This window comes from Microbulbifer sp. A4B17 (assembly GCF_003076275.1).
GTDB lineage: Bacteria > Pseudomonadota > Gammaproteobacteria > Pseudomonadales > Cellvibrionaceae > Microbulbifer.
On the sequence record NZ_CP029064.1, the window covers coordinates 2,075,072 to 2,132,742 of the forward strand.

General features: G+C 46.0%; 44 protein-coding genes (1 of these 44 cut by a window edge). 35 read left to right on the forward strand and 9 right to left on the reverse strand.

From position 1 onward, the window contains the following. From BTJ40_RS09400 to putA, 3 genes are all read right to left on the reverse strand, one after another. A protein-coding gene (locus BTJ40_RS09400; protein WP_238152178.1) for an alkyl/aryl-sulfatase crosses the window boundary here: on the reverse strand, positions 1–921 show its start. The gene continues 1,059 nt to the left of window position 1, outside the view; 921 of the gene's 1,980 nt are visible here — the first part of the coding sequence; the start codon lies at positions 919–921; its stop codon lies off the left edge, out of view. Positions 922–1,476: 555 nt separating this feature from the next. Continuing rightward, positions 1,477–1,866, reverse strand: a complete 390-nt coding sequence (locus BTJ40_RS22270) for a hypothetical protein (protein ID WP_157953983.1) — start codon at positions 1,864–1,866, stop codon at positions 1,477–1,479. A gap of 254 nt (positions 1,867–2,120) precedes the next feature. After that, positions 2,121–5,267 carry a bifunctional proline dehydrogenase/L-glutamate gamma-semialdehyde dehydrogenase PutA gene (gene putA / locus BTJ40_RS09410; RefSeq protein ID WP_108732846.1) on the reverse strand — a complete coding sequence of 1,049 codons (3,147 nt, stop codon included), beginning with the start codon at positions 5,265–5,267 and terminating at the stop codon, positions 2,121–2,123. A gap of 141 nt (positions 5,268–5,408) precedes the next feature. Here putA and BTJ40_RS09415 point away from each other — a divergent pair, with 141 nt between their 5' ends. The 9 genes from BTJ40_RS09415 (at position 5,409) to BTJ40_RS09455 (ending at position 16,481) form a co-directional block, all read left to right on the forward strand. Further along, positions 5,409–5,918: an Lrp/AsnC ligand binding domain-containing protein gene (locus BTJ40_RS09415; RefSeq protein ID WP_108732847.1), complete on the forward strand. Its 510-nt coding sequence runs from the start codon at positions 5,409–5,411 to the stop codon at positions 5,916–5,918. A 254-nt stretch (positions 5,919–6,172) separates the two neighbouring features. Then, complete coding sequence (locus tag BTJ40_RS09420; protein WP_108732848.1) at positions 6,173–7,327, forward strand: acyl-CoA dehydrogenase family protein; 1,155 nt, start codon at positions 6,173–6,175, stop codon at positions 7,325–7,327. 176 nt (positions 7,328–7,503) lie between these two features. Further along, positions 7,504–9,510: an alkyl/aryl-sulfatase gene (locus tag BTJ40_RS09425; protein WP_108732849.1), complete on the forward strand. Its 2,007-nt coding sequence runs from the start codon at positions 7,504–7,506 to the stop codon at positions 9,508–9,510. A 67-nt stretch (positions 9,511–9,577) separates the two neighbouring features. After that, positions 9,578–10,804, forward strand: coding sequence for a phytanoyl-CoA dioxygenase family protein (locus BTJ40_RS09430; RefSeq protein WP_108732850.1), 1,227 nt, complete (start codon positions 9,578–9,580; stop codon positions 10,802–10,804). Between the two features lie 612 nt (positions 10,805–11,416). Next, positions 11,417–13,354: a hypothetical protein gene (locus BTJ40_RS09435; RefSeq protein WP_108735228.1), complete on the forward strand. Its 1,938-nt coding sequence runs from the start codon at positions 11,417–11,419 to the stop codon at positions 13,352–13,354. A 398-nt stretch (positions 13,355–13,752) separates the two neighbouring features. Continuing rightward, positions 13,753–13,989 (forward strand): RHS repeat-associated core domain-containing protein, encoded by a 237-nt coding sequence (locus BTJ40_RS23140; protein WP_369974285.1) that lies wholly within the window; start codon positions 13,753–13,755, stop codon positions 13,987–13,989. Positions 13,990–14,034: 45 nt separating this feature from the next. Next, positions 14,035–14,400 (forward strand): DddA-like double-stranded DNA deaminase toxin, encoded by a 366-nt coding sequence (locus BTJ40_RS09445; protein WP_108732852.1) that lies wholly within the window; start codon positions 14,035–14,037, stop codon positions 14,398–14,400. Positions 14,401–14,422: 22 nt separating this feature from the next. Beyond that, a complete protein-coding gene (locus tag BTJ40_RS22275) occupies positions 14,423–14,578 on the forward strand; it encodes a hypothetical protein (RefSeq protein ID WP_157953984.1) in 156 nt (51 codons plus the stop codon). Positions 14,579–15,506: 928 nt separating this feature from the next. Next, entirely contained in the window at positions 15,507–16,481 is a 975-nt protein-coding gene (locus BTJ40_RS09455; RefSeq protein ID WP_108732854.1) for a DJ-1/PfpI family protein, read from the forward strand. Positions 16,482–17,230: 749 nt separating this feature from the next. Here the strand turns inward: BTJ40_RS09455 and BTJ40_RS09460 are convergent. Then, positions 17,231–18,760 carry an NAD(P)/FAD-dependent oxidoreductase gene (locus BTJ40_RS09460; protein WP_108732855.1) on the reverse strand — a complete coding sequence of 510 codons (1,530 nt, stop codon included), beginning with the start codon at positions 18,758–18,760 and terminating at the stop codon, positions 17,231–17,233. Positions 18,761–18,875: 115 nt separating this feature from the next. On the opposite strand from BTJ40_RS09460, the gene BTJ40_RS09465 reads away from it, so the two are divergent. Then, positions 18,876–19,907 (forward strand): AraC family transcriptional regulator, encoded by a 1,032-nt coding sequence (locus BTJ40_RS09465; protein ID WP_108732856.1) that lies wholly within the window; start codon positions 18,876–18,878, stop codon positions 19,905–19,907. A gap of 28 nt (positions 19,908–19,935) precedes the next feature. On the opposite strand, the gene BTJ40_RS09470 is transcribed toward BTJ40_RS09465, so the two are convergent. Beyond that, positions 19,936–21,471, reverse strand: coding sequence for a DUF1254 domain-containing protein (locus BTJ40_RS09470; protein WP_238152179.1), 1,536 nt, complete (start codon positions 21,469–21,471; stop codon positions 19,936–19,938). An 890-nt stretch (positions 21,472–22,361) separates the two neighbouring features. Between BTJ40_RS09470 and BTJ40_RS09475 the strand changes: the two genes are divergently transcribed. From BTJ40_RS09475 to BTJ40_RS09555, 17 genes are all read left to right on the forward strand, one after another. Beyond that, complete coding sequence (locus tag BTJ40_RS09475) at positions 22,362–23,837, forward strand: class I adenylate-forming enzyme family protein (RefSeq protein WP_108732857.1); 1,476 nt, start codon at positions 22,362–22,364, stop codon at positions 23,835–23,837. A gap of 92 nt (positions 23,838–23,929) precedes the next feature. After that, on the forward strand, positions 23,930–25,078 hold the full coding sequence (locus BTJ40_RS09480; RefSeq protein ID WP_108732858.1) for an amino acid decarboxylase: 1,149 nt from the start codon (positions 23,930–23,932) through the stop codon (positions 25,076–25,078). Positions 25,079–25,081: 3 nt separating this feature from the next. Further along, positions 25,082–26,122, forward strand: coding sequence for a hypothetical protein (locus tag BTJ40_RS09485; RefSeq protein ID WP_108732859.1), 1,041 nt, complete (start codon positions 25,082–25,084; stop codon positions 26,120–26,122). Continuing rightward, on the forward strand, positions 26,119–26,952 hold the full coding sequence (locus BTJ40_RS09490) for a hypothetical protein (RefSeq protein WP_108732860.1): 834 nt from the start codon (positions 26,119–26,121) through the stop codon (positions 26,950–26,952). Before BTJ40_RS09485 ends, BTJ40_RS09490 begins: the two co-directional genes overlap by 4 nt. Further along, positions 26,949–27,479 (forward strand): hypothetical protein, encoded by a 531-nt coding sequence (locus BTJ40_RS09495; RefSeq protein WP_157953985.1) that lies wholly within the window; start codon positions 26,949–26,951, stop codon positions 27,477–27,479. The genes BTJ40_RS09490 and BTJ40_RS09495 overlap by 4 nt, the downstream gene beginning before the upstream one ends. 2 nt (positions 27,480–27,481) lie before the next feature. After that, positions 27,482–28,501, forward strand: a complete 1,020-nt coding sequence (locus tag BTJ40_RS09500) for a hypothetical protein (protein ID WP_108732862.1) — start codon at positions 27,482–27,484, stop codon at positions 28,499–28,501. After that, on the forward strand, positions 28,494–30,356 hold the full coding sequence (locus BTJ40_RS09505; protein ID WP_108732863.1) for an acyl-CoA dehydrogenase: 1,863 nt from the start codon (positions 28,494–28,496) through the stop codon (positions 30,354–30,356). Before BTJ40_RS09500 ends, BTJ40_RS09505 begins: the two co-directional genes overlap by 8 nt. Beyond that, positions 30,353–32,320: an NAD(P)/FAD-dependent oxidoreductase gene (locus tag BTJ40_RS09510; protein ID WP_108732864.1), complete on the forward strand. Its 1,968-nt coding sequence runs from the start codon at positions 30,353–30,355 to the stop codon at positions 32,318–32,320. Before BTJ40_RS09505 ends, BTJ40_RS09510 begins: the two co-directional genes overlap by 4 nt. Beyond that, complete coding sequence (locus BTJ40_RS09515; protein WP_108732865.1) at positions 32,317–33,231, forward strand: alpha/beta hydrolase; 915 nt, start codon at positions 32,317–32,319, stop codon at positions 33,229–33,231. The genes BTJ40_RS09510 and BTJ40_RS09515 overlap by 4 nt, the downstream gene beginning before the upstream one ends. Further along, positions 33,228–34,358, forward strand: coding sequence for a hypothetical protein (locus tag BTJ40_RS09520; protein WP_108732866.1), 1,131 nt, complete (start codon positions 33,228–33,230; stop codon positions 34,356–34,358). The genes BTJ40_RS09515 and BTJ40_RS09520 overlap by 4 nt, the downstream gene beginning before the upstream one ends. A gap of 2 nt (positions 34,359–34,360) precedes the next feature. Then, positions 34,361–34,615 (forward strand): acyl carrier protein, encoded by a 255-nt coding sequence (locus tag BTJ40_RS09525; RefSeq protein WP_108732867.1) that lies wholly within the window; start codon positions 34,361–34,363, stop codon positions 34,613–34,615. A 19-nt stretch (positions 34,616–34,634) separates the two neighbouring features. Then, positions 34,635–35,369, forward strand: a complete 735-nt coding sequence (locus tag BTJ40_RS09530) for a lipopolysaccharide assembly protein LapB (RefSeq protein ID WP_108732868.1) — start codon at positions 34,635–34,637, stop codon at positions 35,367–35,369. Continuing rightward, complete coding sequence (locus BTJ40_RS09535) at positions 35,369–36,073, forward strand: ABC transporter ATP-binding protein (RefSeq protein ID WP_108732869.1); 705 nt, start codon at positions 35,369–35,371, stop codon at positions 36,071–36,073. The genes BTJ40_RS09530 and BTJ40_RS09535 overlap by 1 nt, the downstream gene beginning before the upstream one ends. Further along, a complete protein-coding gene (locus BTJ40_RS09540) occupies positions 36,070–36,789 on the forward strand; it encodes a hypothetical protein (protein WP_108732870.1) in 720 nt (239 codons plus the stop codon). Before BTJ40_RS09535 ends, BTJ40_RS09540 begins: the two co-directional genes overlap by 4 nt. 2 nt (positions 36,790–36,791) lie before the next feature. Next, positions 36,792–38,021, forward strand: a complete 1,230-nt coding sequence (locus BTJ40_RS09545; protein WP_108732871.1) for an FtsX-like permease family protein — start codon at positions 36,792–36,794, stop codon at positions 38,019–38,021. Positions 38,022–38,033: 12 nt separating this feature from the next. Then, a complete protein-coding gene (locus BTJ40_RS09550; RefSeq protein WP_108732872.1) occupies positions 38,034–38,786 on the forward strand; it encodes an outer membrane lipoprotein-sorting protein in 753 nt (250 codons plus the stop codon). Between the two features lie 12 nt (positions 38,787–38,798). Next, on the forward strand, positions 38,799–40,142 hold the full coding sequence (locus BTJ40_RS09555) for a hypothetical protein (protein WP_108732873.1): 1,344 nt from the start codon (positions 38,799–38,801) through the stop codon (positions 40,140–40,142). Here the strand turns inward: BTJ40_RS09555 and BTJ40_RS09560 are convergent. Then, a complete protein-coding gene (locus BTJ40_RS09560) occupies positions 40,139–42,409 on the reverse strand; it encodes a tetratricopeptide repeat protein (RefSeq protein ID WP_108732874.1) in 2,271 nt (756 codons plus the stop codon). The two genes, BTJ40_RS09555 and BTJ40_RS09560, sit on opposite strands and share 4 nt — an antisense overlap. A gap of 106 nt (positions 42,410–42,515) precedes the next feature. On the opposite strand from BTJ40_RS09560, the gene BTJ40_RS09565 reads away from it, so the two are divergent. Both BTJ40_RS09565 and BTJ40_RS09570 read left to right on the forward strand, forming a co-directional pair. Continuing rightward, a complete protein-coding gene (locus BTJ40_RS09565) occupies positions 42,516–43,565 on the forward strand; it encodes an HAD family phosphatase (protein ID WP_108732875.1) in 1,050 nt (349 codons plus the stop codon). A 42-nt stretch (positions 43,566–43,607) separates the two neighbouring features. Then, complete coding sequence (locus BTJ40_RS09570; protein WP_202862877.1) at positions 43,608–45,170, forward strand: arylsulfatase; 1,563 nt, start codon at positions 43,608–43,610, stop codon at positions 45,168–45,170. A gap of 137 nt (positions 45,171–45,307) precedes the next feature. Here BTJ40_RS09570 and BTJ40_RS09575 read toward each other — a convergent pair whose 3' ends face one another. Together BTJ40_RS09575 and BTJ40_RS22770 are read right to left on the reverse strand one after the other, a co-directional pair. Then, complete coding sequence (locus BTJ40_RS09575) at positions 45,308–45,877, reverse strand: integron integrase (protein WP_238152180.1); 570 nt, start codon at positions 45,875–45,877, stop codon at positions 45,308–45,310. Positions 45,878–45,915: 38 nt separating this feature from the next. Beyond that, positions 45,916–46,077 (reverse strand): phage integrase N-terminal SAM-like domain-containing protein, encoded by a 162-nt coding sequence (locus tag BTJ40_RS22770; protein ID WP_369974275.1) that lies wholly within the window; start codon positions 46,075–46,077, stop codon positions 45,916–45,918. A gap of 339 nt (positions 46,078–46,416) precedes the next feature. Here BTJ40_RS22770 and BTJ40_RS09585 point away from each other — a divergent pair, with 339 nt between their 5' ends. From BTJ40_RS09585 to BTJ40_RS09610, 6 genes are all read left to right on the forward strand, one after another. Then, a complete protein-coding gene (locus BTJ40_RS09585; protein ID WP_108732877.1) occupies positions 46,417–46,827 on the forward strand; it encodes an NUDIX hydrolase in 411 nt (136 codons plus the stop codon). 107 nt (positions 46,828–46,934) lie between these two features. Beyond that, positions 46,935–47,336, forward strand: a complete 402-nt coding sequence (locus BTJ40_RS23145; protein WP_369974276.1) for a transposase — start codon at positions 46,935–46,937, stop codon at positions 47,334–47,336. Between the two features lie 971 nt (positions 47,337–48,307). Then, on the forward strand, positions 48,308–49,807 hold the full coding sequence (locus tag BTJ40_RS09595) for a vanadium-dependent haloperoxidase (protein ID WP_108732878.1): 1,500 nt from the start codon (positions 48,308–48,310) through the stop codon (positions 49,805–49,807). Positions 49,808–50,296: 489 nt separating this feature from the next. Beyond that, complete coding sequence (locus BTJ40_RS09600) at positions 50,297–51,694, forward strand: tryptophanase (protein WP_108732879.1); 1,398 nt, start codon at positions 50,297–50,299, stop codon at positions 51,692–51,694. 286 nt (positions 51,695–51,980) lie between these two features. After that, a complete protein-coding gene (locus tag BTJ40_RS09605; RefSeq protein WP_108732880.1) occupies positions 51,981–53,813 on the forward strand; it encodes a haloalkane dehalogenase in 1,833 nt (610 codons plus the stop codon). Between the two features lie 335 nt (positions 53,814–54,148). Continuing rightward, complete coding sequence (locus tag BTJ40_RS09610; RefSeq protein ID WP_108732881.1) at positions 54,149–55,918, forward strand: DUF885 family protein; 1,770 nt, start codon at positions 54,149–54,151, stop codon at positions 55,916–55,918. Between the two features lie 583 nt (positions 55,919–56,501). Here the strand turns inward: BTJ40_RS09610 and BTJ40_RS09620 are convergent. After that, positions 56,502–57,665, reverse strand: a complete 1,164-nt coding sequence (locus BTJ40_RS09620) for an acyl-CoA dehydrogenase family protein (RefSeq protein WP_108732883.1) — start codon at positions 57,663–57,665, stop codon at positions 56,502–56,504. Positions 57,666–57,671 lie beyond the last annotated feature (6 nt).

Consider the following 57,671-nt stretch of genomic DNA (forward strand, 5'->3'; position numbering starts at 1 on the left):
GCTCATACAGAGAGCATTAAATTGGGGGAAGAAAAACACAATCTCCGCGGGTGCTTCGGCCCCGGGGGTGTTGATGAAAACAATATCCACTCCATCAACCTTCATCTCTGCACCATTCTCAGAGATTTCTATCGTCGGTGTGGCGATGCCGTGCTCACCATCGGATACCCTGTTGCCTAAGCCGGACGAGACAAAGCCCTCTGGGCTAGAGGGGAGCAAATTGCCAAACTGGTATAACGCACGGCGTTGCATCACATTTCCGGTGCGAACATTCTCGCTGATCGCTTCCTCTGCGAAGCCCTCTGGTGCAATGATGTCGATAGAACCGCTTGCTAACTGTTCTTTGGTAAGCACTCCGGTTATTCCAGCAAAGTGGTCTGCATGACTATGGGTAAAGATCACCGCGCTCACTGGCTGCTCGCCCAGCGCCTTGTTGGCCAGCTCAAGAGCTGCAGCTGCGGTCTCTGCTGATGTGAGAGGGTCGATTACAATCCAGCCGCTTTTTCCCTGCACCAGGGTCATATTGGCCAGATCCAGCGAGCGCACCTGGTAGATACCATCTACCACTTTGAACAGGCCGTTATTCAGGACGTTGAGCTGAGCTTGACGCCAAAGGCTAGGATTGACGGTGTCTGGAGGATTGCCCTGTAAAAACTGCATCTGAGATAGGCCATAGACTTCCCGGCCTTCGGTATTTTTTACCAGTGCGCCGGGAATAGATTCAATAAATCCCCGCTTAGCCAGCAGAAAATCAGTTTCATCGCTGAAGGGTAATTGTTTGGCCAGAGATCTATTATGGGAAATAGTTGCCTTGGAGGCGGGTTTAATCTCAGTATTTAAAGCTTCTGTGCGAGTTTTCGGCTCACTACCACAGGCTATCAAAAAGAAGGACAGAAACCACATCAGTATCAGCGAGCGCATTGAGACTCCCCAAAATTGGTTTACATGAAACTTCATTTTTATACTGGGGTAGCATTGTCATTACCCAGAGTGCTTCAGCTTCTACTACCTCTGGTGGCGCGTCAAGACAAGAATTAACGGTTTGGCGGTGTAAAAGTCTTTCTACGGTGGAAACATTCACATGTAACTTGTTGGTTAACCAGATTTGTCATTGGGCTTTGTATTTTCTGCCAATACAGTCACGATTGCCGGTAATGAGCATAAGTTGAAGAGTTTGTACTTCCTGAATCGAAGGGGCTGGATTGTCGCAGCTGAAAGTTTAATCTGATATTTTTTATATGTTCTTAGGAGCTTTATATTTAACAGGTTTAGAAAATTTCTATGATGGTATATGGTCGTAAAGGTAAATTTATTTTTAGCTTTTATCTGTTGATGCTAGTACCAAAATCGTCATTCAAAATAGGGTATCTTATTTATCAAATTTTATTTTAGAAATAAGATACCTTTTTACTCAAATTTGAACAGATTGCGGATTAAAGATTCTCTATCTTCTATTAATCTTAACTCGAGCGGCAATTAAACGGCAGGTGATATGTTTGCGCTCTTCCTGGAGAGTGTTGCGCTTAAGAATGCGCAAAATGCCAGAGCTACGATATGAGGCACGTGAAGTGTGTATTCACTGGTGTGGAAAAAATATAGAGTGGCTTCGCAGGTGATAATGGCAGTTGCTGCAGTTGCCCATGGATGCAGTTTTATCAGCCTAGATGCTAAAAAAACGAATGTGAAAACAATTAATCCATATCCTAGTAAATGGACAACAAAAACTTCCCAAAGGACAGCTCCTCCACCTGAAAGGAATGCTCTGAAAGTTTCGGGTATAGCAATGGCTGAAGAATATCCTGTAATTAATGGGCCTAAGTATCCGGCGACTAAGCCTATTATTATTCCAGCTATTGTGTTTTTCATTGAATCCATTCTATTTTTATAGGGTTGGCCAACTATACCTTATGTGGGGCTGTTAAAGAAAATACATGGCTTGTTGCTGCAAAAGGCTGCGGTTGAAATTGAAGTAATTGCTTTGATTCATCCGATTAATTTACAGGGGCTGAAAAATTTACGGGGAAGGGAAGTTTGGAGTTGGTACTTTGTGGGTAGTTAGCGAAATGATTCTCCACAAAAAAGCGGGCTAAAAGCCCGCTCTCTCATTGTTTTATGGGAGCTTATTGCCCCAATGTAAACAGTGCAGTGTTACCGCCAGTGGCAACAGTGTTAATAGTTTTGGTTTTTTCGCTGGCGAAACGGAACAGGTAGTGCGGGCCACCGGCTTTGGGGCCGGTGCCGGATAGGCCGTGGCCGCCGAAGGGGTTAACACCTACTACTGCACCAACCATATCGCGGTTTACATAGCAGTTGCCGACGTTGATACGCTTAAATACCGCGTGGGCACGGCCTTCGATGCGGGAGTGCAGTCCGAAGGTAAGGCCGTAGCCTGTGGCATTAATGCGGCGGATTACGTCTTCCAGCTCGTCTGCCTTGAAGCGAACTACATGTAGGAAAGGTCCGAAAGTCTCGCGCTTGAGCACGGAGAAATCTTCAATCTCTACTACCTGCGGGCCGAAGAAGGTGCCTTTGCTGGGCTTCTTCGCTTCCTCAAATGCAAATAGCGGCTTGGCTTCTTTCGCCATGCGCTCGCGGTGGGATTCCAGCATGCCGAGGGCTTTTTCGTCGATAACCGGACCGATATCGGTATCCAGTTTACCGGGATCGCCGAGGGTCAGTTCTTCACACGCGCCTTTCAGCATATTCAACAGGTTATCGGCGATGACATCCTGTACACACAGGATACGCAGAGCGGAACAGCGCTGACCGGCACTGAGGAAGGCAGATTGAATTACATCGTCTACTACCTGTTCGGGCAGGGCGGTGGAGTCTACGACCATGACATTCTGGCCGCCGGTTTCGGCGATCAGCGGTACAATCGGGCCTTCTTTCACTGCCAGCTGCTGGTTGATCAGGCGTGCGGTTTCAGTAGAGCCGGTGAAGGCTACACCGCCCAGGCGGGGATCTTCGATCAGCAGTTTGCCCACTGCGGCACCGGTACCTGTGATCAAGTGCAGTACTTTTGGCGGCACACCGGCATCGAGCATCAAGCGCACGGCGTGTGCAGCGATGATGGGGGTTTGCTCTGCGGGCTTGGCCAGTACGGCATTACCGGCGGCGAGTGCGGCAACCACCTGGCCGGTAAAGATTGCCAGGGGGAAGTTCCAAGGGCTGATGCACACGAAGGTGCCACGGCCACTCAAATACAGCTGATTTTGTTCACCGGTAGGGCCGGGCAGTTCGGTGGGCTCACTGAAATGCTGGCGTGCGCCGTTGGCGTAGTAGCGGCAGAAGTCGATAGCTTCGCGCACTTCACTAATGCCGTCATTTAGGGTACGGCCCGCTTCAATACAAATAATTGCAGCCAGTTCATTGGCTTTGTCTTCGTAGAGATCGGCAATTCTGTCGAGGATATCCGCGCGGTGTTTTCCACCCTGGCGATCCCAGTCGATCTGCGCTTCAGTGGCAGAGGCATAGGCCTGCTCAATCAGGTGCTTATCAGTATTCGCGGTGTGGCCAATTTTTTCGCCGGTTGCCGGGTTGTAAACCGGTTCTTCCGCTTCGCCCATGGTGCCGTTGACGATAGGGCCACCGAGGAAATGCTTTTCGCGTTGCTGCTCAAGCTCTTTCAGCAGGGGATCAACGGAGAGTGGATCAGTCAGTTCGATGCCGTGTGAGTTTTTCCGCGGCAGGGCTTCTGCGCCCATATAAATATTCTCCGGGACAGGAATTTGCGGGTGACGGTAGGGGTTGCAGGCTTCGCTTTGTTCCAGGGTGTCCTGGACCAGGGCTTCAACCGGCGTTGCCTCGTCCATAAAGCGGTTAACAAAGGAGCTATTAGCTCCGTTTTCCAGCAGGCGGCGAACCAGGTAGGGCAGTAAGTCACGATGTGCCCCTACGGGTGCGTAGACGCGTACGGGTACACGCTTGCCGTGTACCGCTTCAATTTGTGCGTACAGCAAGTGGCCCATGCCGTGCAGGCGCTGGAATTCAAAGTCGGTGCGGCCATTGGCCAGCTCAAGAATCAGCCCGACGGTGTAGGCGTTGTGGGTGGCAAATTGCGGATAGATTGCATCGCCAGCTTCCAACAGTTTTTTCGCACAGACCTGGTATGACAGATCGGTGTGGCATTTACGCGTGTATACCGGGTAGTCCGGCAGGCCCATTTGCTGGGAGTGTTTGATTTCACTATCCCAGTAAGCACCTTTAACCAGACGCACCATCAGCTTGCGGCCGGTATCGCGGCCCAGGGCGATCAGCCAGTCGGCGACATGGGGAGCGCGCTTTTGATAGGCCTGGAGTACAAAACCCAGTCCTTGCCATTCTTTTATTTCAGGATCGCGGGCGAGCGCCTCGAAGATATCCAGTGAGATATCCAGGCGGTCTGCCTCTTCTGCATCGATATTCAGGCCCATATCGTATTGGGCTGCGGCGACACAAAGACGCTTCACCTGGGGCAGCAATTCGTCCATTACGCGATCCCGCTGCAGCACACTGTAGCGGGGGTGCAGGGCGGAAAGCTTGATGGAAATACCGTTGGCCTCAACCACATCCCGCTGGGTGTTGTCTTTGCCGATCTCTTCGATAGCCATCATATAGGCATCGAAGTAGCGGTGGGCGTCGGCCATGGTGCGGGCGCCTTCGCCCAGCATATCGAAGGAGAAGCGGGTACCCGGAAGGTTTTCTTTGGGGCCGCGTTTCAATGCTTCCTTGATGGTGCGGCCGAGCACGTACTGGCCACCCATAATTTTCATGGCCTGCATCATAGAGGTGCGAACCATGGGCTCGCCGATACGGCTAACCAGGCGTTTCATCCAGTGGGAGGGGCGCTCGGTGATATCCGGGTCCAGTTCTACTACGCTGCCGGTAAGCATCAGGCCCCAGGTTGAGGCGTTCACAAACAGGGAGTCGGACTGGCCACGATGGCTGGACCAGTTGCCGGAATGCACTTTCTCGGCGATTAGTTTGTCGGCAGTATCGGCATCTGGTACCCGGAGCAGGGACTCCGCCAGACACATCAATGCAACCCCTTCCTTATTGGAAAGGCCGAATTGCTGAAGGAAAGCGTCCAGCGTTCCGCGCTTGCTGCGCTGCTGTCGTGAATGATGAACCAGTGCGCGCGAGGTGTTCAGAATTTTCTTGCGCATCTCGTCGCTGGGGCGTGGCGCAGCCAGCAGCTCGCTCACGCAGAGGTTTTCGTCGGCGTGCAAATACTCGCGTGCCCGGTCCCGGGCATTCTGGAGGTCTCCGGCGAAGTTTGTCGACATATCGTCTCCCAAGCTCTATATCTAGGGTCAGAATAAAAAACCGGATTATGTGCGAAAATCGTTAGAATTAATCGCCATAATGTTGCGAGTTGTGGTTAAATATCACGCCTAATTGCGTGATTACCAGTAGGGTATTTTGTAATGTCTCGACAGTTGGAAGATCTTGATCGTATTGATCGCCAAATACTGCGAATTCTGCAACGTCACGGCCGCTTGCCGAATGTGGAATTGGCGCGCAGGGTTAACCTTAGTCCCACCCCTTGCCTGGAGCGAGTCAAGCGGCTCGAAAGGGAAGGATTTATTCGCGACTATGTAGCGCTACTCGACCCGCTCAAAGTTCATGCGGGCCTGGTGGTCTATATCCAGGTGACCCTGAACAATACAGCAACTGAGGCATTGGAAGCCTTTAATGAGCATGTGGCTGGACTGGAGGAGGTCCAGGAGTGCCATATGGTTGCCGGCGGTTTTGATTACCTGGTGAAAATCCGTATTAAGGATATGCTGGGTTATCGCCGCTTCCTCGGTGAAAAGCTGGCATCTGTACCGGGAGTAAGGGAAACCCACACCTACGTGGTGATGGAGGAAGTGAAGACTGATACCGCTGTAGCGGTACCGGACCCAGAACCCAGTGTGAAAGGTTCGCGGCGCTAATTGAGTGCAGTCAAATATCCTGTGCGGGGTTAGAGAACTGTAGCGATATTGCTGGTTGGCTTTTTTGGGAACCTGGGTAGGAATCTGAATTCTCACCTCAGGCCTCAATCATAGGGATTGATTGCTGATTTCATGGTTGAATAGGTGGAATTGGCAACCATTGTCGGCGCGGTTTTTATTATGCTCGGCATAGCGATGCGGTACCAAGGTGGGTGCCGTGTGATTTGTCCGTAATAACTATAAGTAGGTACTGTATGGATTTTTCACTGAGCGAAGAACAGCAGATGATTCAGGATGCGGCAAAGCAATTTGCTGACAGCGAACTGAAACCCATTGCTGCTGAACTCGACAAGACCGGTAATAGAGAGCTCTTGTTGGAAAAGCTCAAGCAATTGGCAGAGCTGGGCTTTATGGGAATCAATATTGATCCCAATTATGGCGGCACTGGTGCTGGCACCGTGGCGTTTTCCCTGGCGATTGCCGAACTGGCGAGAGGCTGCGCATCCACTGCAACCACCACCTCGGTAACCAACATGGTGGCTGAGGTTATCCAGGCAGTAGGTTCGGAAGAGCAACGCCAAAAATACCTCCCTAAAATTTGTAGCGGTGAGTACCCGGCGGGTTCTTTCTGCCTCACCGAACCCGGTTCCGGTTCCGATGCGGCCTCTATGCGCACCCGTGCAGAGAAGCAGGGCGATGAGTACGTTCTCAACGGCAGTAAGCTCTTTATCAGTAGTGCCGAATTTGCTGGTATTTTTGTTGTTTGGGCGGTGACAGATTCTTCTGCGCCAAAAGGAAAAGGCATTTCCTGCTTCCTGCTTGAAGCCGGCACGCCTGGCCTTGTGATTGGCAAGGCCGAAGAGAAAATGGGGCAGAAGGCCTCTGTTACGAATGAGGTTTCCTTCGACAATTGCCGAATTCCCGCGTCCAATTTACTCGGTGAAGAAAACCGGGGGTTCCGTATCGCTGCAGGTGAGCTAGCTGGAGGTAGAATCGGTATTGGTTCCCTGGCGTTGGGTATTGGCTTTGAAGCTTTGGATTGTGCCCGGGCTTACCTGCATGAGCGGGAGCAGTTTGGTAAAAAACTGGCAGAATTCCAGGGGCTTCAATGGCAGCTGGCTGATAAATATACCGAACTGGAAGGTGCGCGATTGCTGTTGTTGCAAGCTGCCTGGCAGAAAGATGCCGGTATGCCTTTTGGTCCTGCCGCTTCAATGGGCAAACTGTTCGCTAGTGAGAAGGCTAACGAGGCATGTTATCTAGCTCTGCAAATGCATGGTGGCGTGGGCTATACCCGTGAATATCCACTTGAACGTATGAGTCGGGATGTGAGAATCACTACAATCTACGAAGGTACCAGTGAGATCCAGCGCCTGATTATTGCCAGGCATTTACTGGATGTCAGATAATATTTAGTGACACATAAGCCGGCGCTCTTCGCCGGCTTATGTGTTCCTTTCCCAATAAATTTGTCGGCTATTCTCCTGATACCGGCATAAATACCCGCCCGCTCAATAGTTTCCTACCTATCCTCTACAGGGGGCTCTGCCGCATCACTTTGCGAACCATGGGAAGGAAGCAACTGATGAACGTTAACAAGCTGCCGCTGTTTTCGCTGCTCCTAGTATTCCTTGCCTGTTTGCTAACGACCGTAAGTGTTATGGCGCAAGAACCCAATCCCGCTAGTGTCGTTACAATGAAGTCAAACCAGGCTGTGCTGAAAGAGCTCCCTTTTGCAAATCGGAAGGACTTTGAGGATGTAAAGCGGGGGTTTATTGCTCCTTTACCAAACAATGGTGTTATTAAAAACAGCAAAGGCGATACGGTATGGAACTTGGAGCAATTTCAATTTGCTCGCGATAAAGAGGCTCCTGACAGTGCCAACCCCAGCCTGTGGAGGCAACTGCAATTAATTTCGGAGGGTGGTCTTTACGAGGTGATACCGCGAATCTACCAGGTTCGCAGTGCGGACCTCTCCAATATAACTTTTATTGAGGGCGATACCGGGGTCATCGTTATGGACCCGCTGATTTCTGCCGAGACGGCCGAAGCAGCGCTGGATCTCTATCGAGAGCATCGAGGAAACAAGCCTGTCCTTGCTGTGATTTATACCCATAGCCATGTCGACCACTACGGAGGAGTTCGCGGTGTGATCGACGAAGAGGAGGTAAAATCCGGTAAGGTTAAGGTAATAGCTCCGCAGGATTTCCTGATCGAAGCTGTCAGTGAAAATGTCTTCGCGGGAAATCATATGGCGCGTCGCGCCAGTTTTATGTATGGGAATCTGATTCCTAAAGATCCCAAAGGTACCTTGGGGTCTGGTTTGGGCCTAGAAACCTCTACTGGCACTATCACGCTGATAGAGCCGACAGACTCCATAGTTGAGACTGGACAAACCATGGAAGTGGATGGTCTTACCTTTGAATTTCTGCTGGCGCCGGGCTCCGAAGCGCCGGCAGAAATGCACTTTTATATTCCTCAGCTCAAAGCCGTAACCGCCGCTGAAAATGCAACTCACACCCTGCATAATCTCTATACCTTGCGGGGAGCAAAAGTCCGAAATGCCCGCGACTGGTCCCGCTACCTCAATGAAACAGTACAGCGATGGGGAGGAAAAGCCGAAGTCCTGTTTGCGCCCCATCACTGGCCAACCTGGGGGCCAGAAAATGTGGTGAATCACTTGAAAAAACAGCGTGACCTCTACAAGTACCTCAACGATCAAACTCTTCGTTTAGCCAATCACGGATACAACATGGTTCAAACGGCAGAGCTGATGGAGCTGCCTCCCGAGCTCTCACAGTACTGGGCCAATCGAGGCTATTACGGCAGTGTAAATCACGATACCCGCGCGGTTTGGAATTACTATTTAGGGTTTTTCGATGGTAATCCCGCTCGTCTATATCCAATGCCACCGACGGCAGCGGGAATAAAGTATGTAGAGTATATGGGCGGGGCAGCGAATATTATCAAACAGGCTAAGAAAGACTATGAGGAAGGAGAGTATCGCTGGGTTGCGGAAGTGCTCGACAGACTGGTTTCCGCAGAGCCTAATAATCGTGCAGCAAGGGACCTGTTGGCAGATGCATTAGAGCAATTGGGTTACCAGCAGGAAAATGGTACCTGGCGAAACTTTTTTTTAAGCGGTGCCAGGGAATTGCGGGATGGCATCCAGCGATACCCGGTTCCTCTGACTGCGAGCCCGGACACTATTCGCAGTATGCCGGCTGGTTTGATTTTTGATTACCTGGGAATTCGGCTCAACGGCCCCAAGGCAACCGGTAAAAATCTCTCAATCAATATCAGTATGCCGGATGTAAAAGAAAATTATGCACTTGTTCTTGAGAATGCGGTATTAAACTATGGCCCGCCTGTCGAGAATCCTGACAGCAGTGTTGTGATAAATCGTTCAGATTTGAACGATATTATCCTGGGAAGTACGACTATTCAGGAAAAGATGGAGGACGGGAGGATAAAAATTGAGGGTGATACGGGGCAGCTAAAGACATTGCTCTCCCTTATGGACCGATTCGATTTCTGGTGGAATCTGGTTACTCCTGAGCCAATGGATAAAATGATGCCAAAGGACTTCTAAGCTCGGATTGGCTTAGAGGTAAGTAGATTGTAAAAGAGCATTGATTGGCAGGAGTAAGGTGGCGAGAATGGCAAAGAAGGGAAGCGTTCTATCTGAGATGCTGAAAGGAATAGGGACTTTGGAGGATAGTGCCGATTTCACTATTTCTTGGTTTCAGAAGCTGCATATTTATTTGGCAATAGTAGGCTTGGTTATCTATCGTCTCTTGATTGCTCCATGGAAAGTTCAAAAGAGAAAAAAGTTCTTTGCAGATCTGGATGCTTTAAAGAATCTGCCACTTAGGCTTCCAAAGCCTGATGAGATAAATGAGTACGGGGAGAGCAATTTCCTCAGTCAGGAGGAGCTGGATTTTTTCAAAAAATATGGTTATTTGCCACCATTTTCTGTTGTTTCAGAGAGTGAGGCTGCCAAGCTAAAAGGGCTTGCCCTTGATGAGTATGATAAAAGTTTCCATGGGATTAGTTTTCTGGGGGACAAGGTTCGTGATATCGGGATGAGACATGGGGATTGGCCGATAGAAGATGCTGGAACCTATCAAGCACTACGTCTCCCTTCATTTCGAGAGCTTCTAAGAAAGCCTAAAATATCGCACCGTTTAGCTAGCCTGCTTGGCAATGAAGTTATTTGTTGGCGAAGTCAATTTTTCCACAAGATGCCAGGAACCGGGCCCACTGTCTGGCATCAAAATGCAACTTTCCGTGAGGCTGGTAAATATGCCAAGCTTCAACCAACGTTAGATACGGATCCGGCGATAATTCAGCTGAATGCGTGGGTGGCTTTAACTGATGCTACTCGTGAGAATGGCTGCTTGCGTTTACTTCCTGGGTCATTTTCGGATGCTAGAATTAGTTACCTATATGAATATATGCAAAACAATGGGTACTTCTATTTGTCGCTGTTGCCGTTTTCTTTACCGTATTACTATGCTATTGGGAAAATAGCTTTTTATGGCTCTCTGGTGGCAAAGAGCTCTTTAACATTTTATACAGCATTGAAAATACTTGGAGATAATTTTTTTGATGAATTTGAAGTTTTAGATGTAGAGATGAAGGCTGGAGAGTGTCTAATTTTTTCGGCTCTTAATATGCATGCTTCATACCCTAACAGCACTCAGGATGATTTCCGTTTTTCTTTCTTGGGCCGCTGTACATCGACTCACGTTAGGGTGGCTCCATCGGGAAAAGACCGTTTCCCAAGCGCTGAAGGATCGATTGAATACGACTTGCCAGAAGTGAGTTCCTTTCAGGTATATGGGAAGGATTCATTTGGATACAATAAAATAATGAGAGATTAGTGGGAGCATGGTTTTAACAGGGATGTAAGTGCTTGATAAGAGCGCCTTCTCTGAAGCTCTAATAAGGTTGACTCGAAAGAGAATACAGCGAGTTTTGTAGTTTCCAAGGATCGCCAATAGAAAGTAATGTTCCGTAGATCGTGTAAAGGAGAGAGTAGAACTCATTCATCATTTTTGACATATGACGTCCGGCTTATCATTTCAGGACTTTTTGATGTGCTCTTTAAGTTGGGGGCGGGAGTGAAGGAGGTCGAAAAATGGCCAGCATATCTATCTAAATTTGTTCGCTGGATTGGGTGTTTCTAATGTGTATCAAACTTTTTCTAACTCATAGCTCTGTAGATAAGAGTTGGATCATGATTTTTGAATGATATTTAACGTTCTCCTAGTTGTCGATTTCTAATCCCCTATATACCTTGTTTGACTGATAGTCGGTGCTGAAAGTCTCATTTTTGAGCGTCCTTATTGTGTTCACATTTTATTAAGTTACGCACAGAATTAAATTTTGTTTCCGCTAAAATTTCGCCCACTTTTGCATTTCATGACTGTCTGGAACTTATGTTTTGGACGGTACCTAACACCAAAATAAAAAACACGGCACTTAAGACGATTATGGAAAAGTTATTCGGGCAGAAATTATTGGTACTTGCGCTAACTGCGGCACTTGCAGCTTGTGGTGGAGGGGGAGGTTCGTCGGATTCTGACTCCGATTCTCCACCTGTGAGCGACGGTGGAGATGATAGTAGTGGGGGTAATCAAGGTGGAGGAAGTGGAACAGGTGATAGTGGGGATGATTCCTCATTGCCTGATAATGACCCATCGACTGTAACTGTTGGCGATGTGTCAACAGCTGAACTCGGGTTTGCGACAATTACCGCTACAGATATCACCTTGCCTAATGCAATGGTAAATGCTCAGGAGGTTTACCAGCTGGCCCACTATATTGGCCGTACGGATAGTGAACAGGATGAGGAAAATATTGATATTCCTATCCGTAGCTATACGGCCTCCTGTGCAACGGATACTGACCAGCCAAAAATGTATGTATCTACTACTTTGTCAGAGGGGAATAGTGCCTCTGATACAACCTATGGGTCAGTTTACGAGCTTCAATATAACCCTGATACCATGAGCTTTGAGCAGACTGGTAACGCCACCATTCTGAATCAGTGCTATGAGTCACATGGTATTACGGCCAGTTCGGATTGCTCCAGAGTCGCTGTTTTATGTAATACGGAGTATAAGGCCAGTGAGCGATATGATATCGAGAAAGATCTGGTAGAAGAGTACGGTACAACCTGGATGAAGATTGAAGATAATCTTGACAGTGTTGCAGGTACCGATAATGAGGAGAAGTATAATGACCAGATCTGGCTAATGGAATGGGATAACAAGCCTATCACTGAAACTCCAGATGCTTATGTTGTCAATAAAATGCATGGCGGCACTCATTTGGGGACTCAGGAGTTATTGTATGTAGAGGATGATAGCCAGGGGCGTACAAGTTATGCGTTTTCCGTAACTGCTCGTGTTCTTGTTAGCGGTTCGCATTATTCGGCAGGGTTGACGATTATCAATCGAGATGACTGGTCAATGTCCTTCTCCGGGGATGATCACCGGGGTTGGTACTGGGCGTGTGGCCATGGCCATGTTCTGAATATTCGAGCTTTTTATAATCCAGGGAATGAGATGTACGGGGCTCTGTGTACCAGCGACGGAAATAAATATTATCCATCCCCGGGCCTGAATGCGATCGCTATTAAAATGGAGGACAGTGGATCTTCTGTTTATGAAGGCACCTATAATCATTTAGTTCCCTCGACAAGTGCAATGATATCCAACGGCGGTGGCCATACGGTTGTTCCTGTTGATGCCGATACAAACCTCTCAGTTATTGTATCCCCGAAGTATATTGAAGATGCAAACATGGATATGTTCTTACAGGATGAGCTGGGCATCGATATTAGTGGTGATGGGCCCTTCGATGGGCAATGTGCTGATAACGGCATTCGTAATTGCTTCTTCTCATATATCGACAGTGGTGAATATCCCGTAATTTCCAGACAGGGCCTCTATTCAGGAGATGCCTTGGATACTACTTCCCTGACACGTGTAGGTATTGCAAAAGTTGATGGGGAAGGCAGTATTGAAGGTAATGGTATTGAATGGCTGGCAACGGATTCCGACTGCCAAATTAGTGATCCCCAGCTGGTTGATCTGAAAAATGGCCGTTACCTATTTGGTTACGCGCAGTTCCAGTGTATCTCCGACAACCTCTCGTACAATCGCAGTTACAATAAGGGTGGTGACGCCATGCGTATGCTGGTGCCAAAAGCCTACTATGTAATGGAGATTGATGCAGACTTAAATGTCCTTGAAGGGCCGGTAAAATTGACTGACTACGGTTGGGGAGGTTTGGATGAGCCTATGTACTTGGGCAATGGTAAAGTTGCCTGGAGCTATATTAAGAATCCTACCCTGGATAATTATTTAGGTGGTCAACAAAATGTTTGGCAGGCAATTGTTTATCATTCTGACAGTGTAAATTAATTGTGCTGATTTGGGGTAAGCTTAGGCTTGCCCTAAATTAAATTATACCTGTATATCTTTAGTAATTTATCCCCCTCTCTTCAAGTTGTTTCCGTAACTCATGTATACGTGCCATTACAATAGGGTGCATCATTTTTATTGTGCTCCTGTGTAACCCATTTCCTGATCTCCCCTCAGTATAATCGCGCGGCTTTCCTGTTCTGGAAAATACGTTTTGTCGGCAGTGGTAGCGGAAGTTGCGACTCCTTGGGTGGTGGAGACTGCGTTTGGAAATGACAGAGTATTTCTAGTGAATTTTATTTTACTTTGAGCTGGCAGCAAAGGAATGTTGCATGGCTGGTTCGTAATCAATAAAGAGTGAGCTATGCAACTATATTGCCTTAGCCCATAAGAATCAAATTGAGCGACCGATCTGCTTCCAGGGGCAGTACTTTGATGAAGAGACAGAGCTGCACTATAACCGGTTTAGATACTATGATCCGCAGATAGGAAAGTTTACCCAGCAGGAACCGATTGGTTTGCTGGGAGGAGCGAATAATTATCGGTATGTACCTAACTCATTGAGTTGGATAGATCCATTAGGGTTGCATGCTGATAGCTATGACAGTGTAAACATAAGTGGAAATGATTCTTGAGTAAGGCCAAATCCTTCAAGTCATGTTCATCCAAATTTACCTACTATGAAAAATGTAGATCCTACAAGAGGAATCTTGGACATTAATGGTGCAGAATACCAACTAAAAAGTGGCAGACCATTTCCAACTGGAGTATATGATTATGGCAAAGTTGATTTGTCAGAGGACGTACAAATTGCTTTGAAACATGTTGAAGGACATATCGCCTCAATCATGCAAGAAAACAATATTAGTGTGGCTCATGTATATATCAATTATATTGGAGGTCCTTGTCAATTTTGTAGGGGGCAGGGAATGGATACGAGTGAGCAAGAGTTGTTAGGGGAGGGGGAGATGCTTTTCGTAACTTACCCATTACCCATTACCCATGGGAAATATTGGACATGGAGGTTTTGTCACTTTATTGTCTGAGTTTTGAATGGAGGTAAAGTTAGTGAAAATTAAATGTATATCTTGTTTTAATAAAGAGAATGTGTCTGTTAAAAATCTTTTCAGTTTGATGAGTGATATTGAGTCTGGAAAAGTTGAGCATCCTGAGATTGAAGTGCAGTTAAAAGGAGCTGTGTTAGGTGGTGAGTTCCTTGTTTAAGCATTATTTCAGAGTGGGGAGAGCAAAGTTAAAGGTTGGTTTGTAACTGCCTATGATAAAGTAAATAAGAAGAATATGGTTTTATGTTTAGGTGATGATGATATCTATGAGGAGGTGTTGATCTCTGGATGCCCATCACTTATATCTTTGCAGGCAATCTTGACGGAATATGAAGTGATAGAGTTGATGAAAAGGCTTTGTGAGGGCGTAGATATTTCCCCTTTCCCCTTTCCCCTTTCCCCTTTCCCCTTTCCCCTTTCGTATTGAGGGGGATGTTGGATATTGTTGAATATTAAAGGTCTACTAAATCTGGATGATAATACATATTGTAAAATTTCCATCTGATATAGAGGTGTTCAATAAATAACTTGTTGAGACGGTCGTCACCATGTAAATGGCAGAAGGTTTGGATTGCCGGCCTCAGATTACTTGGCGAATACGTTGTTGGATCTAGATGCAATCTGATTCTTGTGATGATTTTTTTATGGCTGCATGGGGGTGAGGCCGGCATAGGGTGCTCGAGAGGAAAAGGGTTTTTTTACCTGGTAAGACTTGAAGCGGCTTTCTCAAAATCGCCTGGTTTGGTTTTTTATTGACGCTCTAGCTTGTAGATTTAGTTAGGCGTTTCTTTAACCCAGTGTTGACTTTGGATATCGCGGCCTTGCTGAGAAGAAATCTAATGCAATAGAAAGTATACAAAAATAGCCAGTATCTAATTTGAATATCATCATTAACAAAGTATTTGTTACATCTAACCGCCGATGTCTGAATTTGTCGACTTTATGTCATTTGTGACCAAATTCACTAGCTTACAATTCTAACTGTACTCCCTAGAAATACCTTATTTATATGTTTGGGCTTTGCGTGAGGTATCCGATAAGCGCTTAAGCATATATCTGTACTCACCAAAGATAAAAAGGAAATAGCTATGCGATCTTTAATCTGGGCTACCCTATACTCGCTACTTTTAAGCAATATGGTTTGGGCTCACTCCACGTCTAAAGATGCCTTTCATATTGGAATATTGTTGTACGATGGTGCACAAACCATTGATTATGCTGGACCTTATGAGGTTTTTGGCCAAGCCAATTATCGTTTAACAACGGTTTCGGAAGATGGTGGAACCATTGCTTCAGCCATGGGGCTTAAAGTGGCTCCAGATACCAGCTTTGATCAGGATAATCAATTTGATGCAGTAATTATCCCTGGGGGTAACATAAATGAAGCAATGGAGAGCCCGGAACTTTTGCAGTGGATTAAAGAACAGTCTAAGCAAGCGCAGTACGTTCTATCGGTGTGCAATGGTGCTTTTATTTTGGCGAGAACTGGACTCCTGGATGGTAAGAAAGCAACTACCATTCGCGGAGCATTTGATTCGTTCGAGAAAAACTTCCCTGATATTGGTTTGGTAAAGAATAAAAAGTTTGTTGATAACGGCAAGTTTATTACCACCGCTGGCCTTTCATCGGGTATAGACGGCGCTTTATATCTGGTAAGCAAGGTTGATACGATTGAGAAAGCCAAAAGTGTCGCAGCGACGATTGAGTACCAGTGGGTGCCGGAGGGGGGCTATATCCGGGGGATGATGGCGGATAAAATCATGCCAAACCTTGGTGACTTGCCTGAGTCAATTCAGTTTGTTTCTAAGGAATATAGCTATGGTAGTCTGGAAGAATGGTATACAGCGTTTCAGCTTTCCGGTGATGTGGAAATTGTAAAAGCCTGGTTAAGTGAGCAAATGAAAGAAAACCCCGACTGGAAGAAGGGTCAGGGAAAGTCTATTGACAATAAATGGGTGTATCAGTTTTCTGATAATCGTAGTGTATTGCAAGTTGACTTTATTGCTCTCTCTGATATCAATCCTTGGGTACTTAAGTTCAGTATATTAGATCAAGCGTCATAATTTGGTAGCTATCATTAAAGGTGTGCGGGGTTTTTGCCCAATTCCGGCTTTAAGGTTTGTTTTGTGCCGTTATAGCGCGGGCGATATTTGGTTGTCGTGCGGGTAGGCGAAACTTTTAATGGTAAAAGTGAAGTCGATAAAATCTAGAATATAGGGAAAGTATTTGCCTTCTGGTCTTCAGATTGAACATACCGTTTGCACCGCCACATCGTCATTTTTGAATTACATTGGGAGGGTTCTTCATTCCGGCGATAGCATATTTGGTAGGGTTTAGAGATTGACCATCCTCTTTTTATGTTATTAAAGGTTTGAAAACTTGTGAAGGACGGGTTTTTTCCGCCGGTAACCTGAATTTGACAAATTCTGTCCCAGTTTTCTAGTTTTATGCTTACAGAAGATGCCATTGAAGCTACTGACAGCGAGGACAAAATTAAAAAAATACTCAGTGCTCTCACAATAAGCCATCCTGTCTGGTGACCCAATATTCGGATTTACTACCCCATGATTATATGGTTTCGTGGAGCCCGTAACGAATTCCGAGAAGGCATCGTTGGCGGATCAACTAGAATAGTTTGTAGCATTTTTGTAGGTGTGACTGCTGGGTCAGGCAATATTCATGGCGGTTGTTTGCTGTGGATTTTTAGTCTGGTCTTGGAGCTAGGGATTTTGTACAGTCTCTATATCCGTCTGCCAGACGAAAGGTAAAATAGAAGCGAGCCGAGGCTCGCACTCTAAATGCTGCCTGAGAGTTAAATACTGCTTACTTCGATAGGGGATGTGTTATTTTTATCTTTTGCCTTTAGAGTTTTCTCGGTGTCAGATTGGTGGGGCAAAAAAGTTAAAAATTCATCCTCAATCGCTGAATCAAGGAGTATCTTACAATCCTCCTCATAGTTATTTAACAGGCGCCATGGGTAATACTTACCTTGTCTGGGAAGTTCTCTGTTTGCCCGTTTTACATAGCCAGAATCCAGGCTGCTCATCACCGATCCTTGCTCAGAACACCCTTTGCTATCTATCGCTGTACACACTTGAAAGTTATGTGTGTCCATATATTTGAATAATCGGCAAATATAGCGAGCGGTAATGTCTGCTTTAAGAGTCCAGGGGGCATTGGTATAGCCGAATACCCATGAGATGTTAGGAACCCCCTCCATTAGCACCGCTTTGTAAGTCAGCTTTTGGTTGACCGCTACCGGTGTACCATCAATACAGAGTTTGATACCTCCTAGCACTTGCAACTTTAATCCGGTCGCACTGATAACAATGTCTGCGTCCAATTGCTGCCCCGACTTGAGCAGGATACCTTGTTGTGAAAAGGTTTCTATTTCACCGGTGGCAACAGAAGCTTTTCCTGAGCAAATTGAGGAGAACAGATCTCCATCGGGTACAACGCAGAGACGTTGGTCCCAGGGGTTGTAGCTGGGATCGAAGTGACTGAGATCGTAATTGGCTGGAAGGCTTTTTCTTACATCTTTTAATAGTAACTTTCTAATAAAGTTAGGCCAGCGCTTTGCAGCTTTAAAAATCCAGCGCTGTAACTTGATATTGCGCCAGCGCCCGAGCTTGCGGACCCAGGGTGCTGGCAGAAATTTTGATAGTACTCGGGAGATTTTATCGATAGACGGAACTGAAATAATATAACTTGGGGAGCGTTGCAACATGGTGACATGTTGGGCGGTAGTTGCGAGCGAGGGGACCAGGGTAACAGCGGTAGCGCCGCTACCGATCACGATAATACGCTTGCTGCGGTAGTCCAGATTTTCTGGCCACTGTTGGGGATGAATCAGTTTTCCTTGATAGTTTTCTATACCTGGATATTGCGGCAAGTAGCCCTCTTTATGGTCGTAATACCCAGTACAGGCAATCAGAAAATTACAGGTATATCTCACTGGGCTGCCAGATTTGGTGTTGTGGCCTTCCAGAGTCCAAACTCGGTCTGTACTGGACCAGTTCGCCGTAGTTAAATTTATTCCAAAGTGAATTCTCTTTTTAACGTCGTATTGCTCTGCCGTGGTTTCAATATATTTTTGGATAGATGGGCCATCTGCGAGTATTTTCTCGCCGGACCAGGGCTGGAAATCATAGCCGAAGCTGTACATATCGGAATCAGATCGAATGCCCGGGTATTTAAAGAGGTCCCAGGTGCCGCCGACTTGTGCCCGCCGCTCGATAATGGCGAAGCTGCGCCTGGGGCATTCGCGACTCAAATGACAAGCCATTCCTACCCCTGATAGTCCCGCGCCGATAATTAATACGTCGAAATGAGTCGATTTCACAGTCCCTTTCCCTGCAAATTTCTATGCCTTATAGACTGGGTAGATGTGCTTATGATTTATTGTTAGATTGCGACAAATAATTGTCTTTCCGCGCCACAAGGATGGGGAGCAAGTTATGGGTAGCCTTGTACGAGTCAGTATTCTTTCCGGTTTCAGTGAATTCGTGGAGCAGCTTGGGGACAGGGGGGAAGCCTTCTTGGCTGAGTTCGGTATGCCAGGTGATATCAGCCCGGCGGATTCCCGCTTGGTATCATTTGTTGAGGTCGCGCGCCTGCTGGAAACTGCAGCACACCGGTTAGATCGCCCCGATTTGGGGCTGTGTCTAGCATCGCGACAAGGGGTGGACCGCCTCGGGGGGATAGGTGTAGTTGCATGCAACGCGGCCACTCCCCGGCAAGCCTTGCTATCCGTTAGGCGCTTTCTTTCCCTTCATAGTTCATCCCTCAGTATGCAACTGAAACCATTAGGTGATGGAGAGGTACTACGTATTGTTTTTGATTGGCAGGACCCAGCTCTCAGTAGCTATCGCCAGATTCGGGAGCAGGTGCTGGGAAATACGCTGACGATGATACGGATGTTGGTAGAGACTGAGTGTTGCCCGCAAAACGTACTGTTGCCTCATGGTCCTCAAATGGCAGAGGATGACTACTGCAATTACTTTGGGTGTGAGGTTCTGTTTAGCTCGGGCTATTGCGCGATGGACTTCCCAGCTGCATTTCTGGATACGCCACTGAAGTCTGCCGATCCAGTGGTTGAGCGATTGGCCATTCACCATTTGGAGCAGCAGAGTGCGACGCTGCCCGTTCCTCTAACTGTAGAAATTCGACAATTACTCAGTGACATACTGCCTAGTGGCAGATCTCAGCTTGGCACTGTGGCAGGGGTGCTCAAGCTTCACCCCAGAACTTTACAGCGCCGCCTGGCTGCGGAAGGGCTTAGGTTTGAAGAGCTATTGGATAATGTGCGGCGGGATCTTGCGACTCGGTACTTGTCTGATCCGAATCTGGCTTTGGGGCAGATTACCGGTTTGTTGGGGTACTCCGAGCAGAGTACATTTCAGCGAGCTTGTCGACGTTGGTTTGCGGAGACTCCCAGGAATCACCGCATGCGTCTTACCGGAGTTATATCCAGGGGGGGCACAGGATAGGCCCAGTTAGCTTGCAGGACAGATTCTTTCAGTATTCGGTAGGTTCCACTTCCCCGGGGCGCCAGGTTTTTTCCAGCCAGGGCCCCAAAGGCCCATACAATCTCAGGATAACGAAAAAGCCTTTGTCGGGCAGAGTCTCCAACCAGTTTTTCTCCAACCCCTTTGGCGCCTTGGGCCCAAAATAGATGTCGTAGGACCCATCAGAATTTTGCTGGACACCTTTCGACTGGCTGCTGACGGCAGGGAAGGGCTGGCTGGTTTTTAGCATTGAGCGAGTTTGACTGTCGTAGATATTTACCGCCCAAAAGGCATTAACAGGGACATCGGGTGGTAGGTGCAACTTGTATTTTTTAGAGCCATCAAATGGCTCTTTATTCTCATCGACAAAAGCTATGGCGTAATCAGAGCCTTTGCCGGGCTCAATCGCTGTCATTGCCGGGCTGACGCCCGTGTAGGGATAAAAGTAACTTACTCTTGCGTCACTGTTAATGGTTTTGCCATCTGGACCATTAAAGAAAATATTTTTGCCGGGAAACGCCATTACCCAGGCACTATCTGTGCCTGGGTAGATTTTGATATCTGAGAGAGATTTGTCTGTCCGTGGATACCAGACAATTGACCGGGCAATACCATTACCGATAGAGACTGCATCTGTCAGGATTTTGGTCATCCTTTCGTCAGGGCTGAATGCTTTTCCTTTCTCGATACCTATAGAGGCGAAGAGTCCTCGTGTTTCTGGGTTCAGCATACCAACCCACTCATATTGAACGACCTCATTTAAATGTTTGTAAAATTTATAATCATTGGGGTGGATAGTATTAAAGGCCTTTCCCGAGGCGCTGATGAAGACCATTCTCGGCGGGTTGCCTTTTTGGGATAGGGGATAAATCCTCAATTTATCTTTGACATTTTGTACTGCCTCCTGCAAAGGTTGGCTGCTTGGAGAACGCATAAATACCCATAAGCGATAAGAGCGGGGATAAATGGGAAAGTAACCGAACGGGATATTGCCTTTGTAGTCCGGGGGCAGTACCAGGAACTTGCCACCGCGGCCTTTATCTGGCCCCGAGGAGCCGATATCCTCTACAAAGCGAAACCAGGCGTCGTTAAATGCGCCCATAACGTTCGGCGGTGTATGAAATACGGTTGGCCCGTCCCGTTTCAAGTCTAAAAAAGCCAGCGTATAAATAGTCGAAGTATTGCCAGTGAGAAAAAGAGACTCAGAGTTCATAAGCCGATCAAAAATCAGTACCTCATGGGCCGACTTGGCGCCCAGCCCTCTTCCGCCTTTCATTAAGGCATGGACTGAAGCTCCCTGAATCCCTTTAAGGAAACTATCCACTGCGCGCATATGATCTAAATAGTCGTACAGTTTCTCCGCTGTCTGAGGGTAGGGAGCTCCATCACGGAATTCCAGTGTACCAATACTGCTATCTACTTTGTCTGGCGTACTGATAGATTTCAGTGTCTCTGAACTTACATTGGCGCAAATAGGCTGTGAGTAATTCAACAGTAATAACATTCCAGCTGATCCAATTGCGCACTGAAGTAAGCGAATCAACATAGCTACCCCTATATGAAGGCGTTTGTGATACGTAAGTGTGTGGTATTGTTTCCTCTCTTAGCGTTATATCGTGCCAATTTTTTGTGTTAGATGCCGATGATGCAGTAAGAGAGCTTTAGCCATATGGCTGGTAACCACAGCGGTAACTCCTGCTTAAGTCAGGAGGCTAAAGATGATGGCGTAAAAAATCATTCTTGTTGTAACAATTAGTCTACCGGAAAATATTTAGCCGCTATGGATTGGGTTAAGCGCTCTCCTGCTCCAGATATCAGATAAAGCAGGGGCCACAATAAAATTCTGATCAAACCTTCCTGTTGTCGAATTTATTTTGCCAGTTCGGCCCTAAAAATTCTTTTGGGGCTCTATGAAGTGCCTGGTTTTTGTGAAAAGAAGCTCTCTGCACAGATTGCACAGAGAAATTCCCTCCTCATTAATAAATTAGATAAATTTTGAATATTTATATTTTTGGCTATGTGACCAGTCGGTTCGGTGGAAACTGTGCTGGCTGCGTCTTCTCAAGTGCCGAAAATATTTTCTTTTTTTGTGAGATTAAATTGAAATTAATTTCTACAATAATGGGCTGATTGTTATTTAATTTTCAATTTAATGATTTCCACTGAATGAAAAAAGGGTTTGTTCATTTTTTCACTTATTTATCTTTTGTGATACTTGTAATGTTTAGTCATGTTGAGTTGTTTTTATCAGGTCGGGTTGGTTTTAAAATTTTTTCATCGGTTGATAGAAATTTTGTCACAAGCTATTCAGAAAATGCTTGTCATTGTTGGGTCATCCGATTTATAAAATGATCGTCCCATGTAGCCGGTTTGAATAGTTTTTTTTGGGCTTATTCGGGCTAGATCAAAAATCTTAGAATAATAAATGGACTAAAAATGTTTTCTCTTGCCAGCCTGTTCGAGAAAGTTGTGGAAAAATGTTGGCAAGGTCGTCTGGAAAATCTGGATGGCGAGGTTTTGACCGCGGCTCACTGTAAGGATGCGTGGCTCTCACTTACAAATGAAGAAGTTTGTTTCAGTGCTGGCGACCGCATTTTAGTGTGTACGCAGTCTGAAATAGAGGCGGTCGCCATTATGTTGGCGGCGTGGAAGATGGGGTTGGTGGTTGTACCTGCAAAGGGGGATCTGAGCCATTCTTCAATTAAAATGATCGCCTCAGACTGCAATGCCAAGGCGATATGGCGTGCTGGAAAAATTGAGGCCTTGCCCGATTATCAGCAGGAATGCTCAGAGTTTGAAGTGTCTTCTACTCCAATAGTCACAGGCGTAGATCTGGCTCTGGTGATCTATACCTCAGGAAGTACTGGTAAGCCAAAAGGCATTATGCTTACCCATCAAAATGTTCTGACCTCCTTGGCCTCAATATCCCAATATTTGGGCCTGACAGCACAGGACAGAATTTTGTGCTTATCCCCTTTATCATTTGATTACGGTCTTTATCAGGTATTATTTGCGCTATATAGCAACTGTACAACCATCCTCTACGACAAACCATTTAACCCCATACAAGCCCTTAAAACGATTTCAGAGCGGGATATATCTGTTCTTCCGATCGTGCCAGCAATGGGGGCTGCCCTAGTGAAACTGGTGGGTTTGGTTAAACCTGATCTCAGCAATCTGCGCAGTATCACCAATACTGGGGGCCATTTATCTGAGTACATGATTCGCGCCTGGAAGGAGTACTGCCCAAGTCTAAATGTTTTCTCTATGTATGGTTTGACTGAGTGCAAGCGAGCCTTGTACTTGGAGCCAGAGCTTTGGGAAGAAAAGATGGGTTCAGTTGGCAAGCCGATCCCTGGCCTGGATGTGCGTATATTTATACCTCACTCCGAGGTCAGTAAATTTAGAGAAGCAAAAGCTGATGAGGTTGGTGAGCTTTATGTTCGTGGGGCGGCAGTGATGCAAGGCTACTATAACCCGGCCGCTCAAGGTGGTGCAGAAATCGTTCCGGGCAGATATCGGGACGACAATTGGTTGGCGACGGGAGACCTTTTTACTCGTGATCAGGATGGCTTTTTCTATTTTAAAGGGCGTTCAAAAGACTTAATAAAACAAGGTGGATTTTGTCTGTTTCCAAAGGACCTGGAAAATCATATCGATATGTGCCCTTTGGTGCATATCAATGCAGTCATCGGCACCAAAGATAATCTCGAGAATGAAGTGGCTACTTGTGTTGTGGAGCTTCATGAGAATACTGCTGACAATCAGAAGCAGTTTCGCACTTGGCTGAAAGCGAACATGGATACTGACTACATGCCGAGAGATATCAGGTTTGTTGATGGAATTCAATTAAGCGCTAATAGCAAGGTCGACAGGAAGCGCTTAGAACAGGATTTACAAGTCCATGCCTAAAAATCTGAGTATATTTAGGCGGATTCCCGCCTAAGACATAAAACGCTAACTTAATAAAAATATAAACGATACGTTTAACCCTTGGGGGAGTTATGGGTGCACTGTCAGATGCGCTGGTTCAACAGTTGGGCCAAAACAAGAAACAGCTATCTACACCTTGTTATATCTATTCCGTTAAAACTGCTCACGATAACTATAAGCAGCTGAAGGAAGCGCTGGGCACGGGATTGATATACTCTCTAAAAGCCAATAGTTGCCTTGATTTAATACTTCGTTGTGGGCACATCTTTGAAGACGGTATTGAGATTGCATCTATAGGCGAACTAAATCTACTTCCTAAAGGGAATAGCCCCCGATTTGTCAATAATCCATCGGCAGATAAGGCCTTTATACGCGCTGCCATTGCGAGTAAGTGCCATTTAATTATAGACAACCTCAATCAATTAACTTTGGTTGAGGAGTTGAAGGCAAGGCGGCCAGTAAACCCCGTCGTTTTAAGGCTTAATCCCTCAATCTTGAGCCACTTTGATAGGAATCAAAAGGGCCTAAGAAAAGATCATTTTGGTTTCGACTGGAATGGCTGCCTTGAGGCTTTGGATTTTTGCAAGAAACATGAGATTCCAGTTTTAGGTTTTCATTTGTTTAGGGGCTCATATTCCTTTAATAAAGGTGCTTTCGATACTGCCAAAGTGGCCTTACAAGTTGTTTATGAGTTTGAAGAAATACTGGGATACCCTCTGTCATTAGCCAATCTAGGTGGCGGGTTTGACCCCAATTGGCGGGAGCAGGAGTTTGATTTTGAGCAATATAGAAATTTGATTGCTGAATTTCCTGATCATATCAAGGTGGTTCACGAGAGTGGTCGAGCAATTATGGGCTCAGCCGGTTATTTCGTCACGGAAGTTCGCTATATAAAGTCCATTAACGGTGACAAGTACGCCGTATGTGATGGGGGAATGGCCCAAAATTTCCTATTGGCAAAAACGGAAAGTACCTTTAAACGATTCCAGCAACCTCATGTTTTACGTAATGGGACTCCTCTAAAGGGGAATGATGAGGGGCAGAAAGTCCTTTTAGTGGGCACTTCTTGCAATAAGGAAGATGTGATTGGGGAAGTCAGCAATATTGACCTTCGAGAAGGGGACTTAGTCATATTTGATGGATGTGGTGCCTATAACGCAAGTTATACCGTAGCACCTTTCCTCAAGTTGCCGGCTCCGAACTCTTATCTGGTGGAGTAGATCATGGAAATGCAATCGGTTGTAGGTGGTTTTGTTCTCAATCAATTATCCAGTATTTCACCAGTGCCCAGCACATTGAAATCGCTGTTAGAAAATTCTTGTGCTAGGCTATTCGATGCATCAATGATTATCGAAGATCCTTTGACAGAGCTTGCACCACTTAGGGAAGCTTCGGTTCAGCAGCCATTAGAGCAGTTTGAGCAGACCTTTGTTATCGATCAAATTATTGACACTGTCCGGGATGAAGGACTGGATAATCACTTTCACAATATGATCGGGCTATTTGGCTCGATTATGTTGAGCCTGACTGCTACAGATGATCAGCTTGCCCAGGTCAATAAATGGGTGGAGCAGGGGATTTTCGGCCACTTCCTTATGACAGACCCCGGCGGCCCGAGTCTTATGGGTTGGAAGACAGAGCTGGTTGAAACTGATAGCGACATGCTACTGAATGTCGACAAAATCCACGGCATTGAGGCACATAAGCTTGGCTTTGCCATGGTAGTTACCAAGCAACCGGGAAGGCCTTTTCCCCTGACAGTGATGTTGCCGCCAGAACTCTGTAACCAACTACGGCAGAGTACTGTAGGAGAGCCGTTTTTAAATGACACCTTACAGCTGGGAAATTGTAAGGGTAAAGTATCAATTACCAAAGATATGTTGTTGAGTAAAGGTGGGTTGGGTAGCGTCAATCGATTTTTAACTCTGGTTCGCCCGCGCTTTGTCAAATCACTAATGCACTTTGTGCTTTGCCTACATGACTGTAAAGAAGCTCATTTAACCAGCGAAGATCAGGCTCATATAGAGTATCTAATTCATTTGTGTAATGAGCAGGTAGCTGCAACCACTTTCTCTATGCACAGTGTAAACCGTGTTCTGGCAACGAAATTTACCAGCAATGAGCTTTTGCTGAACCTGGTCTTGTCAGGAAAGATCAAATCCGTGAATCGACAGCGCGATCTGTTGGCTTTCACAAAAATGGAAGGCAGTTCATATCGGTGCTTCTTTGAGATATATAGCAAATTTAAGGGGCTGCGGGTATGAGCCTGTATTTACGATCTGCAGCTTTTATCCCTATAGAAGGTATCACTGTCTCATCCAGTAGTGATGTATCAACTGTCTTTAGTGATATTGCCAGGATTATCCGAAGACAGACAGATAGTGTATTAGATGCTGCTCCAGAGATAAAAGATTCGCAAATAGATCGCCATTTTTTATGCTCTACCATGATTGAACTTCCTTTGAGTTCATCGGCGATTAGTGAGCAGGACTTCAATTACGGTGATAATGCAAGAGCGCCAATTACCAGTTTTGTTAATACCTATGAATGTGCATCTTGGGGTTATAGCCTTCGACATTACCTGATACAAAATCCGGAATCGCGCTACTTACTGGTAAGTATTCTTGACGCCAATGTTTTAGATCTAACGTTTTGGCGAGAAAATGAAAATTGGGGTCATAGTGGTTTTGGTCTCTGTACACTGTTGTTTGAAGTGCGGGATCTTGACAGTATAAACCTTAATGCATCCTGCACGATTACTTATAATACAACTCCAGAATTTGCCACTGTCATCCGAAAAATGGCTGTTGGACGAGATGACCTGACTTTATCTTTGCCATTCTTTCCAGAGAATATTCGCCAGATTTTCTCCAAATTGTTGTCGGCCAATCAAAAGTTACCAGACTTGCACGATCGATGGGGGCATTGTTTTGGTAGTGATCCCTGGCTGAATATTATTTGCCAAGGCGCTGAAAAAGGCTTTGACAAGCAAGAAAATTTTCTGGCCTGTTCGATTGCATTGAATGGCTATTATTGCACTGTAGAAGTTACCGTTGATGAACAAAGTCACTTCTATCTAATGGAGGCCGCGTGATGAAGACTGTTGAGCTATCAACGTGTCTCGAACGTAACCCCTATCCGGACACATTGAAATCCTGCTTAGCACAAATGCTGCCGTTGAGTACTGAGCAAGACTATCTTGCATTATCCAGCCTACCAGTTAATTCCAGCCCGGTACTGCTGAATCATTCGGAGCACTATCAATTGCTGCTGGATATTCTGCGATACTTTGAAGATTCTGAACTGGATATAGACTTAGTCTTGATAAAAATGCAGATGCCCGCTGGTGGGCGTATGCCAAGTGCTCTATTACAAGACAGCGTTTTAATGCTTCATGACCTGGCAGGTGAAGAAGCGATATTGGTTGGAGATGGAAAACGATATATAGCTATTGAAGATAGCTTGGTTCGCCACCCATTTGAAGCGGGAACAAACCAGCTGAAAATCAGGTTGGCAGTGGATGTTGATTGCCATGATCTCTTAATTGAGGGACTTTCTAAACTACTTATCGAGTGCGGTTTCGGTGATATAACAATAAACACCATGGACGGGACAGCATAAAGATGTTTATTAAAAACCTATGGGTAGACAGTGGCGGGCAGGTTGATCGATTACTTGATGCCTTGAGAGGACACCTGGATCAATATGATTTGTTACCAGAACTTATCTATGTAGTTTCTGCGGGTGAGGCTAATGTTCTACAGGATAGTCGGATTGTAGAGTTTATAGCAGACCTTGAAGATGGTGGGCATAATATTCGATTTGTTGGTAGCGCCTGCACCAGCTTCCATGCTGCAGTATTGAGTTTTTCAAAGTGTACTGAAGCCGAAGCTTTGATCTTAAATCTCGAACTGGGCAAAGAGCGGCAACAAGAGTGCCTGGATTCATTGGGAATTGGAGTTGGGCCTGATCAAGATGGCTTAGATGTTCTTGTGGGGGCAGCGGCTACCTGGATCTGTCGCGAGTATTGTGAAACACATCTCTGTCAAATATCCAGCTGCGATATTCTCTCTCAAGCGCCATCATTATCTGGCGCACCAGATTTAGTAAAGAGTATTAAGCAGGTAATCTCAACCAACTCTAGTGATGATACTCGAGTAGTTTCCTTTGATATCCGCTCGAAATGGGCTAAGGGGCTGCTGAAAGGGTTTTCGTATAGTGATAAGGCCTCATGGTTACCCAGTATCGAAGAGGACGGCTGGCACTACTTGAGTATTAAACCTCTCTCTGAATTGATCAGTTATTACATTGAGGAAAAGGTGACTGATCTATGGCTGTTAACTCTAGGGGGGGGCGGCAGGGTAGGTTGCCTGAAAATAGATATCCCTTCACCCAATTTTCAGGGATTTCTTTCAAGACTGGTAAATGTTGAGAAACTGGTGTTGGAAGACGCCTATATAGATTTTAGTTCCGCCCAGCACCTGGGTGACACTCTAGGCCAGGATTATCTTTCGCATATTCGTGAGGCATTAAGGTATCCCAAGAGGATTTACCGGGGAAGACACAACCAGATATTTGACTGGGTATTAGGTGCAGGTAGTTGGCGCACGCTGTTGGAATATCAAGGAGCAAGACATGGATAATAATATTTATAAAACTGATATAAGAGAATTTCAATTCCTTATTGAAGAACAGTTCCATGAAGCTAAAACTCTGTTCAGCGACCAGATGTTTAAAGGGTGCTCACTAGAGATTCTCCATGAAATTTTAGTTAGGGCTAAAAAATTCTCTTATGAAGTTCTCGGGCCGGGATATCAGGATTCAGACCGGGAGGGATGCAAGTTAGAGAATGGGAAAGTAAAGCTTCCGAGCGCATTCCCCGAGATGTGGCAGCGGTTTAAGGATGACTGGGGGAATATTTCCTCATTTGAGGGCGAGCAAAATACGACTATTCCGCCCTTTGTAATGCAAATGCTCCTGGAAATGTTTATGGGGGCAAATCCAAGTTTTATGACTTATGGTGGTTTTTGCTTGCCGTCCTCCACCTTGGTGGAAAAATATGGAACCGATCTGCAAAAAGACCTGTTTAGGGACAAATTAGCCACCTCAGAGTGGACATCTTGTCTCTGCCTCACTGAACCCCAGGCGGGAAGTGATGTATCCCTTGTAGAGACTCGCGCTGCGAAACAGGAAGATGGCACTTATTTGTTAACGGGCGAAAAATATCTGATCAGTGCCGGTATGCACGACCTGACAGAAAACACCGTTTATTTCGTTATGGGTCGTGGCGAAAAAAGCGGCTCGGGCACCTACGGTTTGTCCTGCTTTATTGTGCCTAAGTACTGGGTTGAAGAGGATGGGAGTCTCGGCGAGTTTAATAATATAGAATGCATTTCTCTAGCTGAGAAAATGGGCTTTAAAGGGTGTGCAAACACTCACCTTCGGTTTGGTGAAAATGGCCCCTGTAGGGCTTACCTGCTGGGGAACCGTGAGAATGTAGGCTTGTTGCAGTTTCTTACCTTGATGAATCAGGCACGAATCAGCACAGGTGTTTATGCCTTGGGTATGGCTTCCTCAGCCTACTACAATGCACTTTCCTATTCGACAAAGCGCTTACAGGGCAAGAGATTTCACGAGAGCTTTAGCTCTACCGCAAGCCGGGTCAATATCGTTGAGCATACCGATGTCCAGCGTATGTTGTTGGAAATGAAATCCAAGGTAGAGGGCTGTAGAGCATTGATTGCTAAACTGACGTTGTCAGAAAGCTTAGTCAAAATCTACCAGGGGCAGGAAGGCAAAAAGGATCGCATTGCTCACTACCAGGGTTTAATGAACCTGCTAACTCCAGTTGTTAAAGCCTATATCAGCGACCAGGCTTGGCGTATCTGTGAATTGGCGATCCAAACCTGTGGTGGTCAGGGTTATCTCAAGGATCTGGGTATAGAGCAATATGCCCGGGATATTAAAGTGCTGGCAATCTGGGAGGGAACGAATTATATCCAGAGCCAGGACTTGATCCGGGATAAGTTAGGATTGGGTAATTCCAGTAAGCTATTCCAATTCTATCAGGCAGAAATTGATAATTTCCTCAATCGGGCCACGGACTACCCTCAGTTTAAGATTGAATTTGAGCGCTTAAAGACCTCGTTTGGACATTTTGAGGCAGCACTGAAAGCTGTGCAGGTATGGGTGAAGACAAAAGAAATGTTCAAAATCCCTGCCTATAGCACACGTATTCTACATATGCTTGGTGATATAACCTTGGCCTGGCTTCTATTGGAGGCTGCATGTGCGTCTTCAGATAAGTTGAGGCAGGACCTGAACGATACTGATGAGGAGTTCTATCGCTCGAAAATTGTCAGTGCTAAATTCTTTATTCGCAATGAGTTACCCCGTACTAAGCTGCTGCTGGACATCCTTCAGGATCAGGACTCTTTTTGTGAAATGGACGCTTCCTCCTGGAATTCATTATTATCAAACGTGGAGGCTGTCTCATGAGCAAGCTTGATCAGCTGGAATCCAATTACGATGTAGTGATTATCGGTGGTGGATGGGCTGGCTTAACCCTGGCCCGTCAACTTAAGCTCAATGATGATGCTTTAACCATATTGGTTGTTGAGGCAAATACTGAGTTTAGGGCCAAAGTTGGTGAAGCGACAGTGGAGATGACCGGCCACTACTTTATGAAGCAGTTGGGTTTGGTGAATTATCTCTATAGGAATCACTTGCCTAAAAATGGTCTGCGTTTTTTCTACGATAATCCCGAGCATACACTGCCATTAACTGAGATGAGTGAACACGGAACCACCAGCATTCCGCCTCATCCAGCTTTTCAAATTGACCGGGCCAGATTGGAATCCGACCTTGTCGATATGAATAGGGCGAATAGCATAGAGGTTATTCAAGGTGTAAAAGCAAAAAATCTCAACATACAGCCAGGTGATGAACTCCATTCTATAGAGCTTATGGAAGATGGCGCTAGCGGAGTGGTTAACGCCCGCTGGTTAGTAGATTGCAGTGGTCGAAATCGGGTTGCTAAGAAGCATAAGAAGCTTACCCGTGTTGAGAATGTCCCTAAACACTTCTCTGCCTGGGGTCGGTTTAAGAACATACAGGATATCGACTCCATGGGAGATATGAATTGGAGAAAAAAGGCCTTTGGACGCTTTCTTTCAACCAATCATTTTTCTGGAGATGGTTACTGGGTTTGGTTTATACCCTTAAGTGGTGGCTATACCAGTGTAGGTATCGTTGGCGAGAATAGTAAATTCGACAAGCCGCCCACAAAGAAGCAAGATTTCCTAGATTTTCTGTTGGCTTATAGAGCTATTTCGGAGCTTCTGGAAGGCGCCGAGCTTATTGATTTCGAGGCCTGGGGACAGCTTGCCTATAGAGCGGATGAGTTTATCTTTGAGGACCGCTGGGCTACCTCCGGATTTTCCTCGATGTTCCTTGATCCTCTGTTTAGTGGTGGGGGCGACATGATAGCCCTGTTTAATGACCATATTTGTAAGTACATTGTTGCTGATATCTCAGACAATAATCGTGATGAAGCTCAGCAGCGGCTTGCAAAAGAATTGCCGATCGCGAATCAAGTGGTCACAGAATTTTACCAGGGCCTCTATGCCCATGTAGCAAATGTATACCCGGTTATTGACTCTGCTGAACTGTGTTCTCCTCTGCTGGCCTACAATACCGCTGCTTATTTCCTGGAGAGTGCCTGGGATTATATGTCAGGCAATTATCTGGATCAGGAGTACTGGCTACGCAAGAGTTACCTGCGCCGTGGATATATGGCCCTTGAGCTAATCCTGCAACGCCTGTTAGTTGAAACGGCAAAAGAACTTAAAGCTCAGAATCGATATTTTCGCAGAAATAGTGAAGGTTTCTTTGAGTCCGGTGCCGATCACTATAAGTACTTTGTATATTTGATGGGAACCCATGGCCGGGACGGTTGGCGAATCGATCTGCGGGTCAAACTTTGGGTTGAAGTTTTCCTGAGTGTTGTCCAGGCGCGACTCGACCTCCCTAAACTGGCAAACCGGATGGTTGTTCAGCAGGCTATTATCCTGCCTGATCTTTTACAAAAGCCAAATATGAATGAGGCTGACCTCAATTGGCTGCTTGAGAAGTTATCTATCAAGCTTACAGATCTAGTCAATGAGGATATAGCAGATCCAGTGAGTGTTGTTGTATCGGAAGAGTCCTTCCACACAGATACGATTGAAGTTATGGATCTTGCAGGTAGCTACTCCAATAAAGAACTTGCTGAGGTTAACAAGAAAGCAAAATCTATCTGGGTGCAGACTCAGGAGTATATTGCGATCCCCAGTATGGTTCCTGTATTTCTTGCTTTTGCACGCAGTCAGCCGGATAGCATAATGGATTCGGTTATTGACCAGCGTGAAGCTATGCCCACAGCTGAATTAGACTCTGCCCATGCGGATTCGGAGGTTGTGTGATTCAGGAGTTCTTTCAGGCGCGGGATGGAAAAAAACTCTCCTTTCGCTGGTTGCCGTGCGATGAATCTGACTTGGTGCTTGTCTGCATGCACGGGAGCACGTTCAGTAGCCAGTGGTATTTAATGTTTGGACGGATGGTACACCGAAACGGTATTAGTGTGTGTCTGCCAGACTGGCGAGGCCATGGTAAGAGTGAAGGTGTTCCGGGGGATCTCGATTATTCCGATCAACTGCAAGACGATCTTGCCGATCTATTAAAACACCTCAAAAAAAGAGGGGCTAAGGCCTTTGTTCTTGGAGGGCACAGCGCGGGATCATTGGTTGCACTTAAATATCTGCACCTATATGGCAGTAAAGATATTGCAGGTTTTTTTGCGATAGCACCGCCTCTGACTCAGTCAGAGGAAACAAGAAAGTACGATATTCCCGCATCTGGCTTTGAGTATTACATTCGTTACGGAAGGAAGCGTCACTATACGCGGCCTAGGGCATCGGCTGGTGATCAGAATCTGCCAAAAATAAAAATGCTGAAATATTGGCTGGCACTTTTGTTCCCCCCATTGAGGAAGTTATCAGTGCTGAGCTTTCCCCCGGTGGGATCAGCAGCGGGGAATCAGGGGAGAGTTCTGGACTGCACATTTAACTTACTCAGTGCCTATAACGTAAAGAGATACGCGGATCTCTTTGCGAGTTTAAATGTACCCTGCCACTTTTTTGTCGGTGAGAAGGACGAAGTACTTGATACCCATGTGCTCCACACTGTATTGAGCTGGTATCTCTCGCCCAGTATTAAGGCTGGACTCACTGAGTTGCCCAGAGCTACTCATATGTCAGCTATTTCTGCTTCGGCAAAACCTATTTCCAACTGGTTGACAACTTTGATGCGGCAACCTGAGGGGGCTGTTGCATGAGACCTAGCAAAGGCAAAACTCCCCTGATGAGAGAAAAAATGTTGCCCGTCGGTGGAGAGGTTTCACTGAGTTCATTTTTAAGTGATGCCGATTGGGGAGCAGGGCATGGCGAAGATTGGACATCTTTAGGAACTATAAAGAGAAGTGATAAAAACACTTTTCACTTGCAAGTTGGCAAGGCGTTTCGATTTCCCCTTTATTATTACCTGAAGGACGATCGTCTATTTGTTGGTCAGGATTTATCACTATTTCCTGCTGTTGGTGCCGATACGGTAGATTGCCACTACTTAATTGAAATAGAGTATTTTGGTTTCTCCATAGAAAGAAAGAGCCTTTTGCAGAATGTTAAAATGCTCTTTCCTGAAGATGATGTTTTTATATCAGCCAGAGAGCTTATTTGGCTCTCTGCTGAATATCATCAATCTGGGTCATTTGATGCGGCCCTGGTGACTCCTGAAGAAGCTACCGATAAACTCTTCAACAGTTTACCTGAGGTAACCTCTAAGCTTTTCTCGCCTGTTGATACCACTTTTTATGCTCATATTGCCAATCGTTTGGCGGAGTCAAGCGGCACCAAATTAAAAGTGGGTAGACAAAGCCTGCCTTTAACGGTTGGTTATCAGAAGAAGCGGGCAAAGGTCTTTAATAAGGCTCATAAAAATAGAGTCGTAGAGGGGATCGATCTACAATGTTACACCGACATGGTGCAGGAAGAGTTGGATCGAGCCTGGCAGGACTCAGAATCAAGTCTCGATAGGGAAGATTATATCTTTCAAACTTTCTATCTGCCTTTTGCCCAGTTTTTACTCAATATACTGGCAATGAATACCAGCAAGATGGTGGAGATCATTGAAGGTTCGGGAGATGAGGGTGTAATACCCCCGGCACTTTCAATAAGTGATAAACCTATCTGTAATATTTACGAATCTTTTCAGCGGGTGTTTTTTTATGGACACCATTGGCTTGCAAAAGTCTGGTTCTATATACCGCCCATGATCAGTTCTGCTGCCATAAAACAGCAGCAAAAATACTCAGAACGAGAGCAGCATGTTTGTGTTTTTACTTTAACATTGGACTACTTGCTGCGATTTAATAACTTAAAAATAGGAAATGTTACTGGAGAGTAATTATGTCTACAGCAGTTGTAGAGAACAAGGTACAAGAGCTTTGTGAGCAAATAGCTCTTATGCTGAATGTTGATGCTGTCGATGCAGATACACCCATTGCAGAACTCGGGGTAGATTCCCTGAATATTGTCGAGGTGATTCTAATTTGCGAGCAGTTATACCCGGGGGTGATGAGCCCCGAAAATCTCGTTTTCGATGAGCACACCACCCTAAGGGAAATGGATGGTCAACTAATTGAAAACTCGGAAGAAGTCTAGCGTACTTCGGGAGCAGTCAATGTTTAAAAAAGTACTTACCATTCTTATCAGTAGTTTTTTTATTGGAAATGTTGTTGCCTGGTTTTCAGGTGCTGCTCCCATCGAGTTTGGCAAGATTGCCTATTCAGAAGGCGAGATGGAGCAGGTGGAGTTTCTCCAGCAGGAGATTGGTGAAAATAGTACAGACCCCGACTTGATGTTGGAGCTTGGACAGTTATTTAGTCACCATAACGAGCTTGAGAAGGCTGCCCACTTACTGGAAGCCGCGTACCAACAGCGTCCAGACGATATGCTGATACGTGCAGCGTATTACTCCAATGAGGGCAAGCGCGCAGGTGCGATGTTTGACCCTGCGATGGGGCTTTACAAGCTTTACCGTCTGCGGCATGCGATGGACGAGGTGGATCAGGCAGGTCTCAGTGCCGATTCAGATTTTAATGTGCGCCTGATACGGCTGATTACTTTTTCTTATGTAGGAGAAGTAAGCGGCCACTTTGAGCGGGTGTTCGAAGATGAAGCCTGGTTTAAGAATCTGATGGATTCAGATCCCGATCTATTGCCGGCTGCTATGCAGCAGGTGGTGTATTTGTCTTTGGCTAATGCCTACTGGGTGAAAGCTGGAGAGGGCACTGAGGATTTGGCAGTGGCCATGGATTACTACCAAAAAGCAATAGCAATGGCTCCTTGTCCTGCCACGATGCAAACCTCTTGTGAGCAACTGGGGCAAATGGCAGTCACCCTGGGTAAAAGTTAATGTTGGTTGAGCTTAAGCGTGTTTCAAAGCGCTATCGATTGGGCGATCTCTGGGTCGACGCCTTGCGGGATATAGATCTTGCTATCGATCGAGGTGAGTTTCTGGCTGTGAAAGGACCCAGCGGTAGTGGTAAGAGCACATTATTGAATCTTCTATCCGCATTGGATCAGTGTGATTCCGGATCAGTTCATATTGATGGCGTTAATCTTGGGAGTTTGGGAGAGCATCAGCGCTCCCTGTTCCGAGGTCGTCATATTGGGATTGTTTTCCAGTCTTTTAACCTGATTCCCGTGCTTACAGCACTTGAGAATGTGATGTACCCGCTGACACTGCGGGGGGCTAACAATGCCAGGCAACTAGCGTTAGACGCTCTGGAAGCAGTGGGGCTTGCCAAGTTGGTTAATCAGCGTCCTACCCAGCTTTCGGGAGGGCAGATGCAGCGAGTGGCGATTGCCAGGGCAATTGTCAGTAAGCCAGATCTGGTGCTTGCGGACGAACCTACAGCCAATCTGGATTCGCGCACGTCGGAGAGCATTATGAGCCTTATGAAGCAGCTCAACCGGGAGCAGGGTGTCACTTTTATCGTAGCCACCCATGATGATTATGTAACCAGCTTGGCATCTCGTGTTATCACGGTACGAGATGGTCATTTGGTAGAGGATACAGCTTCGCCTCAAGGTATTGTTCAGGAGGCTTTTGCATGACAGCAATCATAAAAATGTTGCTGGCTAGGGGCCCGCTAACTAGAGCGGCTTTGGCTATTTCAGTTGCATTCTTAATTTCTGCACCGGCTTTGGCTGAAGACTTCGTCTTTCCAACTCCGATTCCATTCACCAATAGTGAAAGGGAAGCGCTGTTTGCTGCTGTTAATGGAGAAACGACCAGGGAGCAGAGAAAGCAGGCCTACTTGGCTCAGCTTGCGCGCCTTACGTCGATGGAAGATGCAGAGTTGCAGGATGTTGAGGAGTTAGAGGCTCTGATGCAGTCACTGTTGGAGAGTCTCCCGGATGACCCCGAACTCAATGCTGCATTGGGATCGACAACTTCCTTTAAATCCAGCTTCTACCTTGATCGATTGGCAAAACTATCGCTGTTCTCCAGACGAGGCAATCGCATGATGGATCGGGCTGTTAAACAATCTCCATTCAATCTAGGCGCCCGCCTTCAGCGGGGAATCAGCTGTGCCAATATGCCGGCCTTTCTAAAAAGAGCGCGCTACGCTGTTGAAGACCTGGAGCTGGTTAGGGAACAGGTGGGCAATCGGTTCGGTAAAGAATTTCTCGGCTTTGTAGAGTTCTACCTTGCCCAGGCTTACGAGCGCAACAAACAGCCCGATGATGCCCGGGTTCTTTGGGGGAAGGTGGCCGAGTCGGATACCGACTGGTCCACTAAAGCCAAGCAGGCGCTTCGGAGTATTTAGTCATGGGCTTGGGTTGGAAAGTTGCACTGCTGAATATTATGCGTAACGGGCGCCGCAGCCTAATTACCTTGGCTGCGATCGTTTTCGGTTGTACCAGCCTGATTATTTTTGGCGGTTTTGTACAGTCGATGTATGAGGGGATGCGGGAGAGTATGATCCGCTCGCAGCTTGGTCATATACAAATCTATGCCAAAGGCTACAACCAGTTTGGCAAAGCGGAACCGGAAAAATACCTGATTGCTGATGGGGAACTCAAAAAGATTTCCGAGCTGGTAGAAAACGAAACCGATACACTGGTGGTAGCGCCTCGCCTTAATTTCAATGGCCTGCTTAGTGATGGCAAGCAATCGATAGCCATCACTGGAATTGGTATTGATGCGGAGAAAGAAGTGATGCTTTCCTCTGCAATTCAGATTGTTCAAGGGGACGATCTATTTCCAGAGGATATTTCTGCTGCACACCTTGGAGAAGGCTTGTTCAATGCCCTGGATGTTCAGATTGGGGACTACTTGACCCTGTTGGCAAGCACCCAGGATGGAGCAATCAATGCTGTCGATGTACAGGTGATGGGGGTAATCACAACCGGTGTTAAGGAGCTGGATGATCGCTTGCTCAGGGTGAATTTGCCTCTGGCCCAGGAACTGCTCTATACGTCAGATATTACACGGCTAGTGGTTTTATTGGAGGAGACCGAACTTACATCTACCTCAATTGCGACTCTGGCCAGTGTCTTTGAGCAGAACAATTTGAACCTAGAAATAAAAAGCTGGGAAGAACTGGCGGGTTATTATCATCAGGTTGTTGGCCTGTTTAACGGGGTTTTTGGTTTTATTACCGTCATTGTGTTGGTAATCGTCGCGTTGAGTATTTCCAATACCATGTTGATGGCAGTAATGGAGCGTACCCGTGAGCTGGGTACTATCCGGGCCATGGGCGGCACTCCTCGCCAGGTTGTAAACCTGATTTTACTGGAGTCGGTATTTCTCGGTTTAATCGGAAGTTTGCTGGGGCTACTGATTGGTGCACTGGCAGCCAAGGGAATTACCTATGCTGAATGGATGATGCCCCGGCCACCGGGCAGTACCCAGGACTATCCTATCCGTGTGTTTGTCGTGCCGGATATCTTATTGAAAACATTCTTGTTGGGTTTTTGTATTTCACTTGTTTCCAGCCTTTATCCAGCGATAAAAGCATCCCGGCTGCCGGTAGTAAAAGCACTTAGGTTTACTTGATTTGGGTCTTCTATGTGTAAGTTGAATTTTTTTTATGGGTGGGTGTTGGCGATAGCCTGCTTGCTGTTTAGCTACTCAAGTTATGCATCGGTTTCGGCTGAGTCACTGGTTAATAAGCTGGATGACTTTCGCGGGTTCAGGGATCAGGGCTTTAGCTTTGATATCACCAATATCAGCTATAAACAGGACAAGGAGCCCCGCACCAATAAGCTCAGTGTCAAAGTATTTAATGAGCAATCACTGATCCAGTTTTTGGCACCCGCCCGGGAAAAGGGCAGGGCAATGCTAAAAGAGAGCGCCAATATGTGGCTCTATATTCCCGGTACGCGCAGGGTTATCCGGATTGCGCCCTCACAGCGGTTAATTGGTGAGACCAGTAACGGTGATGTAGTGGGGGCAAACTTCTCCCGGGATTACACCGCAGAGCTGCAAGGGCAGGAAACTGTTGATGGGGAAGATTACTGGGTGCTGTATTTATCGGCAAAATCCTCTGGCGTTGCCTATGACAAAGTAAAAGTTTGGATGGCACAGGCTGAGGGAAACCTGCCTTTAAAGGGGGAGTTTTATACCCGCTCCGGGCGCCTCCTTAAAACAGCGCACTATAAAGAGTTCAAGCAGTTTGAAGGCGAGCTGAAACTGCATAAATTACTTTTGGTGGATGCGCTCATTGACGAGAGTTATACCTGGATGAAATTCGATGACTATCGTCTTGAGAGCCTGGACCCGGCAATTTTCCAAAAAGGCTCCCTTGGCAGGCTGAATTGAGGTGAGTCGGTAATGGTTATCAGAATCAGGATAATTCTCCCATTTATATTCCTTCCTCTCGCTTTTGCTGAAAAAGTTGCCAGTGCCGAAGACTATCAGGACCCTTTCGAAACCAACTCGGAACTTTTCGATGAAGTGAGCACTGAGGAAGGGGGTTCTCGAGTTGTTTGGGATATTGATGCTTCGCTACTGGGGTATCACCAGCAGAATGAAGTTCGGGATGACCTCTATTTCGATCCGGGTCTGTTTGTCTTTGACGAACAAGAGTCTTTGCTTGCTCTGGATCTCAGTGGCCAGTTCTCCCTGGGAGCACACTTCTCAGTTTACTCGCGGTTTGCGGCGATAGAGCACTATCGGTCTAATGAGGCTGGAACATCTGAAAAAGAGACAGAATCCCATCTGCTAGAGGGGTATTTCTCTTCTTACACTGACAACCGAAGGTTTGGTATTAACGTCGGTCGGATAAAACCTCAGTGGAGCAACGGTTACAACTGGTCTCCGGCAAATCTTTTAAAAGCCACTTTTGATCGCCCCAATCTGGATGCCGATGAACTTACCCAGCAACTGGGCTGGGATATGGCCCATTTCGATTTCCGCTATGGTCGCTGGAACACTGGCATTTACATGGCTCAGGTTGAGGATAATCTGGGTGGTCACTTTGACACTAAAGGAAATGACCATGAGTTTCAGTACGCACTCGTGGTGAATCGTGAAGGTGACTTGGATACCCGCTTGGTATTACATCAGATAGAGGGGGAGGCAACCAATGTCGCTCTCGGGTTGAGTACTTTGGTTGGAGACAGTGCCACACTCAGGTTGGAGGGGGCTTGGGAACATCAGCGGGAGTTACCGCAGCCGGGCGAACTCTCCTATTTTCCAGCAGAGGACGATGGTTATTTGAAGCTGGTACTTGGCACTCAGCTCAGCTTCAACCAGGGATGGGATGTTACTGCGGAGTATCTGTATAACCAGCATGGATTCGATGATGACGAGTGGGATTTGGTTCAAACACAGGTAGATAGTGCAAAGAACGAATTGAACAGCGCGCAGGTTTATGAGGCGATTTCTTTTCTGTCCGATAGTTTTAACCTTTTATCTACCGGACAACTACGGCAGGAATATTTGTTCTTGATGTGGGGTAACACCCGGCTGGATAAGAAGTTTCAATATCGTCAGAGTGTGCAATACAACCTGGATGACAAGAGCCAGTACCACAACCTGGAATTGATTCAGAACTGGACTGAGCATTTTAGTACTCGACTGCAAGCCCAGTTTTTCAGGGGCTGTGAGTCCTGTGAATTTGGTCTGCTGCCTACTGAAAGGCTTCTTAGGTTAAGTCTCTATTATGATTTTTAGCGTTTGCTGGCTAAAAGTGCTTCATATTTTTGTGCGATTTCCCGCTTGCCGGATTCCCTGCTAATAGAAATTAATGCCCGCAAAATATCCAGGTCCTGCGGAAACTGGTGATAGCCGTCTTCTAGAATATCCAGGGCGAGTTCGCTGTTGCCTTCCGAGTGAACGGCTATGGCATATACGTAGAGATAGCGACTCTGGGTTTGCTCATGCTCAGCCGCCGCCTTTAGAAAACCCATTGCCTCCTGGTGGCGGTTCTGACGAACCAGGGAAAGGCCTAAGGCATGTTGGATTACGGCGATATCCTCACTCTTCGATAGTGCTCCTCTGAGTAATAATTCCGCGTCGGTTTCACGTCCACTTGCCCGGTAAAGGTCGGCCAAATTGATATAGGCGGGTGTGTAGTAGGAGGCCTTGGTTATTGCCCGGCGATAGAAGGCTTCTGCTTGTTGCGTGTTTCCTCTCCGGAAATGGAGGTTGCCCAGGTTTACCAGGGATTCCGGCCGGTCGCTGTTGAATAATTCTGAGGTGGTATAGGTTTTAAGGGCCTTTGAGTATTGCTGCTGTACTTGCGCGGGCATAGTCCCAGTCCCGATCTGAGCATCGGTAACGCCATTGGCAGCCAGCGACCTGGTCACGGCCATTTTACTGAAAAGCAGAGGTGCACCGATCATCAGTCGCAATTGCTCTGGTAGTTCATCCAGAGACTGCGCAAGGGCCAGGTTTAATAATGGTTCTTCGCCTTGGGCAATTTGTTGGAGTAACTGAGCGGAATTTATCGTCAGGAAGCGCGGTAACAAACGGATTGCGCTGGCCCGAACAATCTCCGGTTGACTGCTGTCCTGAATAAGGTCCATTAACATCTTATCGGCCGTGCTATCCCCGCGAATAGCTGCGTGCAATGTCTGCCCGTAGTGAGGGGGAGGTGAGCCGTATTTGTCTTCCAATATAATCGCTGCCCACTGGCTCGATTTATCTTGATGGCAGCTGTTGCAAGTATTGGGGGTGCCCAGCGCCTCGGAAAGGTCAGGTCGGGGAATGCGGAAACTGTGATCCCGGCGCCCATCCACCTGCATGAAATTTTTCTTCGGCATATGGCAGTTTGTGCAGCGGGCACCGGGGCTTTGAGTGGGGTGCAGATGGTGATCAGTACGGGCAAATCGCTCCGGCATATGGCACTGGGCACAAACTGCATCACCAGCTGCTCTCAGTTGTAGATTGTGGGGGTTATGACAGTGGCCACAGGTAACACCTGCTGCGTACATTTTGCTTTGCAGAAACGATCCGTACACAAATACCTCGCCATCGGCCTGGCCATCTGCGTGGTAGAGAGGCTCTTGCAGAAGTGTGAGGTTGAAATGATCCAGTAATTCGCTGTTAGCCTTCGCTCCCGGTAAATGGGTACTCCGCCGAGAATGGCACTGGGCGCAAGTTGTTATTTCACGCTGGATGGCTGCCGATGGCGCAAGCTTGGCAATCCCCGTTTGCAAATCCATTTCCCGGATCTGTTGGGTTGGGTCAATAAAATGGGGATCTAGCCCTTTATTCTGCAATGCCTCATTTTGTGTTTTTGCCCACTGAAGGTGTCTCGATCCCGGGCCATGACAGGATTCGCAACCGACACTGATCTCTGACCAGGATGTCTGGTAGCTATCGGTTTGTAGGTTATAGGCCTTTTGCAGATTGGTGGAATGGCAGTCGGAACACATAAAGTTCCAATTCTGGTTTATGCCGGTCCAGTGCAGGGGATGTTGATGGTCTAACGCTTGATCGGGATAGAGATGGAACCAGCGCTGGCCACCGACAGATTTGTCCCGGCTATCCCAAGCGATACTCAGTGCCTGAAGACGTCCGCCTCCCAAATCAATCAAGTATTGCTGTAAAGGGTGGACACCAAATGTATAGGCAAGGGGATAGTCCTGGGGGGCTCCACTGGGCCCATCAGTGCGTACGTAATAGCGCCCTTCCTTTTGATAGAAGTGAGATTTCTGCCCCAGATACTCGAATGCCACCCCGGAAAAATCACCTAGAACGCTGTCACTATTGGCGACTTGCATTGCCAGCTGGTGGTGGGAACCTTGCCAGGCACTGGCCTCATCTTTGTGGCATAGGGCGCATTGCGCGGAGCCCACGAAAGTGGCTTCTGAGCTAATTGCTTCGTCCTGGCGCTTGAGAGGTTGGGTATCAACCGGCTCTTCGTTACCACAGGCCACCAGTAGGAGACAGATAAGGCTGATTTGGAGGAGGCTAGTGCCAGCTATATTTATCACGGTTTTTTTATTGTGATGAGTTCTTATCTTAGGGAGTTATTCAGAGGCTCCCTAGGCCAAAAGATTAGTTCATGTGCCGTAAATGTCATTTTGTGAGAGGGCCAGAATGCTGGATTGGAAATTTAGGGTTGCCCTGAGCCGAGGGTGTCTATTGCTGGTTTTGGTAATCAGCTTACCGGCACTCAGTTCTCCCTTGCCATCCTGGCAAGATGGCGTTAAAGCCCAAATTGTGGCCTTTGTTGACAAGGTTACCCGTAAGGACAGTGCCGACTTTATACCTGTCGGTGAACGTATAGCGGTATTTGATAATGATGGCACCCTCTGGTCCGAGAAGCCCGTGTACTTCCAGCTTCTCTATGCCGCTGATGAGGTTAAAAGGCTAGCGCCCCAACACCCAGAGTGGAAAACGCAAGAGCCCTTCGCTTCGATCCTAAAGGGCGATTTATCAAACCTGTTGGGGCAAGGCAGGGAAGGTTTGGAAGTAATGCTTATTGCGACTCATGCGGGATTGAGTACGGATGCCTTCCAGCGCTCTGTTGCCCAATGGCTCAAGAGCGCTAAGAACCCGGAAACTGGTAAGCGCTACAGTGCGATGGTGTTCCAGCCCATGCTGGAGTTGCTGGGATACTTAAGAGCAAATGGTTTTAAAACCTACATTGTTTCGGGGGGCGGAACTGACTTTATTCGAGTGTTTTCCCAGGAGTTATATGGAATCCCCCCAGAGCAGGTTATCGGCAGCCGCCTAAAGTCGCGCTATGAAAATGGGGGTGGGCATCCCTATATTGTGAAATTAGACGAATTGGCCTTCCTCACCGATAAACAGGGGAAGCCTATCGCAATCAATGACGTGATTGGCCGGAGGCCAGTTTTTGCCGCAGGCAATTCCGATGGTGATTTACAAATGCTGGAATGGACCACCGCCGCCAATGGGCCGCGTTTTGCCATGCTGATTCACCATACCGATGCCAAAAGAGAATGGGCATACGATAAGAACTCCTCAGTGGGACGCCTGGACAAAGCGCTACAAGCCGCCAAGGCAAATGGCTGGTTGGTGGTAGATATGGCGAAGGACTGGCGGACGGTGTTTCCGCCAGAAGCGAAGGATCAATCAAGCCAGGGGCCGGTGATTCCTCAAGTTCCCGCCTACCGGGACTAGTCTTAAAGCGGTGTATTGAGCCTGCCAATATTGAGGTGTGTAATGCTCCTGATCTCCCGATCCCGTCTCCGACTGTTCCTTTTGGTTGTACTGGCTGCTGTATCCCTTTCCCCTGGTAGCCTCTTCGCGCAGACCAAACCTAATATTTTGGTGATCTGGGGAGATGATATTGGCATCTGGAATATCAGCTTTAATAGTCGCGGCATGATGGGCTACACCACGCCCAATATTGATCGGCTAGCGGTAGAAGGGCTCTCTTTTACCGATTACTACGGCCAACAATCATGCACAGCAGGCCGCGCGGCTTTTTTAGCGGGTAATGTCCCAGTGCGCACCGGCATGACTAAGGTGGGGCTTCCAGGTGCCAAAGAGGGTTGGCAGAAGAGTGATGCCACTATCGCCACGGTAATGAAAAGCCTGGGTTATGCCACCGGCCAGTTTGGTAAAAACCACCAAGGGGATAGGGACGAACACCTGCCCATCAACCATGGTTTTGATGAATTCTTTGGCAACCTCTATCACCTGAATGCGGAGGAAGAGCCGGAGAACCGGGACTATCCCAAAGACCCTGAATTCCGCAAGAAGTTTGGCCCCAGAGGAGTGATTAAGGCCAAGGCCGGCGGACCAATCGAAGATACCGGCCCCCTCACCAAGAAACGGATGGAAACCATCGATGATGAAACCCTAGCGGCAGCTATCGACTTTATCGAACGCGCACACGCGGCTAAGACCCCATTCTTTGTCTGGTGGAACGCCACCCGGATGCACTTTCGCACCCATGTCAGAGAGGAGCACACAAACCTTGCGGGCCCCAACAGCAATGAGTATATGGATGGCATGGTTGAGCATGACATCCTGGTAGGAAAGCTGCTAAGTGTGCTCGATCGCCTGGATATCACCGACAATACCATCGTGTTTTATTCCACAGACAACGGCCCCCACTTCAATACCTGGCCAGATGCTGCAACTACGCCATTTCGCAGTGAGAAAAATTCCAATTGGGAAGGAGCTTATAGGGTGCCAGCCTTTGTACGCTGGCCGGGCAAATTTCCAGCGGGTACTACCTTGACAGGTATTGTCTCCCATGAGGACTGGCTGCCGACTCTCGCTGCGGCCGGGGGGAACCCGAATATCAAGGAGCAGCTCAAGGAAGGGGTCGAGCTCAATGGGCGCGAGTACAGAAATTATGTTGATGGCTACAACATGATGGATTACTTCACCGGCAAAGCAAAACTATCTCCAAGAAAAGAATTTATCTACGTAAATGATGACGGCCAAATTGTAGCTATGCGCTACGAACCCTGGAAAGCTATTTTCCTGGAAAATCGCGGGCGGGGTTTTGAAGTCTGGCGAGAGCCCTTTACTGAATTACGAGTGCCACTATTGTTCAATTTGAGGCAAGATCCTTTCGAAAAAGCCCAACACAACTCGAATACCTATAACGACTGGTTTATAGACAGGGCTTTTGTCCTGGTTCCCATGCAGCAACTCGCATCAAAATTTTTGCAAACTATGAAAGAATATCCACCCAGCCAGGTACCCGGATCTTTTAATTTGGATAAGGTACAGAAGCAGCTGGAAGCTGGGGCGAGTGGTAGTAATTAACAATATAATTGCCGCAGATCTGACATTAATGGCATTACCTGGGAACACTTTAACGCAGAGCTTCAGGCAGATGAAATCAACAAAACTTGGCCCAAAGCCAGTTACCACTCAAAGGCTTAGCTGCCAGGGGACCGAAATCAGTCAAGAGGGCTGGTAACACCGCGCTCATGTACGCCTATAACATGGGTGTAAATCATGGTTGTACTGATATCGTTGTGGCCGAGTAGCTCTTGAATATTGCGTATATCAGTACCAGCCCGCAGAAGGTTGGTGGCAAACGAATGGCGAAATGTATGGCAACTCGCCTTCTTACGAATATTGAGGGCCGAAACGGCCACGGCAACGGCCCGCCTAACTTGCTGCTCACCAATATGATGCCGTCGCATCATATCGCTGCGAGGGTCTTGCGATCGAAATCGAGCGGGGAATACGTACTGCCAAGCAGCACTCGTCGCTGCTTGTGGGTACTTTTTCGCCAGAGCGAAAGGCAAATAGACATACCCATAGCCCTCTGCCAAATCCTGCTGATGTAGAGAAAGCGCATGTGCTATTTGCACCTTGAGAGGCTTAATCTGAGACCGAGGCAGTAGTGTTCTTCGCCACTTCTCACCCTTGGACTCCCGTACAATCAAGCATTGATTACTAAAATCAATGTCCTGTATCCTAAGCCGCACAGCCTCCATAATTCTAAGGCCTGAACCATACATTAATGAAGCAGCAAGCTTATTTGGACCGCTAAGGTGCTCTAATACGGATGTTGCATCCCATGAAAACGTATAAAGTCCTTCACCCAAAAGCAGTATGTCTTTTCTGTTTTGTATGCCAAATAGCGAGACCGTATAAACGCCCTAAAACGGTCCATAAAGCGGGATGGTCGCTGGGGTAGCGGAATAAGGATATCGTCCATTTTTACAGTCCGGATACTGTATGCATTAACAGTTTAATGAACATTTTACTGGGAGTCATCAAGATTTTCGATCAGTTTGACCGTTATTTCTGGCTAAGAGCTGGAATGGTTGAAAACCTGTTGTATTTCAATGAATTAGGGAGACCGTATAAAATGGGGATAGTAGTCAAAGTGATCGTTTTTCCATTTGGCACAATGGTTCTAAAGGGTGGATAACATGCTGATTTTCCTTGGGTTTTGTGTGTTTTTTCGTTAGATTGATTCCAAGATAGTAATCAGGATAATAGTGATCAGAATGATTACTATATAAATGTTAGCAGGCAATATCGGAAAGGATTGATGGAAGAGGATTTCTCAGGAAGTAAGGTCGCATATATCATTGAAGATAAGCTGCTTGTCTATAAAAGAGATGATTTTCCAAGTATTCCCTTTCCAGGGCTTTGGGATTTTCCCGGCGGAGGAAGAGAAGGCAATGAATCACCAGAGGAATGTGCTTTAAGGGAGTTAGATGAAGAGTTTTCTCTCAGAATTCCATCAACAAGATTTATATATAAGAAAAAAGTCGAAAGTCAGTTTGGTAACGGGTACTCGTTCTTCTTTGTAATTCAGGGCACCCCAAATGAAGTTGAATCAATAAAATTTGGCAATGAAGGGCAATATTGGAAACTTATGCCTATCGGTGAGTATATTGTCCATCCAAAAGCAATTCCGGCTTTAGTCTCACGTTTACAAGGTTATTTAAATTCATGAACACTGAGTATACTAAAGCTGCTAACAAGGCTAGGCATCGGACGGCTAACGCCGCCCGCTGCTATTGGCGTTCAGGCTGTAGAAAAACTCTTAAAAGATAGTATTTTTTGATAAAATGGGATCTCGTTATTGAGATCCTCAACATGCCCAACTTTAAGCACTATGATTACAACCAAGATGCCATGGTTGTAATTAACTTCGAAGAGCAGTTACAGCCTCAAACTTTTGAGTTTACTCTCCACCATCTGATCAATGATCACATAGATCTATCTGCCTTTAATGATAAGTATCAAAATGATGGTGGTGGCCGCTCAGCTTATGATCCCGCGATTCTTCTGAAGATCATTTTATTTGCTTACTCCAAAGGCATCACCTCTAGCCGTGAGATTCAGTGGCAGTGTGAACACAGCATCCTCAAGAAAGAGCTGCATGAAGCTCTTCAAGAGGTTGAGTTTCTAAAAAAGGCAGCCACGCACTGTCCTCAGCTTTTTAATCATGGTAGGCGATAACACCGATTTTAGTGGTATGTGTTTTTAAAAAGATTCAAATGGTACTCATAATCCTGCCACCATTAACAAAAAAAATTAAAGTTATCTCAAATGAACTCGTATATCTAATAGGATGTTTAATAGTTTGTGTTTTCGGTTTTTTCTGTATTGAACGCTGAAGTATGATAAAGGCTATATCTCTGTAAATATACCTCCCTTGTATAGATGAGGAGTCGATCGCTTTGAATTATGGATAATTTGATGTTGGCTCCCAGAAATAATATAGGAAATCTATATGCCTGATCGATTAATATTTGGTAATAGCCTGAGATTACTTTGTCACTTGACATTATCTTATAACTTTACCCGGTGAATGAGTGAGATTACATGTGGAATATGGAAGGTGTTGATGATTAGTTCTAATCTGATTATTTATAAAAAAGGATTTTAAGAAATAAAATTTGAGAACTGCTATGCAAGTTGATCTAAATGGTGTTGTGGATTTTTTTCAATCCCAATATAAATAAATTATCTTGCAAGTGAATGGTATATTTACTGCATTGTGGATATTCTAATATTCCCAATTGCAACCTTTTAAATACGATTAATTTTGACTAAATTTCCATCAATTTTCTTGTGATCTTAAAAGCTTATGAAAACATAAAATTAAATTTCTATAGCGGGTAGCTGGAAAAATTTGATTAATTTTGTGATCCTGAGAAGATATATCCTTTGGGTATAGAAAATTTTTAAGATGTAATTTCAAGTAAATTTTGTAGATTATCTAGAGTCTCCTAACTTTGACCTGCAGATTATATCGGAACAAAGGGCATGACTCTATAAAGAGCGAAAAATATGGTCATTTCTAATGAGAATACGGAGGGATATAGAGCAATCAGTGTCTAAAGAATTATCAGCTATTTATCATCAGAAAGTGCTCAGTGGAGAGGTTAATACGTTGATCACATAAATGTAATAATAAGGAAAAACCAATGTTAAAAAATATAATGTATAAAAATGCTCTAAAGAGTATTGCTGGGATATTGCTTGTTTCAGCGAGTTGGCAGGCGCAAGCTATTAGTTGTCCGCAGCTAACAGATGTTTCATTGCCTCCAAAGTGTAGTTCTGAAGAGCTGGCAACATGTAATGCCGCTGTACAAAATGTAATTCCCGCTGCGGCCTGTGCGATTTTCGAAGTGTCGCCAGCGGCTAATGACGCAACATTGGTGCTTCGGTTTACGACACTTATCACCAATTCTTGGTTTGATGCAGCAGCACCTTATCATCCGACAGCGAAAGGTGTTTACTCTGATATCGCTCGGTTGACTGAACCGACAGATAACACTGAGTTGAATATTGCACTCTCCTATGCGTCCCACAAAGTACTAAGTGGTCTATTTCCTCATTTGGTTTCAGAATGGGATGATATGCTAATTGAGCTAGGGCTCGATCCTGGGAACTTATCTGAGGATACCACTACGCCGATTGGTATAGGAAACTACGCTGGTAGAAAAGTACTGGAAGGACGCGCTAATGATGGTATGAATCAGTTGGGTAATGAAGGTAATCAGCTTTATCATCGCTTACCTTATGCTGATTACACTGATTTCAAACCAGCCAACTCTGCTTACAAGCTGCGATTTCCTTCGAAGTGGCAGCCAGCAGTTTTGATGGACCGTCCAGGGGTGTTCCGTGTTCAGCAGTTTGTTACTCCTCAAATCGCTTTGACAACGCCATATAGCTATGAATCTCCGGAAGAGTTTACTTCACCAGTTCCCCTGAAATCTAAAATTTGGAACTATCCAAGTTATGTATCTCAGGTAAATGATGTATTAGCTACGTCAGCTAACTTGACCGACGAGCAAAAGATGAAAGCAGAGCTGTTTGATATGAAGATATTCAGCTTGGGCTTTGCCGCGGTTTTTGCATCCGAATCTCAGGGCCTATCGCTGATGGATTTCATTCACTATGATTTTCTTACTAATATGGCTGCTTTTGATACCGCTATTACCATTTGGAAGGAAAAACGTCGTCACAATTCAGTTAGACCGTTTTCCGCTGTTAGATATATTTATAAGGATGAGCCTGTTACCGCTTGGGGTGGAGTAGGGAAGGGAACGGTGAATGATTTACCTGCTACTCAATGGACCAGCTATCTTCCCGTAGCTGACCATCCAGAATATCCTTCTGCATCTGCAAGCTTTTGTGCAGCACATGCAGAGACAAGCCGCTTATTTTTACCTCAAGGGGATACATTAGGATATTTGGTAACTGCGCTTGCAGGAAGCTCTCAAATTGAGCCAGGTATAACCCCCCAAACTGACTTGAATTTGTATTTCCCTACTTGGACCTCATTTGAGGAAGATTGTGGTAATAGTCGCGTATGGGGAGGGGTACACTTTGAGCCTTCAGTGCCGGCAGGTCAGGCGATCGGGCGCCAGATTGCACATCGTGCTTATGAGTTTTACCTTTCAAAGCTAGCAGGTAACTAACAAATATATAGAATAGTGGAAGATGTAATATTGATTTTTTCTCAATGTTATATCTTCCTTTTAATTTCACATTGTAATATTAATATTTGAGAGCCTGAAAATTAACTCTTACTTCTCCTTTTACCTTCTACTAGGTCACTCTATCGAAACGGTATTTTCGATACTCTACGCTAGTAATCATTAGTGATATCAGGGGCTCCGTTATTGCTAATAGTTAATAATGGCTATTTTGTGAGCTTTATTTTTTATGGAGTATATAAATAACATCGTTGATCTATAATTTTTTAATTTAGCATATCAATCTTGTTAAAGGTATTGTGTTGTGTTTCAATATTGAGGTTTTGTAAGGATAATAATTATATAGAATTTCTAAATCTACTTGAGTTAAAAGAAGATGCTACACAAATATTATATTATATGAGTGTCTTCTAGTTATAGCGATCGAATTGTTGTCACCTATAACATTGTCGTTTTTTAAGGATAATTATAATGAAACGTATTCCCGAGCCTTTCCGTATAAAGATGGTTGAACCGATTAAAATGACTACCTATGAAGATCGGAAGGTAGCCCTCAATGAGGCAGGGTTAAACCCTTTTTTGTTACGCAGTGATGATGTTTACATTGATTTGTTGACAGATTCAGGAACTGGTGCCATGAGCGATAACCAGTGGGCTGGTTTGATGCTCGGTGATGAGTCTTATGCGGGTAGTCGAAACTACTACAATCTGTGCAAGGCAGTTAAGCACTTCTTTGGTTATGATTTTATCGTCCCTACACATCAGGGGCGTGGCGCTGAGCAAATTTTGTTTCCAGCATTGATTGAGCGCATGCGCAGGGTACGCGGAGGAACTGAGCCGGTTTTTATTTCAAACTACCATTTTGATACCACTGCTGGCCATATTGAGCTAAATGGTGGGAAAGCAATAAATGTGGTTGACGAACGGGCTTTTAATACCACCACAGCATATGATTGGAAAGGTAACTTTGATTTACAGCGACTGGTCGACACGATTGAAGAGCATGGAAGTCATAATGTCTGTGCGATTGTTACTACAGTAACCTGCAACAGCTCCGGTGGCCAACCTGTATCGATGAAAAATATGCAGGCGGTTTATGAAATTGCTACCAAGTATGATATTCCGGTAGTAATTGATTCAGCTCGCTATAGTGAAAATGCATATTTTATAAAGCAAAGGGAAGAGGGCTACCAAGATAAGTCAATTCTGGAAATAATTCGAGAAATGTATCAATATGGCGATATGTTGACTATGTCAGCAAAGAAGGACCCAATGGTAAATATCGGTGGCCTCTGCTGTATCCGTGATAGTGAACAATTGTTTCAGGCCGTACAAACCCGTTGTGTCCCAATGGAAGGATTCGTGACGTATGGGGGAATGGCTGGGCGTGACATGGAAGCTTTGGCCAGAGGGCTGTATGAAGCTGTCGATGAGAATTACTTACATTATCGCATCGGACAAGTGAAATATTTAGGCGAGCGCTTAAGAAGCGCTAATGTGCCTATTCAATATCCAACCGGTGGTCATGCGGTATTTGTTGATGCTGCAAAAATTCTTCCCCATATTCCGGCGGATCAATTTCCAGCACAGGTATTGACTAATGCTCTTTACCTTGAAGCTGGAATTCGGGCGGTAGAGATTGGTTCTTTATTGTTAGGGCGCGATCCGGAATCCGGTGAGCAAAAGAAAGCTGATCTGGAGTTGATGCGCCTCACTATCCCGCGAAGGGTCTACACAAATGATCATATGGACTATGTTGCTGATGCAATTATCGAGCTTCAAGCGCGAGCCAGTGAGCTACGAGGTTTAACTTTTGAGTATGAGCCACAAGTCCTTCGACATTTTACTGCCAGATTTAGATATGTTTGAGTATATGGAATTTTCATATTTCACTTCTGGGTTCCAAGCGCTGTATAAGTATAGAGGTAGCTGACAGGAATCAGTTGACGGTGTTCTTAGTCCAAGGTTGGACTTCCTGTTGGAAGCCGGCGTAAATACACTTTTTTTATGTAAGCTGATTTGACTAAGAACACCACCCGTACGGATATTTACACCATCTAAACACTCTTGCTCACGGACCATGTCTAAGAAGTGATAAGAATAGCCGTCACCATCGAAAGGCTGTTTTTTTATTGACTTTACAAGGAGGTTTAACATGGTCGATTGCTCAATTTCTTCTATATCGAAAAATACTTATTCTAAGGATTCCATTAATCGCTTAATATTTTTATTTCTATTTTTGATTCTACTAACTGCGTGTGATTCAGATGACTCTGGAGGTGGAAGCGATACAGGGACGGGGGGAGAAACGACAACTGATTCAGGGCCTAATAGCGATGCTTGTAAATTATCTGATAACACAATACTGGCTACAGCAACTGGATTAGAATATATCGTAACACCTGATGCTTGTTTTGACTCCCTACCCAATTATGAGTTCGAGCCGAATTACCAGGAAATTGATGGATTACGTATGCACTATGTAGATGTAGGGCCTGATGATGGTGAAGTTATATTGCTATTGCATGGGCAACCTAGTTGGTCATATTTGTATCGAAAAATGATCCCCATTCTAGCTGATGCTGGCTACCGTGTAATCGCACCAGATAATATTGGTATGGGTAAGTCGGACAAGCCAATAGATGTAACAGTACATCAATTCGAACAACATGTAATTTGGACCAAGATGTTTATCAGTGAATTGCAATTAACTGATATTAACCTGTTTATTCAGGACTGGGGCAGCCTTATCGGGCTTCGTATTGCGGGTGATATGCCGCAAACTATTGCTCGAATAGTGGTCGCTAATGGGGACCTTCCAGTGATTCCAGTAGGTGGGAATCCATATGTGTACCCGGATTTTGAAATAAATGACTCATTGGGTGATGCGGCAACGTTCTTTGCTTCAAAGTCGACTGACAGAGTGGAGGGATTTCAGCAGTGGATAAACTATGCTGCTAGTGTTCCAGAACTATTAGCCGGTGATGTGGTACAAACATTGACCACAATCCAGCTGAGTGAAGAAGAGGTAACTGCCTACAATGCCCCTTATCCAAGTTTCGAGTACAAAGCGGCAATTCGAGCTTTCCCTTCGATGATGGTAGCTATTGAAATGCAAAACTTTCCTGCCTGGAAAACACTTGGAGCCTTCCATAATCCTTTCATGTTTAATGCCGGTGAGTTTGATATCAACTTAGGGAGCGTGGAGACGCAGCAAAAATGGATTGAGCATGTACCTGGCTCGGATGGTAATGACCATAAGCGCTTTCTTGCTGCTCATTTTATCCAAGATGATGTAGGTGAAGAATTGGCAATACATTATTTAAACTTTCTACGGACTACAGTCGTTGAAGAGCCCTTACAGGCCGGTGGTCCACTCTTTAATTACCGCTATTGTGAAATTTTACTCTCGTATCTAGATGGATCAGAGCTATCAACAGAAATTTGGGGCACGCCGGGGGTTAATTTTTGTCCACAGGATCAGTGGGATTCTATTAATTTTAGTGATATAGAAATAGAGTACGATGCGCTTTTCGTAACACCTAATGGGCCGCGTTTTTTTGTAGTGGATGAAATTCTAGGTGGCGATATTATTTTACCTAGTCCAGATGATGAATACCGATTTTTCGGCGATTTGGAAATGCGTTTATTAACTAGCATGACCTATAGTGCTGACTTGGGAGAAAATGTTTCTTATATTCCAGGCCAGGTACTAAGAAGTAATACCTGGTTGTTTTATGAGGGCAGGCGTGTGTATGAGTTGATTGATATTAACGGGCAAAAATATGTCATGCAGTCATTTAGTCGCATTGAAGTGGATGATCTCCAAATAGATGATTTGAAAGATCTAGGCGATCGCCTCAATTTACCAGAGGGGTGGACGTTTAGTAGCCGTGTTCTAAGCGAGCCATTAGAGGTCTCAGCCATTAATGGTATAGCTGAGGTATTACAGGACGACTTAGGTAATAGCTATCAGTTAGTGCCTTAATAAAAGTGAAGTAACATTCGTAGATGTTGTGAAGAAGTTCTATTAATTAAGAAGCTCACCTTTATTATGTGGGCTTCTGCTTCATCGTTGCACCCTTCCACTACATCCGTTATTGGTGGTCTAAACGAGGCCTGGTTGCCTTGCCAATAGCCCTACTAATTAAAAGGGTCTCATGCCTTATCTTTGAGGCTTATCTATAAATACTCTCGCTTCGCCGATATTCCGCATTTGGGGTGTTGAAACTCACTTTTTTACAGTGCCTACTGTAAAACAGGAAATTGAAGTTTTCTTTATAGAAACCTTTTTAGTGAGTTTTATGTTGCGGTCTTATAAGAATGATTAATGTAAAAAGAGCGGGTTTAGGTGTATTGGTAGTTTCATCGGTCTTAATGGGATGCTCAGTTACCGATAACCAAACTGATGTGGCCGGTAGGGAAGTTATTGACAACTCGGCGCTACTCCATGATCTAGCGGATCAATATGCTGAAGTTTATTTAGAAAACTTCCAGCCGTACGCTTACTTCTCAGATATAAAGCTGGACAGACATAACCTTTTTTTAAGTAACTCCCCCAGCAACGCTGCCTCTCTGGCGGCATCTGAGGACAGAATACTCAATAAATTGGCAGAGATAGATCTTAATGGTCTCAAAAGTGATCAAGAGAAGGTATTCTACTTCAAACTGAAAGAGCGATTAGAGTCCAATGCTGGCCTAAGGGTCTGTAAGACTGAACTCTGGTCTGTTGATCATATGTTTGGCCCTCATATCATACTTGGCTTTTTGACCGAGGTTCAGCCGGTTGAAACAGCCCAAGAAAGGGCGGATGCGATTGAGCGTTGGCTTGATGCGGCTCGTTACTATGAGCAAGAAATAGCCAATCTCCGCCGGGGGTTAGAGCAAGGTTACTCCGCACCTCAGAGTGTGGTTAAGCGAGTCATTCAGCAAGTTGATGGCTTGACCCAAGTACCCATTGATGAGCATCCGTTCTTGGGGTTAGCGAAGAAAGCTGGGGACCCTGAGTTTGAAGCTGCATTTAAACAGGTGCTTTCAGATCACGTTATCCCCTCAATGGAGAATTACAAGAATTTTCTAGAATCTGCCTATTTACCTGAAGCCAGAGCCGAGCTTGGCATACATGCGATTCCTAATGGCCGTGAATGTTATATGGCTCAGTATCGTTCTTATACGACATTGCAGAAAACACCTGAAGAAGTTTTCGAACTTGGCTTAAGCACTGTAAATGCTAACAAGAGTGAAGTGGTTCGTTTAGGTAAGGAGCTTTACCAGGTAGATTCCTATTCTGAGTCGGTTGCAAAGGCCAGTGAGGATAAAACTCAGAAATTTAAAAGCGCTGATGAAATGCATCAGTTTTATGAGCGCCTGGTAGATAAGTCTAGAGATTTAACCGTTGACTTCTTCCATGAAATGCCTTTGATCGAAATGGAAGTAAAAGCTATCCCTGAGCATGAGCAGGGCTCAGGTCGCAGTGCACACTATATTCCGGGCACCAAGGAGCGCAAGGCGAGATTTGGATATGATCCGACAACTTACAAGGATGAGTCTTACGCTTCTGCAGAGAAGGTTACTATCCACGAAGGGTACCCGGGCCATCATATGCAAATTGCTCTCGTACAAGAGCAAGAAAAGTTTCACAAAATAGAAGATGCTTTGTCTAACTCTGCTTTTGCTGAAGGTTGGGGCAGGTACTCTGAACATTTAGCGGAAGAAGCGGGAATGTATCAGTATGGGTCAACCAAGATCCTAAGGAGAGCATGGCCTGCGCGAGGTATGGTAGCGGACACCGCAATGCATGTATTCGGTTGGAGTGATGAAAAAGTTGCGGAGTTTTTGCAGGATTCTGGAGCTTCATTTGCTAAAGGCCCGAGGACTCTGATGGACCGAATGGCGGTTATGCCTGCGCAGCTTACCTCTTATGATTCGGGTGCCCTCGAGATTTTCGCCTTGCGAGAACTGATGCAAAATGAACTTGGTGAAGACTTCGATATTAAGGACTTCCATGAAATCATTCTGAGAAATGGCAATGTTCCTATGGCCGTACTAAACGAGCAGGTAAGGGATTTCATTCAGGATAAGAAGCAAGGGTAGCTGCGTTTAAGTCTGATCTCGGGCTCGTGTTATTGCGAGCCTGAGCTACACAGTTGGGAGCCAATTAATTTTGACTAAGTGTCAGCGCTATATAAGTTGGGTTCCCGAATTGGGCTATGTTTAATTTTTTTACTATAGTGGTTTTTTCCTTCCCAGTTACGATTTTAATCAGCCACTTAAAGTTATCTGATCTGATTAAGTACCAATTTGAGAGGCACCATGAGAAATGGCTTAGGGATGGAAGTCCGATGGCTTTGTTTTTCAAGCCGAGGGGCTCTTCCTCTTATGCCTTTCATGCTGTATGTAACAGGTTGGCTCGAGGGGAGAGGCCGGATTGGATCTTTGGTGATCCTTATGCAGAAATACTCTTTGGGAAAGTGAATTTTTGGGATGAATTTTCTAAATATCACACAATTCTCTTCGCTATCTCTATATTTTTATTCCTCTGGTAGTTGTTAAAATGGTTATAAAGTGGGTAGTTAATTGTTCTCTTAAGAAGTTGCTGCTGCCTGAGTCAAAGTAACTACCCCAAATAAAGCATCGTAATTATTAATATGAATGTTTTCAGGGGGCCTTACACTTACTAAATCCCCATTTGCCTGGACGCTAGATCCCGCATAATTTCTTCAGATCCGCCACCAATCGCATTCACTCGCACTTCACGATATATACGCTCAACACGGCTGCCGCGCATATAGCCTGCGCCGCCCAACACCTGCATAGCCTCCCGAGCGCAGAACTCAAGGGTTTCTGTGGCTTGGACTTTGAGTAGTGCGATATCCGCTACTTTGAGCTGATGTTGTTGCTCTGCCCAGGCACAGAGGTCCAGATAGGCTTGGGTGGCATTGATGCGTTGAAGCATCTGGGCAAATTTGTGTCGAATCACCTGGTGATTGGCGAGACGCTTTCCGAAAGTTTGGCGCTCCTGGGCCCACTCAATGGCATCCTGCAAGCAGACCCGGCTGAATTCTACACAGGAAGCGGCAATGCCCAGGCGCTCGCGATTGAAGTTGTGCACTATGGGCAAGAAACCTTGGTTCTCACCGCCAATTAGATTACTCGCGGGGATGCGCACCTGATCAAAAAAGATACTGGCCGTATCAGAACACCACCAGCCCTGCTTTTTATCGAGGAGCTGCCGGCTAACACCTTTGGTATCCGCAGGGATTAAGAGCAGGGAGATACCGCCGAAGCCTTCCTCGCCTGTGCGCACGGCAGTAGTAAACCAGTTAGCGCGCATACCGCCGGTGATATAGGTCTTTTCGCCGGTAACGATATAGTCACTCCCATCAAGCTCTGCGCGGCACTGGAGGTTGGCTACATCGGAGCCTGCGCCTGGCTCGGTAACAGCCAGGGAAATATGCTTTTCGCCACGTAATACCGAGGGAATAACCTGATCTTTTAGGGCCTCACTGCCATAGTGCAGTAATGGGGGTAGGGCAATGCCGTGGACCATTAGGCTGGCGTAGAGGCCACCAGCGCCGGGGCGGGCTAACTCCTCTGCGGCAACAATCATATGGAAGACATCGGTTTCGATGCCGCCGTAGTTTTCCGGATAACTCATCTGCAGAAGGCCAACTTCTGCGGCTTTTTTCCAAAGCTCGGCGGGTAGCTGGCCGTCTTCGTCCCATTCAGTAATGTAGGGAGTAATCTCGCGGTCGACAAAGCGGCGCAACTGGGTGCGCCATTCCTTATGGCCTTCGTCATAGAAGGGGCTTGCCATACGGGAGGCATCAATATCGTACATGCTGAT

Excerpts from the sequence above, each read along its gene's own strand:
- BTJ40_RS09500 (WP_108732862.1), top strand. The coding sequence starts at position 27,482 with ATGTTTATTAAAAACCTATGGGTAGACAGTGGCGGGCAGGTTGATCGA.
- BTJ40_RS09470 (WP_238152179.1), bottom strand. The coding sequence starts at position 21,471 with ATGTTGATTCGCTTACTTCAGTGCGCAATTGGATCAGCTGGAATGTTA.
- BTJ40_RS09490 (WP_108732860.1), top strand. The coding sequence starts at position 26,119 with ATGAGCCTGTATTTACGATCTGCAGCTTTTATCCCTATAGAAGGTATC.
- BTJ40_RS09430 (WP_108732850.1), top strand. The coding sequence starts at position 9,578 with ATGGCAAAGAAGGGAAGCGTTCTATCTGAGATGCTGAAAGGAATAGGG.
- BTJ40_RS09605 (WP_108732880.1), top strand. The coding sequence starts at position 51,981 with ATGGTCGATTGCTCAATTTCTTCTATATCGAAAAATACTTATTCTAAG.
- BTJ40_RS09565 (WP_108732875.1), top strand. The coding sequence starts at position 42,516 with ATGCTGGATTGGAAATTTAGGGTTGCCCTGAGCCGAGGGTGTCTATTG.
- BTJ40_RS09425 (WP_108732849.1), top strand. The coding sequence starts at position 7,504 with ATGAACGTTAACAAGCTGCCGCTGTTTTCGCTGCTCCTAGTATTCCTT.
- BTJ40_RS09435 (WP_108735228.1), top strand. The coding sequence starts at position 11,417 with ATGGAAAAGTTATTCGGGCAGAAATTATTGGTACTTGCGCTAACTGCG.
- BTJ40_RS09420 (WP_108732848.1), top strand. The coding sequence starts at position 6,173 with ATGGATTTTTCACTGAGCGAAGAACAGCAGATGATTCAGGATGCGGCA.
- BTJ40_RS09445 (WP_108732852.1), top strand. The coding sequence starts at position 14,035 with ATGAAAAATGTAGATCCTACAAGAGGAATCTTGGACATTAATGGTGCA.
- BTJ40_RS09610 (WP_108732881.1), top strand. The coding sequence starts at position 54,149 with ATGATTAATGTAAAAAGAGCGGGTTTAGGTGTATTGGTAGTTTCATCG.
- BTJ40_RS09475 (WP_108732857.1), top strand. The coding sequence starts at position 22,362 with ATGTTTTCTCTTGCCAGCCTGTTCGAGAAAGTTGTGGAAAAATGTTGG.
- BTJ40_RS09585 (WP_108732877.1), top strand. The coding sequence starts at position 46,417 with ATGGAAGAGGATTTCTCAGGAAGTAAGGTCGCATATATCATTGAAGAT.
- BTJ40_RS09505 (WP_108732863.1), top strand. The coding sequence starts at position 28,494 with ATGGATAATAATATTTATAAAACTGATATAAGAGAATTTCAATTCCTT.
- BTJ40_RS09525 (WP_108732867.1), top strand. The coding sequence starts at position 34,361 with ATGTCTACAGCAGTTGTAGAGAACAAGGTACAAGAGCTTTGTGAGCAA.
- BTJ40_RS09555 (WP_108732873.1), top strand. The coding sequence starts at position 38,799 with ATGGTTATCAGAATCAGGATAATTCTCCCATTTATATTCCTTCCTCTC.
- BTJ40_RS09540 (WP_108732870.1), top strand. The coding sequence starts at position 36,070 with ATGACAGCAATCATAAAAATGTTGCTGGCTAGGGGCCCGCTAACTAGA.
- BTJ40_RS09485 (WP_108732859.1), top strand. The coding sequence starts at position 25,082 with ATGGAAATGCAATCGGTTGTAGGTGGTTTTGTTCTCAATCAATTATCC.
- BTJ40_RS09570 (WP_202862877.1), top strand. The coding sequence starts at position 43,608 with ATGCTCCTGATCTCCCGATCCCGTCTCCGACTGTTCCTTTTGGTTGTA.
- BTJ40_RS09545 (WP_108732871.1), top strand. The coding sequence starts at position 36,792 with ATGGGCTTGGGTTGGAAAGTTGCACTGCTGAATATTATGCGTAACGGG.
- BTJ40_RS09510 (WP_108732864.1), top strand. The coding sequence starts at position 30,353 with ATGAGCAAGCTTGATCAGCTGGAATCCAATTACGATGTAGTGATTATC.
- BTJ40_RS09455 (WP_108732854.1), top strand. The coding sequence starts at position 15,507 with ATGCGATCTTTAATCTGGGCTACCCTATACTCGCTACTTTTAAGCAAT.
- BTJ40_RS09595 (WP_108732878.1), top strand. The coding sequence starts at position 48,308 with ATGTTAAAAAATATAATGTATAAAAATGCTCTAAAGAGTATTGCTGGG.
- BTJ40_RS09415 (WP_108732847.1), top strand. The coding sequence starts at position 5,409 with ATGTCTCGACAGTTGGAAGATCTTGATCGTATTGATCGCCAAATACTG.
- BTJ40_RS09620 (WP_108732883.1), bottom strand. The coding sequence starts at position 57,665 with ATGTACGATATTGATGCCTCCCGTATGGCAAGCCCCTTCTATGACGAA.
- BTJ40_RS09600 (WP_108732879.1), top strand. The coding sequence starts at position 50,297 with ATGAAACGTATTCCCGAGCCTTTCCGTATAAAGATGGTTGAACCGATT.
- BTJ40_RS09465 (WP_108732856.1), top strand. The coding sequence starts at position 18,876 with ATGGGTAGCCTTGTACGAGTCAGTATTCTTTCCGGTTTCAGTGAATTC.
- BTJ40_RS09520 (WP_108732866.1), top strand. The coding sequence starts at position 33,228 with ATGAGACCTAGCAAAGGCAAAACTCCCCTGATGAGAGAAAAAATGTTG.
- BTJ40_RS09550 (WP_108732872.1), top strand. The coding sequence starts at position 38,034 with ATGTGTAAGTTGAATTTTTTTTATGGGTGGGTGTTGGCGATAGCCTGC.
- putA (WP_108732846.1), bottom strand. The coding sequence starts at position 5,267 with ATGTCGACAAACTTCGCCGGAGACCTCCAGAATGCCCGGGACCGGGCA.
- BTJ40_RS09530 (WP_108732868.1), top strand. The coding sequence starts at position 34,635 with ATGTTTAAAAAAGTACTTACCATTCTTATCAGTAGTTTTTTTATTGGA.
- BTJ40_RS09575 (WP_238152180.1), bottom strand. The coding sequence starts at position 45,877 with ATGTATGGTTCAGGCCTTAGAATTATGGAGGCTGTGCGGCTTAGGATA.
- BTJ40_RS09480 (WP_108732858.1), top strand. The coding sequence starts at position 23,930 with ATGGGTGCACTGTCAGATGCGCTGGTTCAACAGTTGGGCCAAAACAAG.
- BTJ40_RS09535 (WP_108732869.1), top strand. The coding sequence starts at position 35,369 with ATGTTGGTTGAGCTTAAGCGTGTTTCAAAGCGCTATCGATTGGGCGAT.
- BTJ40_RS22270 (WP_157953983.1), bottom strand. The coding sequence starts at position 1,866 with ATGAAAAACACAATAGCTGGAATAATAATAGGCTTAGTCGCCGGATAC.
- BTJ40_RS22770 (WP_369974275.1), bottom strand. The coding sequence starts at position 46,077 with ATGGACGATATCCTTATTCCGCTACCCCAGCGACCATCCCGCTTTATG.